Below are 57671 nucleotides of genomic sequence, written 5' to 3' on the forward strand. Positions count from 1 at the left end.
AAAAAAATCCGTAGTTAGTTTCCTAACTACGGATTTTGCATGATCGTTTGGATCGGTCAACCGGTCATTTTCTTAACTGATCGGCATTACGCTAAAAGCGTCGTTTTTTGTTCATAATAATTTAAATTTATTTAGTTAAATCATCAAAAAACTTTTTAACACCGTCAAAAAAGCCTTGCTCTTTAGGACGGTTTTTAGAGCTGTCTGTGCCCATGCTTTCATCTAACTCTTGAAGTAGTTCACGTTGACGCTCGTTAAGATTAACTGGCGTTTCGATTACCACTTTACAAATTAGATCGCCTTGGGCACCACTGCGTACAGACTTAACACCTTTGCCACGCATACGGAACATTTTGCCCGTTTGAGTTTCAGACGGTATTTTAAGTTTTGCACGACCATCAAGTGTTGGCACCTGAATTTCGCCACCAAGGCCTGCTGTAGTAAAGCTAATTGGTACTTCACAATATAAATTATTCGCTTCACGTACAAATATTTCATGTTCACGAACCGATACTTGCACGTACAAGTCGCCCGACGGCGCGCCATGCATTCCGGCTTCGCCTTCACCCGTTAAGCGAATACGGTCGCCTGTATCAACGCCAGCTGGAATTTTAACTGAAAGCGTTTTAGTTTTTTCTACGCGGCCTTGTCCATGACAACTGTTACAAGGGTCTGAAATAATTTGACCTTGTCCCTGACACGTTGGACACGTTTGCTGAACAGCAAAGAAACCTTGGCGCATTTGCACCTGGCCAGCACCATGACATGTAGTACATGTTTTAGGCTTAGAACCCGCTTTAGCACCACTGCCATCACATGGCTCACAACCAACCCATGTAGGTACTTTAATTTCAACTTCTTTACCACGAACAGCTTCTTCTAAGCTTAAGTCCATGTTGTAACGTAAATCAGATCCACGTTGTTGACGAGATTGACGTCGACCACCGCCGCCACCAAAAATATCGCCAAATACATCGCCAAATACATCACCAAAGTCGCCATGTCCGCCACCAAAACCACCGTGACCACCGCCACCACCTTGTTCAAAGGCTGCGTGACCATGTTGGTCATACATTTGACGTTTTTGATCGTCGGTTAAAATTTCGTACGCTTCTTTAACTTCTTTAAATTTTATTTCGAGATCTTTATCGCCTGCGGTACGATCTGGATGATATTTCATCGCTAAGCGTTTATACGCTTTTTTTATGTCTCGCTCACTCGCATCTTTGCTTACGCCGAGGACTTCGTAATAATCGCGTTTTGACATATCTATCACACTACTCTTTTCTGTTTACAGCGTAAGCTGCAGGATAAATCGATAAATCGCATCGATTTATCATTGAATTTTTAAACCTTGAATACATGCAAAAGGCGCGACAAGCTATTGCTCGCGCGCCTCAATTGTTCATCCTAACCTAAACACCTAACTGAGTTAAGTGTTTTTGGCTAGCGAGAAGCGGTAGCAACAATTACTTGTCGTCTTTCACTTCTTCGAACTCTGCATCAACAACGTCGTCGTCTTGCTTAGTTGACTGTTGTTCGCCAGCGTCTGCTGAACCTTGCTGTGCTTTCGCTTGAGCAATTTCCATTAGTTTTTGAGACTTTTCAGCAAGAGCTTGAGTTTTAGCTTCAATCTCTTCTTTATTGTCGCTCTTAATTGCAGCTTCTAAATCTACAACAGCAGCTTCAATTGCTTCTTTGTCTTCGTTTGGTAATGCATCGCCAGCTTCTTCAATTTGCTTACGTGTACCGTGAACTAAAGCGTCAGCTTGGTTACGAGCAGCGACAAGTTCTTCAAACTTTTTATCGTCTTCAGCATGTGCTTCTGCATCACGAACCATCGCTTCAATTTCGTCATCGCTTAAGCCTGAAGATGCTTGAATCGTAATCTTTTGCTCTTTACCTGTATCTTTATCTTTCGCAGATACATGTAAGATACCATCGGCATCAACATCAAATGTTACTTCGATTTGTGGTGTACCACGTTGTGCTGGACGAATACCTTCTAGGTTAAATTGACCTAGAGATTTATTGTCGCTTGAACGTTTACGCTCGCCTTGAAGTACATGAATTGTTACAGCAGATTGATTATCTTCAGCTGTTGAGAACGTTTGCGATTTCTTAGTAGGAATCGTCGTGTTTTTCTCAATCAATGCAGTCATTACTGAACCCATTGTCTCAATACCTAGAGATAATGGAGAAACGTCTAGTAATAGTACATCTTTAACGTCACCAGCAAGTACACCACCTTGAATCGCTGCGCCTACGGCTACTGCTTCATCAGGGTTAACATCTTTACGAGGTTCTTTACCGAAGAACTCTGCAACGATTTTTTGTACTAAAGGCATACGTGTTTGACCACCAACAAGAATAATGTCGTTGATGTCGCTTACTGATAAATCAGCATCAGCAAGTGCACGTTTAAGTGGCTCAATTGTTTTAGTTACTAAATCTTCAACTAGTGACTCAAGCTTAGCACGTGTTAGTTTCACGTTCATGTGCTTAGGACCAGATGCATCAGCGGTTACATACGGAAGGTTTACTTCTGTAGACTGTGCAGATGAAAGTTCAATTTTTGCTTTTTCAGCAGCTTCTTTAACACGTTGCATTGCAAGCGGATCATTTTTAAGGTCTAAGCCTTGATCTTTCTTGAATTCAGCTACTAAGTAGTTGATTACGCGGTTATCGAAATCTTCACCACCTAAGTGAGTGTCGCCGTTTGTAGCAAGTACTTCAAAAGTGTGCTCGCCTTCAACTTCATCAATTTCAATGATTGATAAATCGAAAGTACCGCCACCTAAGTCATATACTGCAACTACGTTTTCGCCACGGTTTTTATCCATACCGTAAGCAAGTGCCGCAGCAGTTGGCTCATTGATAATACGTTTAACTTCAAGACCCGCAATACGACCAGCATCTTTCGTAGCTTGACGTTGTGAATCATTAAAGTATGCAGGTACTGTGATTACGGCTTCAGTTACTTCTTCACCTAAGAAGTCTTCAGCTGTTTTCTTCATTTTTTTCAGTACTTCAGCAGAAATTTGTGGTGCAGCGCGTTTTTCGCCGCCCGCTTCTACCCATGCATCGCCGTTATCAGCTTTAACAATTTTAAACGGCATGATGCCGATATCGCGTTGTACTTCTTCGTCTTCAAAACGACGACCAATTAAACGCTTAATTGCAAATAATGTGTTTGTCGGGTTAGTAACCGCTTGACGCTTAGCAGATTGACCTACTAATGTTTCGCCGTCTTGCGTGTAAGCAATAATAGACGGGGTTGTGCGATCGCCTTCCGCGTTTTCAATAACACGTGCTTTGCCACCATCAAGTACTGCAACACAAGAGTTTGTAGTACCTAAATCGATTCCAATAATTTTACCCATGAAACTTCTCCAACTTCAATATTCGTTAATACGTTCGATGACATAGTAAATAGGGATGCGCCAAACTTATTTCAACTGTAAAAATGAAAAAAAATTCATTTTTTATGATTTATTTACAAAATAACCCTAATAATTGTAAGGAATGATGATTTTTACACCGCTGGAGTCGCTTTTAATTACTGGTCTGACTAGTTTGATTGTGTTATAAATTTATTAAATCGCACTATAAAAGGATATCTTCTATGCATTTTGAACAATTACTTCAGCAAGCTTCAAAAATTGGAAATTCAGACAATACCGAACAATCAACTAGCACAATGCAATTCCCAGAAAACTGGTGTCAGGGCAGAACTGCTTTTGGTGGGCTTTCGGCTGCGCTGTTATATCAAGCAATCAGAGGCAAGGTAACGGATGATCGTCGCTTACTTTCACTCAGTACTAATTTTGTAGGGCCATTACTTGCCGATACCTCTTTTTCATTGTCTGTTGAAATACTGCGCCAAGGTAAAAGCAGTACACAGGTACTCGCCAAAGCGATTCAAAATGAACAAGTGTGCGTAATTGTACAAGCGTGTTTTGCTAAAAGTAGAGAGTCGGGTATTAATGTGCCTGTTTCGAAGTCTTTGGGTTTAAAGCCAGTAGATGAGCGCCACACGTTACCTTTTATAAAAGGTCAGATGCCTGAATTTTTCCAACATGTTGATTTATGCCCCCAACAAGGTGCTATGCCATTTAGTAGTGCAGAAACTTCTCATTTAGGTGGCTGGATGCGCTTTAAACATACGCCCGAACAAATAACTGAAGCCCATGTGATTGCACTTACCGATGCATGGCCGCCAACACTTTTACAAATGTTTAAACAACCCGCTCCTGCAAGTAGCATGTCGTGGTATTTAGAGTTTGTACAAGAGCCAAACTTAACACCTGGAGAATGGCTTGGCTTTGAAGCAATTACTCATCATTCAAAAGATGGTTACGGTTTAGAGGATGGCTGTATATGGTCGCAGTCGGGTGAGCTAATAGCGCTTACACGTCAAACAGTGGCTTTATTTGATTGATGAATGGGTTTGGCCTTCATCAACAATCCTTTTATAAGTACCATTTTGCTTGATGAGCGCCAAACCAATATCAAACTCAGTAGCTAAAGAGAAGTTGTTAAAATAAGCAGGTCGATCTGCTTTTGGAAATAAAGTGTAAATTTGCACAGCTTCGGGGGATTTATGTTGATTGTAGTAATAGTAAAAAATACGCTTATCTAACACAATTACATCAACCCAACCTTTTAACAGCTTATCTACCTGCGCTTTTTGATTAATAACCTCTTGATATGAGCTAAAGTGTTTAACATTCCTTTTAAATATAGGAGGCAGATATGCCGTTGCATTTTGAAAAGCAAGAACGTTTTTATTAAACATGCCTTCTATTTTATCGATGTTATATTTATTTCGCTTGAGTGTAATGGCCACATTTTCATAACTAAGTACCGTTTTACTTGGATAAATACCCGCACTAATTCCTCCAGCATAATTTAAAAGTATATCTACTCCTTTATTATGTAATTGATGCTCAGCGCGTTTATTCGACATATATTGCACATTAATATTAGCAAATCCATTGGCATTTAACGCGGCTTTTATTAAATTTAGGTGTATACCCGAGTCCGTTTTTACAAAAACATAGGGGTGAATTGATGCGCTCGCAGCGATGATTACCTCTCGCTCTTTATTAATAGCCACAGCATTTTGCGAGCAAATAAAGAGCCACATTAATATGTAGTAAAAATAATATTTCACATGCTTCCTTTATATAACGAACAGCTTGATAGCAGAACGCGTTGTATTAATGTATTAAATATAGCAAAATTGAAGAAATATTCTTCTTGCTTGGTATTAAATTGCAAACTGTATGCCCCTGCTGCGATCTGATCATAGATATACCTCGCATAATCGCAAAACAAATGGCGATATGCCCACATTGCCACCATAAACTTTGCGAAGCCGATGTTAATCACGATAGTCGTATAGTTGCACTAAGCTTTAGCGCACTATTAATGCTGCTGAGCAGTATGTTTTACCCTTTTATTTCTTTTAGCAGTAGTGGTATTACTCAAACTATTACTCTGCCCGACGCGGCTCGGATTTTATTTAATTACGATAGTGAACTGCTTGGCTTATTTATCGATTTGAGCATTATTGCTCTGCCTATGGGTTTGCTTCTTATTTTAATTCCTTTGCATCTTGGGCTTTTAAAAACATTACCAGAGGGCATAGCAAGGCGACTACTAAAGTTCACCCTTGCGTTAGAGCCCTGGATTATGTCGGAAATATTTTTAATTGGCGTACTTGTTAGTATGGTTAAAATCATGTCGCTGGCTGATATTAGCTTTGGCACGAGTTTTTGGGCTTATGTGGGGTTTGTTATTTTATACATAGCCGCGCTTGTTCACTTAAATCGCCCACGCTTATGGGCTCAAATAAAGCCTGTAAAAGTACTCGAAGGCGCAGAGCATGCTAAACGTGCAATAGATGAAAATATTAAAGCTTGCCATGTGTGCCATCAACTTTGTACAGGTAATGTATGCCAGCGTTGCCATACTAAAACACATGTCAGAAACCCTTACAGCGTACAAAAAGCAGCAGCTTGGCTAATTACCTCTGTTGTTTGTTATATTCCAGCTAATGTTTTGCCTATTATGCATACCACTAGTCTTGGGGATGAATCCCCTTCAACTTTAATTGGTGGCGTAATTACACTTTGGAAAAGTGGCTCCTACCCTATTGCCGCTATTATATTTTTAGCCAGCGTTGTGGTGCCACTTGCTAAAGCTTTTGTATTGAGCTTTTTATGCTTTATGGTAACGAGGCCTGCCAATAGACATACAAAAAGTTACACCCGAATTTATCAACTGACTGAGTTTATTGGAAAATGGTCGATGATAGATGTATTCGTGGTTGCTATTTTAGTTGCCTTAGTTCAACTGGGTAATTTAATGTCAGTAACACCAGGATTAGGCATTGTATTTTTTACAGTTATGGTAATATGCCAAATGATGGCTGCCCATGCCTTTGACCCACGCTTGTTGTGGGATTCCCCTAAAAACAAAAAATCAGAGAACAAAGCATGACCGAAACTGCCGAAATAACAAAAGAACCGAAAATTTCCGCTATCTGGATCATTCCGGCAATTGCGCTGTTAGTAGGCATTTGGATGTTATACCAATACCAAGCTAATAAAGGCCCTACAATTTTTATCGAGATGCCACAAGCTGAGGGCATTATTGCAGGTAAAACTGAAATAAAAGTGCGCAGTGTAAAAATAGGTCAAATTGATCATGTTCGACTATCAGACACCCAAGACAGCGTTATTGCCCGTGCGCAAATAGACAAAAACTACAATAACTTATTAACTGACGATGCCAAAATTTGGGTCGTAAAACCACGCATTGATGAGACGGGTATTAGCGGAATGAGCACGCTATTGTCTGGTGTATATTTAGAGTTTTCACCCGGTGAAAGTAAAGAGCTAAAAGAGCGTTTTAAATTACAAGATGAACCCGCCCTCATTGGTAAAGATGTGAAAGGTGGCCGTTTTAAGTTAATGAGTTACAACGCTGAAGTGCTTGATGTGAGTACCGGTATATTTTTCAAAAATTATAAAATAGGTCAAATAGAAACCGCCACTTTTGATTGGGAAAATCAGGCAATGAAGTACGGCGTATTTATTAAAGAACCTTATCAAAATCTCATCACCATGAACTCTATTTTTTGGGTGAACGCAGGGATTGAAATTGACCTATCTGCAGATGGCATCAATATTAATACGGGCTCTTTAAGTAAACTTTTAAAAGGCGGTATTTCGGTTGGCTTACCTGAACAACAGGCCCCAGGTGAAATAGCACAGGATGGGCATAGCTTCTCACTAAGTCAAAGCTATAAAGAAGCGCTAGAAGAGCGCTTTTACGATTTTGATTACTACCTAATTGAATTTGAACAATCAGTTCGAGGACTACGCACAGGTGCTCCTGTCGAATATAGAGGTATGCGTGTAGGTACTGTTGTTGAAACCCCTGCCAATGTAATTATTGACGGTAAACCTGCCCACTTTAGAAACCATAATACGGCGGTTCCAGTACTTATAAAAGTAGAATACGGACGCTTGTATCACGATAGCGCCTCGGCTAAAGAGTATTGGCAAGGTAGTTTAAAAGGCTGGATTGAAAGTGGTATGCGCGCCTCGTTAAAGCCTGGTAATTTATTAACGGGTGCAGTGTACGTTGATTTTGATATATACCCAGATGCACCGCAAGCGCACCTAGGTAAACTTGTGCAGTATGATGTTTTTCCGAGTATTTCTAGCGGCATAACCGTATTAGCAGACCAAGTCTCTGACGTACTTAATAAAGTAAATAACTTAAAAGTTGAAGATAGCTTAGAACAAATGCAAGCTACATTTACCGATTACCGAGCGCTTGCTAATGAAATGCGAGAGCTACTAAGCCAAAAAGATACACAAAACTTACCAGGCGACTTTAATCGTAATTTCGAAAAGATGACAAAAAGTATGGAGCAGTTTGAAGTAACTATGCGCCAATTTGATAAAACCATGGCCAGTTACCAAGCAGGTTCTGAACTTCATCATCAAATACAGCAAACATTAAAAGAGTTTAAACGTTTAAGCGAGGGCCTACAGCCTCTAACTCGCGGATTAAACGAGCAACCTAATATGCTAATTTTTGATAAATCATTACCAGCAGATCCAAAACCAAGGAAGCAATAATGAAATCGTTATTTTTAACTGCAAGTTTATTATTACTATTGGCAGGTTGTAGTTCATCGATACAAACTGCCACACAGTATTATCAGTTTGAGCAGCCTATTGGTGCATCATCTCGAAATGTGACAGACACAGACGCACAATTAAGAATACAAACAGTTGTACTTAGAGGTGCTTTAAATAATTTAGGTATTGCTATGAAAATAGATAGCAACCAAATTCATGCCGCAAATTACAACCTGTGGGGCGAATCGCCGGATGTAATGCTCACTGCAACAGCCCAGCAAACTCTTTTTAATGCTATGCCAAATTGGATGGTAATAAAGGGCTTACCGGTCATTACTGAACTCGATCAGCAAACGTTTTATGAGCTTGAATACGAAATTCACCACTTTAATGGCGATATGGAAGGTAACGCTGATATTTCAGGGCTTTGGCGTTTATATTACACACACCCTGAAACAGGCCGACGTCTTATAAGTATTCATAATTTTTCAAACCTAGTGCCTATCGATGATGATGGATACGACGGTTTAGTTTCAACGCTTGAAGCAACATGGCTAAATATAAACCTAAATGTTGCAAAACAAATAGAACAAGCAAGACTTTAATCATTAAGTGAAAATATAATTACGGCGGTTTTATCATCAATTACCGTCGAATCTTACTTTTTGCTGCTTCTTCAATAATTTTTTAAGTTGATGAATGGCATCTCTTTACATCAAGGAATTAGCGCTACAAAGCACTCTATTAAACCGCCTCTAATAAAATTTTATCAAACATGTAAATTTTTGTTGACTGAAATTAAAAAGCGGATTATTTTTGCGCCGATGTTTTTACAGGCACAACAATAGCGGTTTGCACTCCTTGCACCGTCTGGCGCCAAAGCCAACGCGTTTCACTTAAGCCGCTATTTAACATAACTGTTTATGTGTCCCTCCCACGCGTACAAAAGCAGTGACTTGGAAAATGATTTAACAACAAACTTATCATCTTCTTTGTTTTTGTATAAGCAGCTTGAAAATTAATTTAATTTTGATGCATGCTTTTAATTTTGTGAATACTTAAATGCTTGAACCTTCTGCGTTGAGTTTACTACCACCGTTAGTGGTGGTTGTATTGGCTGTTGTATTACGCCGCCCTATTTTATCTTTACTTATTGGTGCTTTAGTTGGTTTAGTTATAGCCGACCCTGCACAGGTACTTACTAACTTTGCGAGTACATCGCTAAAAGTGATGACAGACGAAACCATCGGCTGGCTAATACTTGTATGTGGTGGTTTTGGCGCACTTATCGCACTATTAGTGCGTACAGGTGGCGCATCGGCTTTTGGCAAGTTAGCTCTTAAGTACACCAAAGGTAAGCGTTCATCGTTGTTCATGACCTTTTGTTTAGGTGTGGTTATTTTTATTGATGACTACTTAAATGCGCTTACCGTGGGTGAAACCATGAAACGCATTACCGATAAATTTAAAGTTAGCCGCGAAATGCTTGCTTACGTTGTTGACTCAACTGCAGCACCAATTTGTGTGCTTGTCCCTTTATCTACCTGGGCGGTATTTTTTAGTGGCTTATTGGTAGATAACGGTATTGCTGAAGAAGGCAAAGGTATTGCTGTTTATATTCAAGCTATTCCGTACATGTTTTACGCGTGGTTTGCAGTGCTTGTTGTTTTACTTGTTGTGTTGGGTGTTATTCCTGCGATTGGTCCAATGAAAAAAGCAGAACAAATGGCGCAAATTGAGCAAGCTCAAGTCGATCCAGCTCAATACAATAACGTTCAAACGGCAGATGAATACGCAGTAAAAGCAGCTGAAGAAAACTTTGAAGACGCTGATCCTAAAGGTAAATTACGTAACTTTTTGGTGCCGATTATTTTACTGGTTGCATTTACTGTTTACTTTGAAATTGACGTATACAAAGGCTTATTAGCAACAATGGCGGTCACTCTCCCATTTTATGCACTACAAAAATTAATGAGCGTAAGTGAAATGATTGAGCGCATGCTTGATGGCTTTAAAAGTATGATCCCCGCGATTGGTACTGTTATAGCGGCGTTTATATTTAAAGATGTATGCGACTTAATTGGTTTACCTCAGTTTGTTATTGGCAGCTTAAGCCCTTATATGACTGCTGCATATTTACCAGCCGTGGTATTTATTTCAATGGCTATTTTAGCGTTTGCAACAGGGTCGAGCTGGGGTATTTTTGCTGTATCAATTCCGATTGTTATGCCACTGGCAAATGCGGTTGATGCAAACATACCACTGGTCATTGGTGCGCTATTATCGGCTTCTTCTTTTGGTAGCCAAGCGTGTTTTTACTCAGATTCAACCGTACTCGCAGCGCAAGGCTCTGGTTGTAATTTAATGAGCCATGCCGTTACACAATTGCCTTACACGCTAATTGCTGCGGCATTAGCTGTTATAGGCTTTTTAATAATGGCTTAAATTTACTTAAATAAAAACCCCAATGTAGCAATACATTGGGGTTTATTTTTAGCTGTATAAATAAAGCTTATTTTTGTAGTTTAATACCATTGTAATAGGCATCAAGCGTTGTGATTTTAGTTTGATTTGGTAAATCGGCAAAGTCACTTTCTATAAACTTAGTACCACGTAATTGCACATTTAAACGTGCCGCATTAGGATTAAGCATTGTTTGCTTGTAGTAGTCTTTTATATCTGCAAGCGTTACTTTTTCAACTTCATCAATCAGCTTTTGCTTAGAATCAAAGGTAAAATTTTCACGGTACCAATCGTTTATAAGTGGGCTCATTTCGTCACTTAAGTTTTTAGGCTGCTCTTTAAGCGATACTAGGGTTGAATTTTTAAGCTGCTCAAAAGTCTCTTCGCTCATGTTATCAAGTTCAACTGCGTATTCTTTTTTAAACTTATCAAAACGAGCTTGTATTTCTTTAGGACCTTTAACCGGTGTTTGAATATACAAACCAATTGCTGAGTAATCCTCGATTGGGCGAGCTAATGCACCTACTGCGTATGCAAGCTGCTCCTCAGTACGCATTTTATCAAACGCAACTGTTCTAAAGTGGCTTTGTAATACAGCCGCTTCTGCTTTTTGTTTGTAACCCGCAACAGGGTGAACGGTCATATCAACCACCGCTACATCGGCTACATCAATATCTTTTTGCAGTACCAGCGTTTCGCCCGGTTGTGGCAACCATGCTTTGCTTCGCGCAAATTCACTGCGTTTATGGTTGCTTGGTAATGTTGCACTTAATTCGTCTGCAATCGCGTCTATATCTTGCTGATTGTAGTTACCGTAACTAAATACGCGTAAATCGTTTTGTGCAAACGTAGCTGTTTTTAATTGTGCTAAGTCGGCAACACTCACTGAGTCAGCGGCTTTAATAAGCGCGTCTGTATCAAAACCACCTGTACGCGTTAGTTTTGAATACTCGCCAAATGCTTGTGCATACGGAAACTGTTTTTGTTGGTTTAGTAAATTACGTTTAAAGCGATCAACTGCTTGGCTAAATGCTTGTGCTGTTTCATCGGCTTTTAATCCGGTTAAAGCTTGTTTAAGCAATACATCTTGTTTATCTGTAAAACCACTCATAGATAAAACAAGACCATTACTCGGCGCAAGGCTTACACTCATACCAGCGATTGCTGCTTCGGTACTTAACTGACTTTGTTGAATATTGTATAAATCAGCCCAAACAGAATAAAGTACTTCTGCCTTAATATCGTTCAAACCGGGTTGAGTATTTATATAAACTTCAACAAGCCCTTTTGGCTGCTCTGCAAATTTTTGACTTGCTTGGCGCCATACTTTTACACCATTTTTATCGTAAGCAAGCTCAGGGTGTTTTTGCTCTTTAAATGCTTGAGTTTTTATTGCAAAATTTTCAGGCAATAAATTGTTTACAGTTGGTAGTGCTAACTTAAATTCGCTTGGTTTTTTCCAGCTGGCAATTTCATCATCGCTAATATCACTAATGCGGTATTTGCCGTCGTAAAAGTGTAGTTGCGAGTCAGTCTCTTCTTGCTGCGATACATACCAAATACGAAGAGTATCGGCATTTAACTGCTCAAGTACTTTATTTACAGCATCAGCGTCAAATTTTGCATAATAGTAAGGTGCATTAATAGCGTGATTTAACGGATAGTCTTGCATGCTTTGCGTAAGTGAACTTACATAATTAAACTCATCACCTTTTTCTAAAAACTTAAACTGGTTATTTAGTGATGTACGAATTTCGTTGAAGTACTTGCTATCAACGCCCTCTTTTTTAATTAAATCGATGTACTGCATAATAGTCGCAACTATTTCGTCACGATTTTTCATGCCTTCATCTGTAAGCTCTGCGTTTACGTTTAATGACCCGTAATTACCATATTGATTTGGTGCAGCTGAAGCTGACAACTGAGATACCCACCCTTTGTCACGAAGCAGTTGCGCTGGGCTGCCCGGCATTTCATTACTTAGTAAATACGCTACAAATCGGTTTGGTTTAAGCGCGAACTCGCTATTATTATTAGCAATGGTGAAATCAAGTTGTAGCTGTTTTACATCTTCATTTGGTGCATAAAACACGCGTTTACCGCCAGCGTTATCAAAATCAAGCTTTGCAGTTACTGTTGGTTTTTCTATGTTTTTATTTTTTATATCAGCAAAGTATTTTTGTGCTTTTTGCTCCATTTCAGCAATAGGTAAATTAGAAATAAGCGCTACTTTCATGACATTTGAAGAATAATATTTATTATAAAAATCAACCGTTTCTTTGTGAAGAGAACTATTTTCTTTGTCACCAAGTGTTTCTAGGTTACCAATTAAAAAGCGATTAGCTGGGTGATCGCCCATCATTTTACGCGCTAGTTTAAATTGACCAAAAAAGTCCATTTCGCGACGCATTGACCACTCTGCGTTTACTGCATTTTTTTCTTTGTCTGTGTATTCAGGGTATAACTTAGGTGCCTTAAAAAAGTCGGCAAAACGGTCTAGCCCTTCATCAAACGCGTCGTTATTAATTTTAAACATGTAATTAGTAATATCGAGCCAAGTATACGCATTGTGCGCGCCACCATTTTTGGTCATAAAATCAGAATACCCTTTTGTATCTGGGTAACGATCAGTGCCTAAAAACAGCATGTGTTCTAAATAATGCGCCATACCCTGTTGCGACATCGGGTCGTGTAGTAAACCTACACCTACACTTAGTGCCGCTGCTGACTTTTCAGCACCAGGATCAGACACTAAAATAACTTCAATATCGTTTGCTAATTTAAGTGTTTTATATTCGCGGTTATCGTTAGGACTTACAACTAACGTGTCTGATAATAAAGAGGCCGGAGGCGCCACAGAAACCGAAGCTGTATTTGAACAACCACTTAAAACTGCAAGTGCGATTGCACTAAAACCAATAATCTTTTTCATTTTTGTTTTCCATTAAAAAGTATTGCGCAAAATAGCATGCGCCAATTCAAAGCAATATAGTTAAGCTAAACTAACATTTTCAATTAATAACTTTCTACAAAATAACGCTATTTTGTGTAACACATTGTGAAAAATGTCTTCATAATCGGCTATTAGTTGCGAGTCTGCCAACTTTCGAGATTAAAAATCATTCAATATCAAAAGATACACAAACTCTAAATAATAATAAGGAAAAACAATGGAAAAAATCATCATACTTGCCATGTTTGCACAAGTTACGCTTTCACTGGTTGTCATGCTCATTATGGGTAAAAGGCGCTTTGCAGCAGCTAAAAACAAACAATTAGATTTAAGCGATTTTAAAACAATGCAATTAGATAAGGCTGGCGACACTATTAGGGTTGCAGATAGAAACTTTTCAAATCAGTTTGAAATACCTGTGCTTTTTTACGCGGGGTGTTTACTTGCACTACAGCTAAATAGCGCCAGTACACTTGTGGCTATACTGGCCTGTTTATTTGTAGCAACACGTATTGTGCATAGTGTTATTCATTTAGGTGAAAATAACGTACGAGCACGTTTTAAAGTGTTTTTACTAGGTTGTGCTTGTGTGTTTTCAATTTGGCTTGCGATGGTTTGGCGAGTATTACTTTAAACAGCAAAGTTTAATAATAATGTGGGCGGCTGGTTTACGCCATCCACATTACCGTTAATTTTAATTATTTAGCACGTTTTAAACGAGGAACCGCAAGTAAAAAAGCACCTAAAAGCCAAATTAATCCGCCGCCAGAACTGCTACCTGAATCTGTTGATGTGTCAGAATCAATTAGCGTATTTTCAGTAACAGTAAGACCTGCGGCTGAATTAGGATCATCATCCATTACCGCCACGTTTTGAATAGTCACTAAATTAGCACTGCTAATTGTTACATCAGTGCTTGCACATTGTTCAGCAGTAATACCAACAACGGGTGTTTCACCACAGTGTACTAATGCTGCAATTTTATCTAACGTTGATTGGCTTGCTGCAGTAATTTGTCCAAACACAGTAAAGCCACCGTTTTGCGTATCAAGTGCTGCACTATTGTCTGTAATATTAAAAAACCACTGGCTTGTTGCGCTATTAGCATCACCCGATAGTTTAGCCATCGCAATGGTGCCCTTAACATTAGAAAAAACGGGTTCATTTTCTACAGCAGGTTTTGTGGTAATCGCATCTAGCGAGTCAGAAAATGTAAATCCCCCCCCTTGAATAACAAAGTTACTAACAGAGCGGTGAATTACTGTTTCGTTATATGAATCGTCTTGAACGTAGCTTAAAAAATTTGCAACTGTTTTAGGTGTTTGTTGATCAAACAAGTTAATTTCTATGACACCTTGGCTCGTGTTCATTTCGACAATAGTGGCAGCACTTGTAAAGCTTGCTGCGGCGAGTACTGAGCCAAGTAAAAGTTTTTTCATGTTGTATTCCTGTTGTTATATTTTTAGATAATTGTTAATGCGTTAACACATTAATGCCATAGGCGATTAAAATCGATTCTAAAGTGCGAGTTGATACAAATTAGACCGTGTTGATAACAAATTAATTACATATACCATTACTTATATTCTTTTTAGCTATATAAATCTAATTATTTAAAATTAAATCATCTTAAGAGTATGGCTACTTTTTGTTACCTTTAAAAAACACAAAACAACAGGATCTTATAATGCCACACACTAAACATGCAATTTGCGACTTTGGTTTACACAAAGGCGAACCCTATACAAAACTGCCAGCAAGCTTTTTAACCTGGATGATAGGTACTAATCACCACAAGCGAGAGTATGCGAATACGGAGTTGAAGCGTCGTGAACGTGCTGCCACAAACCAATTAACAGCTCCTTCCAAATAAAATGTAAATAAGTACGTTTTTTTAGCATGGAACTAGTTTAAACTAGCTGCCTGATAAATTAAGTAGACCTTAATCCATAGGTATTTTATGCGTATAATTATTTTATTTTCGGTTATTTTTAGTGTACTCGGATGCACATCTCCTGCTCCTGAATCCGTGTTTAGCGCTACCCCGACTAAATATTTAACTGTTCTTCATACTAATGATAACCACGGGCGTTTTTGGCAAAACGAAAAAGGCGAATACGGTATGGCCGCTCGCAAAACGTTAATTGACTCTTTACGCAATAAAGCTCAAAAGCAAGGTCATGCAGTATTACTACTCTCTGGTGGTGATATAAATACAGGTATTCCTGAGTCAGACTTACAAAAAGCAGAGCCTGACTTTAAAGGAATGTCGCTGATTGGTTACGATGCAATGGCATTGGGTAATCACGAATTCGACAACCCTATTGATGTATTGAAGCAACAGCAAAAATGGGTGAACTTTCCTTTTCTATCAGCCAATATATTTGAAAAAGAGTCAGGCGAACACGCGTTTGATAGCTATAAAATATTCAAAAAGAATGGATTAACTATTGCTGTTATTGGTTTAACAACAACCGACACAGCTAAAATTGGTAATCCACAGTATATTGGGCACTTAGAGTTTAAAGACCCTGTTGACGTTACAGCAAAACTAGCTAAAGAAATAAAAGCTAAGTATAACCCTGACATTACAATCGCCCTGACTCATATGGGTCATTATGTTGATGCTAGCTTTGGTATTAACGCACCCGGTGATGTAACACTCGCTCGCTCACTTCCTGCAAACACCCTTGATATGATCATTGGTGGCCACTCTCAAGAACCTGTATGTATGAGCGATACAAATGTAAATGACGATAGCTTTAAACCAGGTCTTGCCTGTAAACCAGACCAACAAAACGGTACTTACATTATGCAAGCCCATGAATGGGGTAAGTATGTTGGTAAAGCTGAGTTTAAGTTTGAAAACGGAAAATTAACGTTACTAGACTACAAACTGATGCCAGTTAATTTGTATGTAGATAAAGTACAAGCTGATGGCTCAACTAAAGAAGTATTAGCAAACGAGTACATTAAACCAGACTCAAAACTTGAATCTTATTTAGCGGTATACCAAGCTAAAGGCGCTAAACAAATTGAAGGTACTATTGGTGAAGTAGATGCTCGCTTAGAAGGTGACAGAAACAAAGTTCGCTACCAACAAACAAATCTTGCACGCGTAATTATTCAAGCTCAAATGGATGTAGTGGGTGCAGACTTTGGACTAATAAGTGGTGGTGGTATTCGCAGCTCAATAGAGGCTGGTGAAGTGAGCTATAAAGATATTTTAAAAGTACATCCTTTTAAAAATCGTATTACTTACATGGATTGGCAAGGCAGTGATTTATGGGACTATTTAAATACAGTAACGAGCTTCCCACCGGATGCTGGCGCTTATTTGCAATACCATAAACTATCGTTTGAGCGTAAAAATAATCAGTTAGTTAATGTTGTTATTAACGGCCAACCTTTGAACAAAAATAAAACTTACCGTATGAGCTTAAATAGCTATAACGCATCAGGCGGTGATGGCTATCCTGCGCTTACAAATAAAAAAGGCTTTGTTAGTACAGACGAAACAGATGCCCAAGCACTTCAAGATTTTATATCAAAAAACAGCCCTCTTAAAACGGCTGAATTTACTCCTAAATAGCCTCTAATAATAGGAAAGTAACCTTGTTACTTTCCTATTATTTCAATACTGCCCTTTTTAATATTTGCCAGCCCATAACTATGCAGACGAGAGCGAGAACCCTCCCCGTATGCTTTAGGTGGATAATATAACTCTTTTTCTTCGGGATACTCGCTGAGTACTTCATCTAATGCAGCACGTACTTCGCTCAGGGTTTTTTCTAGGCTATTATTAAAGTTAGGCCTTTTTCTAACTGTATGGCCGAGTTCGACCAACCTATAAAAATACTTGTTAGCAAGCTCTAGCAGCTCCTCTGGCACATCTTTATTATGACTAAGCGCTACATCATCGTTATTTGTACAATACTCTACAAGTGCTAAATAAAAGCACAATGGCTTATTGGCTAAACACATTTTTTGTTCTGTATTACAACTACTTGATAATGTTTTATCATTAAGGTCAACAATAAGTATCAACGGCGTAGGCTCTGCAATTGATTGATGCTGTGCATTATTAAACTGCTTATTGCTCTGTTTAATAAACGCAAACTTTACCCAAAAACTAATCAATACACTTAATACTAAAAATATAAAATAGTAAATAAAATGGCTCAATGTAAAGTGGGCTTGTTGGACGTTAAATACAACTAATACGAACCCATTATTAGTGCTCAAACTACGTATTATTTGGTGTGAGTTTACAGGTGTTACCATCTCGTTTTTTGGTGCAATAGCAACAACTTTGAGCTCGTTCGAATTAATGTAGCTGTTTAAAGTTTTAATGTAGCTGTTAACTGCATCTTTATTACCTGAATGCTTTAGCAGCTCATTCGATAAATCGAGTAAGGGTAAGTCGAGTGCTATTTGCCTTTCTATCTGCGTAATTTTTTGTTTAGCTACTTGCTGGCTTTTTTGAGTTACAGAAATATAAAAGACAGACGACAAAATAAAAAACAAACTTATAATAACAAGTAATTGCTTATACTTACTCATCACCAACCTCCTCTTTTAAGCCTACTGAGCTGGCGCCACAGCGCCAAAATGGCTGGACGTTTTGATAGTAATGCAAACTTTGATCTTTAGACATATCAAGCAAATTTTCCTGCACTGCGCATAATAAATCAGTGTTGTTTTGCTGCATTTTTAAATACCATCTTGTTCCAGAAATATTATTACTCAATGGCGTAATATAGTTTTTTGAAAAACGTTTTTCGTCGCTCTCTTTCCAAAACGAAGCAATAATATCTACTTTTCCATTAGCGAGTAAATCACGTAATTCGTTATGAGAGCTAGCATAAGTGATTTTCAAATTGGCTAAATTAATATCCAACTCTTTAAACGTTTGCTTTGGTAAAATATGCCCTGACCGGCTGGTCGGATAATCAAGCAAACCTATGCGCTTATCTAAAAAGTATTGTTTAGTAACTCTAGGTTTTTCTTTAGAAGATATAAAAAAAGCCGTGTAGTCAGAAAAGCCAACAACGGGCTGGTAGTTATAGGTCGACTCTGCTTTAAAGGCTGCCATAATATTGTTTTTAGCCAAAATTAAGTCAGCAATTCCTTTACCCACAAACTCAAAGCTGTCTGCCGTTCTATACCCCCAATACCCTTTTACAGAGCCATATTGCTTAGCCACCACGTTATCAGAGCATAACTTTTGTGTTAATAACTTAGCTATTTTTTTTGATTGCGTAAAAACAATTAATTGGCCTTTGTTACTTGTTGCAGTTGTTTGACACTCTGTTGAGGTTTCGATCATAACTGGAAAGTGTAATTCATCATTGTATACACTAACTTGACCGCAAACCCACGTAACGACCAATAATAGAAACAAAAATGTAACAATTAACATTTTGTGCAACACGATATTTTTAAAATTCAAAGCAATGCCACTCAAAAATAGACTATATAGTGCATTTGAACAATTTCGCTTACTTATTACAACAAGTAATTTTACCTGTTAAACATAAACTATTGATTTAAAAGTAATGTGAATAAGAAACTATGAATTTTAATGAGTCCTTCCTATCAACACCAAAAGTAAGGACAATTGACCGCATTAGCCTGTAGCAACGCCATGAAATATTCATTAAGGAAGTTCTAATGCATAGCAATATAAAGTACTCGATATCTTCTGCGCTTTTGATTAGTGCAATATTTACAAGCACTGACTCACATGCTTGGGGTCAAAATGGCCACCGCATTGTAGGTAAGATTGCAGAATCTCATATAAGCGAAACAACTAAAGCGGCAATACAACCCTACCTTGATGGTGAATCACTTGCACAAATATCAACGTGGCCTGATGAAATGCGCTCTGCCCCTGGCGAGTTTTGGCAAAAGCAATCATCTCGTTGGCATTATATTAATGCAGCACCAGGAAAATCTTTCAGCTTCAATCACGAGCACACTAAAAACAAAGAATCTGTAAGTAATATCCTAGAAGGCATTCACTATTCAATGCAAACGCTCACTGATAAAAATAGCACCTTAGATGCTAAACAGTTCAGTTTACGTTTTTTAGTACATTTGGTGGGCGACAGTCACCAACCATTTCATGCTGGTCGAAGTGAAGATAGAGGTGGCAACCGTATTAAGGTTTCATTTTTTAACGAAGAAACAAATCTTCACAGCCTTTGGGATACAAAGTTAGTTGAGAACGAGAATTTATCGTTTACTGAGTACGCACAATTTATTGATACAAATAACAGCGAGTTAATTGCTGAGTATTTACAAAGCTCACCTATGACATGGGTTGAAGAATCTCATAATTTAGCCACAAAAATTTATAAATATACCAACAACGAAATTGGTTATAGCTACATATATAACAATACTCCAATTATAAAGACGCGCTTACAACAAGCGGGTATTCGATTAGCTGGATTACTAAATGCCCTATTTGACCCTTCTGCAAAAGAGTTAGAAACGGCACTGAAAATGACGACTGACAAATAAACTGTATTAAATTTATATAACCTACACACGGGAAATCAACATTATGACTAAGCTTCGCCTTTCGAAATTAACTGGAGCGGTAATTTTAGCTCTAGGTGTTTCTACAAGCGCAATGGCTGCTGATACTTCATCTGCAATGCGTGGTAAAATTACAACGCCTTCAGGTGGCAGTGCTGCAAACGTTAAAATCAAAGTAATTCACCAACCAACAGGTACTATTAGCGAACTAACTACAAACGAAAGTGGTACGTTTATCGCTAATGGTTTACGTGTAGGTGGTCCTTACATGGTTATCATTGATTCTGATACGTTTAACGATACCACTGTTGAAAATATCTACTTGAACCTTGGTGAAACTTACCGTTTAAGCTCGCAGCTTGCTCCGCTAAACATCGAAAAGATTGAAGTGTCTGGTTATAAGATTGTTCAACAATCAGGTGGCTCTAGCAGTACATTTGGCTCTGACACTATTGAAAATATGCCAAGCTTTAATCGCGACATTAAAGATATTGCGCGCTTAAACCCACTTGCCAGTATTAATGGTAATGGTGAGCTAACGTTTGCAGGTAGTAACCCTCGTACCAACGGTTTAACAGTTGACGGTATTGGTCAAAATGATGACTTTGGCTTGAACTTTGGTGGCTACCCTACTTCTCAGCCTCCTGTAGCACTTGATGCTATTGAACAAGTTTCTGTTGATGTATCTCCTTTCTCAGCTTCTAAAGGTAACTTTGGTGGCGGTACTATTAACGCAGTAACAAAGTCTGGTACGAATGAGTTTAAGTTCTCTGGCTTTTATGAAATATCTACTCCTGAGATAGCTGGCGATGTTGATAATATTGTACAAGAAGACGATCTTGATGAGCTAGGTCATAAAACTTACTCTACAAATAAAGTAGAGCCGATTAAAACTGAAGAAAGATTTGGTTTTAATGTCGGTGGAGCGATTATTGAAGATGAACTGTTTTACTTTGTTAACTACGCAGAATGGTCAAGTGAATTAGATCTAGATTACGGCTTTGACGGTTCTGGTGCTTCAAATGAATTTAATACTTCTGAAGCTAACTATAATCGTTTCATTTCTATCTTAAATAATGAATACGGCTTAACTGATTCATTAGCCGGTGCGCCAGAAGATACAAACAAAAACTTGCTTGTTAAATTAAGCTGGAACGCAAGTGATGACCATCGTTTAGATTTCACTTATCAATGGCAAGACGACCAAGATGAGCGTAACTCTAGCACAGGCGGTGATAATATAGCCTTAGTTTCAAGCACTTATGCATACGTAACTAAGTTTAATAACTTTTCATCTAAACTTTACTCTGATTGGACTGAAAACTTTTCAACAGAAATTGGTGTGTCGTATAAAGATGTTACCTCTGATAGCGCAACTCGCTCTAACTTAGGAAGCATTACTGTTGAGGAAGACGGTCGAAATGGTCCTTCTTACAACTTTGGTACAGATCAATACCGCCATGCAAACCGTTCAGAAACACAAAACCTAACTTTTACGTTAGACGCTACGTATTTAATGGATGAGCATGAAATAAACTTTGGAGCTCAGTACGAGTCACTTCGTTTATATAACTTGTTTGCTCAAAACTCTCTTGGAACGTGGAAATTTGATAGCTTAGAAAATTTTGAAAACCGTGAAATTGGTTCTTATGATTTCTCTTATCAAAATGCTTACACTAATGATTCAGCTGATACAGCATATGATGTAAGACGTAACCAGCTAGCGCTTTACATAGAAGATACTTTTTATGTAGGTGATGATTTAGAAGTTACAGCAGGTGTTCGTTATGAGCGTTTGTCATCTGATGATAAACCAACTCTAAATGAAAATTTTGCTAATACGTATGGCTTTACTAACCAAGAAAATCTTGATGGCCTAGACATTATACTTCCTCGTGTTGGCTTTAAGTACTACGTAACAGAAGCGCTTACTATTAATGGTGGTATTGGTCGTTTCCAAGGCGGCATTCCAAATGTTTGGTATAACAATTCATTCCAAAGTGATGGCATTACTTTAGTATCAGCACAAAACGATGTAATTAATGATTACTATGCAAATAACACAGCTGATATTACTCAGGTTCCTGATGAAATAAAAAATACATTAGAGCAAGGTGCTGGTAGCGTTGCGTATATCGACCCTGACTTTAAATTGCCTTCAAGCATTCGTACTCAAATAGGTTTTGAATATGAGTTTGATTCTGAACTATTAGGTGATGGCTTTAAATGGCAAGCTGAAATTGCTTACCATAAAAAAGAAAATGAAGCGGTATGGCATAATTCGTCTATTAACCCAGTAGGCTTAGCTGCGGACGGCGAACGTGTTATCAATCAAAGTATTTACAGTGGCGATAATGTTGACATAGAAATGACTAATTCATCGGATGATGGTCGTTCAATTATTATTTCAACGGGTATTGCTAAACAATGGGACAATGGCCTGTTTGTATCGGCAAGCTATGCTCACCAAGATGTTACAGAATCGTCAGCAGGTTCAGCTTCTCAGGCAGAAGGTAACTATAAGCACAATATTACAGTAAATCGTAATGAAGATATTGCAGCACGTGGCTTTTACGAAGTTGAGCACAGCTTTAAAATTAACTTAGCGTATAACACTGAATTTTTTGAAGGATATGCAACCAAGTTCAATGTTTATTTTGAACGTCGTTCAGGTCGCCCATTTAGTTACACAATGAATATGTATAAAGATGAAGACTTAGGTGATACTAGCTCTTTATTCACTAATGGTGCTTACTTACCTTATATCCCTACAGGTGCTGATGATCCGAATGTAAATTGGGCTGATTCTAAAATGACTTGGGCTGAGTTAGAACCGTTATTAGAGCGTGCTGGTATATCTCAACGTGGTGGGATTTTAGGTAAAAATACAGCAACTCAACCTTGGGTTACTACAATGGATGTTAGCATTAAGCAAGAAATACCTGGCTTTGCTGAAGGTCACACTGGTGAGGTTTATCTAATGATTGATAATTTCGCAAACCTTCTAAACAGCGACTGGGGTGTAGAAAAACGCTTAGGTTACTCTAACCAAACTATTTATGACTTTGGTGGTCTTGATGATCAAGGTAGATATAAAATAGACAACAGTTTTGGCGGTGCGGATGTGCGTAATTACTCGCAAATCAGTTCATCGTCATCAGCTTGGCAGGCTAAAGTTGGTATTAGCTACAAGTTTTAAGTCTTAATAGGTAAGTAATAACACATTAAGTTATTTGTTAACAAAACCCATTGCAAAATTGTAATGGGTTTTTTGTTTTTCACACCCCAATTTCACATGTTTGTCATAAAGCCCACGTAATATATACCCCGATATAGAGTTATTGCTCGAAAAAACACTCAAATAGACAAAAATAGTACTATTTATTAAAAATATATTGCAGTTGTATTTTATTTGTAACGAATAAATAAGGTACACTAGTAACGGATTTTGAATAAATGAACTTCAACTGTTTATTTTGAAAAATTTTAAAATAAAAATATAAAAATTTAATTAATAACTACACGGGAAAATTAAATGAAAACTCAATTACGCAAAACAGCTCTTTCACTTGCTATTGCAGCATGTGTTGGTGTAAGTGGCGCTGCAATGGCTAACGAAACGACCTCAGCAATTAAAGGTCAAGTGATGGGGCCTAACGGCAACCCAGCAGCCGGCACTAAAGTAACAATTTTACACGTACCTTCTGGATCAGTAAAAACAACTGAAGTAAATGACGCTGGTTATTTCACAGCTAAAGGCCTGCGAGTTGGCGGTCCTTATAAAGTAGTTGTTGATTCAGATGTATATGCAGACCAAGAATTCAATAACATAATTCTTAATATTGGTAACGATTACCCAGTAAACGTTTCTCTTGAGTCACAATCAAGCATGGAACAAATTGTAGTTTCTGGCGCACCAATCAGCTCTATGTCAGGTGGTACTGGTCCGGCGTCTACATTTACGCTAACTGATCTTGAAAATACACCAGCTATTAACCGTGATTTAAAAGACATTATTCGTATCGACCCGCGTATCACAATTGATGATAGCCGTGGTTCAATTAACTGTGGTGGTGGTAACCCTCGCTACAACAGCTTAACGCTAGACGGCGTTCGTATGAACGATAACTTCGGCTTAAGCTCAAATGGTTACCCTACTATTCGCGCCCCTTTCTCTTTTGATTCAATTGAACAAGTTTCAGCTGAACTTGCACCGTTTGACGTTCAATACGGTGGTTTTACATCGTGTAACATCAACGCTGTAACCAAATCTGGTGGCAATGATGTTCATGGCGCTGTTTTCTACGATTACACTAGTGACTCTTTCAAGGGTGATAAAATTGAAGGTGATGACGTTGATAACGGTAACTACACCGAAAAACGTTACGGCTTCAACGTAGGTCTTCCACTAATTGAAGATAAACTATTTTTATTTACTTCATATGAAAAACTTGAAGGTGTTCAACAGTTTAACTACGATGGTTTAAGCAGCGGCAGTGTAACTGCTGATGATATCTCGCGTATCACAAGCGTTGCTCAAACTGTATATGGTTACGATGTAGGCGGAATGCCTTCAAGTATGCCTGTTGAAGATGAAAAAATCTTAGTTAAACTAGATTGGAACATCAACGAAGATCACCGTGCAAACTTAATCTATAACTACAACGATGGTAATACTGTTTCACAGTCTGATACTGGTTCTAGCCGTGTATCACTATCTAATCACTTTTATGACCAAAGTGCAGAATTCACTTCAATCATTGCATCTGTTTACTCTGATTGGTCAGATGACTTCTCTACTGAAGTACGTATTGGTAAGTCTGAGCTAGATGCAACAGTACAATCACTAGATGCAGCAAGCAGCTTTGGTGAAATGCAAATTCGTACCGAAGATGGTGGTACAGTTTATATTGGTCCAGATGACTCACGTCAATCTAATGACTTAGACTACGATACAACTACATTTAAAGTTGCAGGTACTTACTACCTTGATCAGCACACAATTACTGCTGGTTACGAGTTTGAAGAGTTAGATGTATTTAACTTATTCGTTCAGCATACTGAAGGTGAATACCGTTTCAACAATGTTGATGATTTTGAAAATGGTATTGCAAGTGCTGTTTACTACAACAATGCTGCTGCTACAAATGATCCAAACGATGCTGCTGCGAGTTTTTCGTACGCTCAGCATACATTTTACGTGCAAGACGAGTATTCGTTTACTGACTTAGACGCAAATATTACGTTTGGTTTACGTTACGATAAATACACCAGTGATGATGTACCTAACTTAAATCAAAACTTTACTGATCGCTATGGCTACAGTAACCAAAGTACATTTGATGGTATTGATTTAATTCAACCTCGTGTAGGCTTCCAATGGTACGCGACAGATGCACTTGAAGTACGTGCAGGTGTTGGCTTGTTCTCAGGCGGTAACCCTAACGTTTGGTTATCTAACTCTTACTCAAACGACGGCATTACTAACATTAGTGCAAACCAGTTTGGTTCTATCGACTTGTTCGCAATACCTAATGTAAATAATGGTACTCCAGGATTTGAAGTACCTCAGTCTCAATTTGATGCAGTAGCTGACACTGTAATCGGCTCAGGCGATTCACAAGCAAACGCTGTTGACCCAGACTTTGAAATCCCATCAGAGTGGAAATACTCACTTGGTGCAACGTACACAACTGAAAACGAGTACGTAATCTCTCTTGATTACTTATACTCGAAGAAAAAAGATGCTGCGTTAATGCGTGACATCGCACTTCAAGATACAGGTACAACTACGTTTGACGGCCGCCCTATTTACGAATCAATTGAAGGTCGTTCAAACGAATACTTACTAACAAATGTTAGCGGTGATAGCGGTGATTCATCAGTTATCTCACTAGCTGTTAGCAAAATGTTTGATAATGGCGTAAGCGTTAACTTTGGTTATGCATACACAGATTCTGATGATGTTAACCCAATGACTAGCTCTGTAGCTGGTTCAAACTACGGTAATATTGCGCTAACAGATCCAGGTAACCCAGGTGTTGCTTCATCTGATTACGAAATTCCACATCGTTTTACTATGACTCTTGGTTATAGTCATGAGTTTGTTGATGGATTTGCTACTCGCTTTAACCTATTCGGTGAAGCATATAAAGGCCTACCATACAGCTACACATTTGATGGCAGTGATAAAGATACTTTTGGTGACAACAACTGGAATGGCAACCGCCAGCTATTGTATGTTCCACTTGAAAACGATCCTAACGTTGTTTACGACATGAGCGCTGCTGATATCAATGAATTCAATGATTTTATCGCATCAAATGGTTTAGAACGTGGTCAAACGACTAGCCGTAACGCTGAAAACTCTGATTGGTTTGTTAAGTTTAACTTTAAGTTAACTCAAGAGCTTCCTGGTTTTATGGAAGGTCACAAAGGTGAAGCATTCTTCGTAATTGATAACCTTACAAATCTGTTAAACGATGATTGGGGCGTACTTAAAAAAGGTCCTTTCGTAGGCGCTAGCATGATCGAAACATCACTTGATGATCAAGGCCGTTACGTTTACTCAGGCTTTAACGGAAATAATGCAAATACATCAGTACAAACTGATGCATCTGTATGGCAAATGCGTGTAGGCGTTCGTTACACTTTCTAATTTAGAACTGTAACCTAAAACATCTTTTAAAAGCCCACTTTGGTGGGCTTTTTTATGCCTTTAATTTGTTATTTAACTTTTCAAAAATACTCACTAGCACTTCGTATTCTTCGTTGGTTAAAGTGCTCAGTAATTGTTTTTCCCAATTCAGTGCATCGGGCGTTATATTTTCATATAAGCTTTGCCCTGCTTGGCTCAGCACAAGTAATGCTGCGCGTTTGTCTTGCTCATTTAGCTCACTTCTCACTAAACCTTTATCTATTAAAACTTTTACCGCGCGTGAAACGGTCGATTTATCCATGTTTGCTTGCGTGCATAAATCCTTTGCGTTGCTTTGGCCATACTGCGCTAAATTAGCAAGTATTCGCCACTGGGGAATATTTAAACCGTACTTAGTTTGATAAACCTCGGCAAAGTCGTTACTAACACGTGTTGCTACATTCGTTAATTGATAAGGTAAAAACGTTGCTAAATCAATTTTCATTTTTAGTTATCCCAGCTTTGTAAGGTTTACTTTGGTGTTCATTAATATTTACGCAGATGCATAGTTGCACATTTGATATTAGTCTCACTTGAGAGTATCTTAACTGAAATAAAAATAATATTAAACCAACCCCCCCTCTCACAGGAGTCAGTGATGGCGACACAATTAAATTATATGACAGGTTTTGGTAATGAATTTGAAACACAAGCGCTACCCGGTGCATTGCCAATAGGACAATTTAGCCCACAAAAGGTTAAATACGATTTATACACCGAGCAATTTAGTTCGACTGCATTTACGGCTCCTCGCGCTTCAAATCGCCGCACTTGGTTTTACCGCCTTCGTCCTTCGGTAGTGCAAGGTGATTACCAAGCAATTGATAACGGCCTAATAAGAACAGCCCCAATCACTGAAGCCGTAACACCACCAACAATGCTACGTTGGAATCCTATTGATATGCCTTCACAGCCTACTGACTTTATTGATGGCTTGGTAACGATGGCAGCTAATGGCAGTGCTAATGGGCAATCGGGTATTGGCATTCATGTATATGTCGCTAATCAGTCAATGCAAGGACGTTACTTTTGCAATGCCGATGGCGAAATGTTGTTTGTTCCTCAGCAAGGTGAGTTATTAATTCACACCGAGTGCGGCAAGTTAAGCATTAAACCAGGTGAAATTGCTGTAATTCCCAGAGGAATTAAGTTCTCTGTTGATTTAATTGATGATACAGCGCGGGGTTATATTTGTGAAAATTATGGCCATGCGTTAGAGCTTGCAGAGCGAGGACCTGTTGGTGCAAACGGTTACGCCAACGACAGAGACTTTCAATACCCCGTTGCTGCCTTTGAAGATAAAAAAGGTGACTTTGAGCTTGTATCTAAATTCAACGGTAATTTATTTAGCTGTGAAATTAAGCACTCTCCTTTTGATGTGGTTGCATGGACCGGTAATAGCTCACCCTATAAATACGACTTATCGCGTTTTAATGTAATAAATACAGTGAGCTTTGATCACCCCGACCCGTCTATATTTACCGTACTAACCTCTCCTTCTGCTACTGAGGGTATGGCAAATGTCGATTTTGTGATATTTCCACCACGTTGGATGGTAGCCGAAAATACATTCCGCCCGCCGTATTATCACCGCAATATTATGAGTGAATTTATGGGCTTAATTGAAGGTGTGTATGATGCAAAAGAGCATGGTTTTGTACCTGGTGGTGCAAGTTTACACAATTGTATGTCGCCACATGGACCTGAAGCCGACGTATTTGAAAAAGCCTCAAATGCTGAGCTTACACCACAAAAATACGAAAACACATTGGCCTTTATGTTTGAGTCGCGCTATATAATTTCACCAACAAAATATGCACTAGAAGGCAAAGAGCGCCAACCAAACTATACCGATTGCTGGCGTACTATTAAAAAACAATTTACAGGTTCACAGGATTAATTATGAAATTATACAGCTACTTTCGCTCATCAGCGGCCTATAGGGTACGTATAGCGCTTAACTTAAAAGCAATTGATCATGAACTTGCTATTGTTAACCTTTTAAAATCGGAGCAGCTTGGGGAAGAATACTTAGCGACTAATCCGCAAGGGTTACTACCTGCACTTGAAACCGATAATGGTGTTTTAGCACAATCGCTTGCAATACTGGAATGGCTTGATGAAACTTATCCGCAATCGCCATTAATTACAGGAACTGCGTGGCAAAAAGCACAAATAAGAAATTTAAGCTTTGCCATTGCCTGCGATATTCATCCTGTTAATAATTTACGCGTGCTGAAGTATTTATCGAACGAATTAGGTGTTGATGACGAGGCTAAAAATAAGTGGTATCGACATTGGATAGAAGTTGGTTTTGAAAAAATAGAACTGATGCTAAACGAAAATGATGACTACTGTTTTGGTAATCAACCAACACTTGCTGACATTTGTTTAGTGCCGCAAGTATTTAATGCAATTCGTTTTAACGTAAATATGAGCGCTTATCCAAAAATTGCAGCTATTTACGAACACTGTAATAAATTAGCTGCATTTAATGATGCTGCACCGCAAAATCAACCCGATGCAAATTAAGCTAGTTCAGTAACTAACTAGAGTTCAGGTTAGCTAGCTTTGTAGCGCACTATGAATAACCGTAATGTGCTCAATTAAATCTAAGCCCAGATCAGTTAAATATCCGCCATCTGGGCTATCTATAATCCCTTTTTCAAATAAACGTTGCGCTGCACTAAGTAAGCTTGGCTCTGCGTCTGAGTGTAATTTAATACCCTGCATTTTACTGTCGCGAGGAAACTTCGCTAATAGTGTGAATTCTTCGATCATTGTTTGATTAAATTGCATTGTGTGCACCTTTTTATTTGAATCCAAGTTGTTCTGTGAGTAACTAAGTTTATAATTAAAATCACTTTGTGTACTTTACACTAGCACGTTTTTTAGCTTAATGTATTATTTTTAACCCTCCCTATTTAAAGGCCTCTAATGCGTAACTTTTTAATTCTATGCTTTTGTTTTAGCAGCTTATCGTATTCAATATTTAGTGAAGCAACAACCCTTAAAACCCATTCAATTATTGATGCAAACCAGTTTGTAAATGAAGAATCAAACTGTTGGTACGACAACAAACGCTATAGCGAAGGCGCGTTAATACAAATTCACTCTTTTACACTTTTATGCGGTGCTAAAAACCCTCAACACAGTAACAGTCAACTCATTTGGCTTAAAATAGATAAACAAGGTAATGCTATTTACCCAACCGCTCCTAAAACAATCACTGTGAATTAGCGCTAAAAGCTGATTTGAGCTACAATGCACGCAGTTTAAATAAGTAGTATGGCTATGGATAATCAACCTAAAAACCCTTTACATGGGGTAACGTTAGAACAAATACTTGTTGAGTTAGAACAGCGACTTGGCTGGAGAACCCTTGGCGAGCAAGTAAAAATCAAATGTTTTACTGATCAACCGAGCATTAAATCGAGTTTAAAGTTTTTGCGTAAAACGCCTTGGGCTCGCGATAAAGTGGAAGCACTTTATATTCACACTATAAATAACAAACCTATTCGTAGACCAAAAAGTGCACCGAGAGAAACATCTTCTCAAGCGCCGGATACAACAGGGTTTGTTTGGCCATCAATTAAAAAATGATGTAAAAAAGGAGCTAATTTAGCTCCTTTTTTAATTGTAACTAGCGCGATTTATTGCTCTTTGCAAATCACATTTAATGAGGCCGGCTCAATAGTAATAACGAGTCTGTGAGCAGTTTTAACTTCACCGTCAAGTACGTACTTAAGCTCTCCTTCGCCTGTCACCTCGACTCTTTTAGCATTTGTATGATGCGAATTTATAGCTAAATGTGTTTGCGTTAAACTGCTAAACATCAGTTCTGCAATACTCAATATTGTCGTAGAATTTTCATTATTTGGTGTTAGCCAATTTACATCAAGAAGCCCGTCACTATGATCTGGCTGCCCACCACCTTGAGCCAATAACGTTGTAAAAGGCGCAGCATTAGCCACAATAAAGCTATTTGTACATATTTCTTTCGGCTCATTATCATCGAGTTTTACACTAAGTAGCTGTGATTTTTGCTCACCAAAGGCTTCAAAAAAACCATTTAAATAGGCAAGTTGCCCCGACTTATTTTTCGACTCTCTATCTGCTTTTTCTATCATAGATTGCTCAAAACCAATACCCGCTAATAAAAGTACTAATTCGTTATTACAATAAGCGGTATCTATTGTGCTTGTTTGACCATCAATTATTAAATCACAGGCTTGTTCAACAGGAATAAATTTAGAGCTAATCCCCATCAATACATGCGCAAGTGCGTTTGCAGTCCCCATTGGTATAATACCTAGCTTACATTGTGTATTTACAAGTACGCTTGCAACTTCGGCCACTGTACCATCGCCTCCACACGCTATTATCATGTCTGGATTTTGCGCAATTGCCTGTTTAGCAAGCTCAATACCGTTTACGTCTTGTGAAGTAGTAAGTACTTTTAAATCGTAATAGGCCGATAACCGCGCAACAATTAAGTGCTCTTTTTCTTGCCATAATCGTGTACCAGATACTGGATTTGCAATTAAAACTGCTTTGTTTTTAATCAGCAGCTCGCCTTTTTTATGGCGCTTAGCTAAATGACGCAGCTGATGCTTATTTAAGTTTGCGGTTTCGCGGGTTTCCTTTATTTGTGCAAGTACTTCATGTACATCTGCATTTTTGTTTTGACTCAATAAATAAGCCGCCATTACAAAAACTGACCGCCCACGGCCTAAAGCACAATGTACAACTACGCGACGGTTTTCTTTAATATGATGATGTATCCAATTAATAGCCTGATTTAACTGAGAATGGGTAGGAATACTATGATCGAGCACCGGAATGTTTAAGTAATTTATATTCTCTTGTGTTGAACTCCACTCGAGTCCGTCAAATTCACACGTAACGTCTAAAATTGCAGTAATTCCGTTATCTTTTAATGTGTCTATGTCTGAGGGAAATAATCGGCAAGCTAAAAATAGGTTTTCGTTTATTTTTTGAATTGGCGGCACTTTATCGCGCTTACGTGACCAGGCATTATAAATTTGCACACCAAATAAAAATGGCACAAACGCCCAACGTATATAAAATGGGATCACCCCATTTTCACGTTTTCTAAATATTTTTGCTGTATTAAAAATATATGCGGTACTCACTAATAAAAGTGACAGTGCAGTCCAATAAAAAACAATAGCAAAGTAAACAGAGTTTACTTCCCAACCAATAAAAATAAGTAGTAATGCTAAAAGTGAATAACCAATTGCAGCCCACATAGTTTCTCCTTTGTGTAAATAATTCCGATTTTCTAATTTTAATTTAAACGGCTTTATGTACTCTTTTGCAAATATCACGCCATATAAATGGCATTTTAAATTCAAATTAAAATCATAAGCTATTGATATATAATGTTAATAATAAAATAAATTTAAGTACAATCTGCTCTTTGTGCATTTTTTACAAACATGTGAATAAATTATACCTACACGTCTAAATTTCAAACACTGATCGGTTATTGCTTGTACTAACGTATAAAGCAGCTAATCTAAAAATCAATTAAATTTTTTGCATCCAAATCACACTCTCAAGCGTTTACTCAATGATAATAAGAAAAACAGGACCCCTATGGATAACGATGATTTACTCCCTCTTTTGTGCGCAACAGCACAAGGAGACAAAAATGCTTTCTCAAGTTTATATCAACAAACTAGCGGCAAACTTTTTGCTATTAGTTTAAATATGCTCACTAACAGAGCTTATGCGGAAGAGGCACTACAAGACGCTTTTATAAAAATTTGGCATAACGCATCTGAATATAACGCCTCTAAAGGCACCGTTATTAGTTGGATGATAAGTATAGTTAGGTATAGAAGTCTTGACTCACTGCGCTATCACAAAGTACGAAAAGAGCAGTCGTTAGGCGATGACGAATATGAAAATGAAAGCATTGACATTAATTACGATGAAGAAACAAAACTAGTTAATTGTATCGAACAACTTGAGCCGCAACAAAAACAAGCTATTCACTTAGCTTATTATAAGGGGCTGAGTCATAGCGAGCTAGTGGATCATATAGAAACGCCATTAGGTACAGTTAAAAGCTGGATCAGGCGTGGGCTTATGCAGCTACAAAGGTGTTTAACATTATGAATTATAATAAACCCGAACTATTAGACGCGCTTGCTGGGCAGTACGTGCTTGGCACACTTAGAGGGCTTGCCCGTAAGCGTTTTCAGCGTCTGTTACTTAACTCAAATCAAGCACGTGAAGCAACAAGTCTATGGGAGCAAAACCTAAACAACTTAGCGAGTGCTATTACACCGCAAACGCCACGTGACGATGTATGGGTAAATATACTACAGCGTATTGAAAACAGGCCACAAACAAGTAAAACAGTCATACATACCAAGCCTTCAATTTGGCGTACATGGTCTTTTGTGGCAACTGCCGCATGTATTGTTTTAGCCTTTTTGGTTATTCAACCCTCTACTAATGTTGTTCAAACGCAACAAATTGCTTTGGTTCAAAATCAAGATAAACAATCATTGTGGTTTATTGATGTAAGCGAGCAAGGGCTCTCAATTAAAGCCAGTAGCCAATTGGTTGCCCAAACTAATAAAGATTATGAGTTGTGGATGATTTTAAAAGGGCAAGATGCACCTATTTCACTGGGTTTACTGCCCAAGCAAGGCAGTAAAATATTATTTAAAGATAACCGCTTTAACGCAAGTGATATCGCATTGTTAGCAGTGAGCTTAGAACCTATTGGTGGCTCACCAAATGGATCTCCTACTGAGGTACTATACACCACAGAGCTGGTACTTTTATAACCCTACTATTATGACTAAAGTTGGCTGTTTACTTAAAGCAGCCAACCTTCTTTAAAACTTTTTTAACAAAAAATAAAAATAATTTAACTTTTTTGCATCCAATTTAAATCCTGCCCCGTTATTAGCTATGACTTCAATCAAAACTAAAGGACAAAGTCATGAAAGCTTTAACTCCATCAATACTCGCAGTAGTAATATGTAGTACGTTTGTAAGTGCACCAAGTGAAGCATCAAGCCACAGAGAAGCGCCAAATATAAGCCGTTTCCCGACTTTAGATTCAACCGATTTTTATGTATTTAATAGTTACGAGCAAGGTCGTGATGATTTTGTAACATTAATTGCTAACTATATCCCGCTGCAAGATGCATACGGCGGTCCTAATTACTTTGCAATGGACCCAGATGCTACCTACAGCATTCATATAGATAACGACGGCGATGCTGTTGAAGATATTACATTTGCGTTTAACTTTAAAAGCATGCTTCCTAATGATAACCAAGGTGTGCAATTAACTGTTGGACCTGAAGGTAATCAGCGTACCGTGTCTGTACCGCTTAAAAATGTAGGCGGTGTATCTGCCGGTGATGACAGCGCTGCAAATTTTAGCGAATCATACACAATGAGTATGATTAGCGGCGCGCAGCGTACTGGCGAAACAACGCTACTAAACAACACAGCATCAAACTCAAGTACATTTTCTAAACCACTTGATTATGTGGGCAATAAAACATTTGGTTCAATGAGCGATTACCAAACTTACGCTGACCAATTTGTGTATCAGGTTTCAATTCCTAACTGTGAAAGCATGGCACAAGTTTTTGTAGGACAACGTAAAGACCCATTTGTAGTTAACCTAGGCAAAACATTTGATTTAGTTAACTATGTACCTGTAGAGGGTGATAGCGCCCCTGGTGCTGGTGACGGCGGTGGTTTTCCAGGTGGTATAACACAATCAGCTGATAACGACGACCTTGCAGATAAAAACGTAACATCAATCGCTATCGAAATACCTAAAAGCTGTATTGTTGGTGAAGGTAACGGCGTAATAGGTTCGTGGACAACAGCAAGCCTACCTCAAGCTCGCGTATTAAACCCTAATGCTAAATTTGCTAATAACGCCGTTAATGGTGGTGCTTTAACACAAGTTTCACGCTTGGGTAGCCCGCTTGTAAACGAGCTTGTAATTGGCATTAAAGACAAAGACACATTTTCCACTGCTCACCCTAAAGATGATGCACAATTTTTAGATTATGTATCTCATCCAGCACTACCAGAGTTATTAAACATTTTATTTAAAGATGCTGTTAATACGACCCTTGGCGCAAACTTAGAAACACTGGCACCCACAAACTTCCCGCGTACTGATTTAATCACTGCATTTTTAACAGGTTTTGCAGGCGTTAATCAACAAGCAACTGTAACACCTTCAGAAATGCTACGTTTAAATACAGGCATTGCAGCAACAGCGCAAGCTGATCAATCTGCATTTGGTGTAGCGGGTAATGATTTAGCCGGCTTCCCAAATGGTCGTCGCCCGGGTGATGATGTGGTTGATATTGCACTTCGTGTTGTGATGGGTCGTTTATGTCATCCTATTCCTGTAAATGGTGAAGACACTGATTTAGGACTTTGTGCACCAGAGGATGCTAATACAGGCACAGTGCCATTTACAGACGGCGCGCCTATTGATGCAACAATGATGGATTCATCATTCCCATACCTTGCAACACCGCTTGCTGGCTCTAAATAAGGAGTAAAATAATGCGTAATTTAAAAACTACCCATATTTGTGTTCTCCTCAGTGCATTAACATTGGGAGCATGTAGTAGCGATGACGATAAAAAACAACCTACACCGGTTGTAAACACAGCGCCTACCGCAAGTGATGCAATGCTAACTACACAAACTGAAGTAAGCATTACCGATATGCTTAGCGCAACCGACAATGATGGCGATTCGCTTACTTACTCGTTAACAAGTGAGCCAACTCTTGGAACTGTTACCGTTAATAGCGATGGTAACTTTACCTATACACCGCATAAAGAAGTGACAGGTTCAGATAGTTTTATGTTTGGTGTAAGTGATGGCGTTAATTCGCAAGTAACTGCAACAGTGAACATTACAATTGACGCACTACAAGTCGACTTTGCTCAATTTGCAACCGATGCATTTAATCAAGCCCCAAATGCAGAGCCGTTAACTGTTAACGGTCGGGTGTTTACAAACACCGATACCGATGTTGATGGATTAATTTCAACAAACGGTAACTAACCAAGTAATTAAGCTGACAGGCCATGGATGGCTTTTTTCAAAGGATATTTATAATGCATTTATCAATTTTTAAGTCCGTCGCATTTATTACTTTCTGCCTAACACCCATTGCGTTAAGCGCTGCGCCTTTTACCCCAAAAGATGATGCAGTTATTGCCAAAAGTAATTCAACGCTTAGTGCTTCTCTGTCTGTTGAGGAAATAAATACATTAGTCACTAACAGCCAATATGCAGGCCAAACAGAGCGCTTACAGGGGCTACTTAAAACCCGTTTAGCCCAGCTATATAAACAAACACCCTCATCTCAAATTGGTTACTTATATGCTCGCGTTTTACAAAAAGAGCACCTTTTTGACGAAGCTATTGATATTGCTAACAACGTTTTGATTGGAGAGCCAAAACATAGTAATAGCCATTTATTGCTAGCCAATATATTTATGACTCAAGGTAAGTTCGCACAAGCAAAAAAACACTGCGTAGCCTTAATTGGGCAAGTAAGCACTATTACTGCTAGCACCTGTGTACTCGATGTACAAAGCCAACATGAAAGCGTTTTAGACAGCTACCAAGCATTAGTAAAAATTATAAATAATAATCAAACTAGCCTAGCTACAAACCATGTTTTAAGTGAAATGAGCTACCGTTTAAATAACTACAAACAAGCGTTGTCTCACTTACAAAGTGTAGATTTAGTTCAAGCCCCTGTGAGCCTTATTGTTTTATGGGCCGATATTCAAATTGCTCTAAATCAACCACAACAAGTATTAAATACATTAAGCGTACTGCTACCTGATAAAAGTAATTTAGAGGATGCTATTTTGTTAAGACTTTCAATCGCAGAAAAAAAACTAAATAAACGCGATAAAAAATGGCAAAATACAATGGCGCAAAGAGTTACACTACGAGAGCTTCGCAAAGATTCTTTTCATGCAAGTGACTTAGCTAAATATTACCTTGATGTACAACCAAATCGCGAAAAAGCACTTTACTGGGCTCATATTAATTGGCAACAGGCTAAAATGAGCACCGATGAGCAATTACTTACTCAAGCAAAAGCGATGCAACGAGACACACTATGAAAACGCCTTATCTATTTATACTCACTTTAATGCTGTGCATTTTTTCAACTTACAGCTTTGCCCATCAATTAAGTACAAGTTATATAACCTTAAATAGCGAGAACAATAACGACACCAACAAAAACCAATACACGGGTACCTGGCAAATTAATATAGCCGACTTAGAGCACGCAGTGCCTCTGGATTTAGACAAAAATGGGCAAATTTCGTGGGCAGAAATAAAAGCAAAACGCAGCTCAATTAATAACTTCATTACAGAAAATTTAAATATCACGCAAAACGCGCAATCATGCCCTTTAAAAAGTGAAGGTATCTATCAGCTAGATAACCATTTTAACCAGCCTTATTTGGTTATTCCGCTGCTGTTTAGCTGTGATGACAATGAAGCAATCTCCCTTTCCTATTCCGCTTTTTTTAAAACCGATGCCAATCATAAATCCATCGTAAATATAAACGGTGTATCTCGTGTATTTAATATCAACGAGGCACAACAAACGTTCAGCTTTGAGCAAACAAGTTATTTAAGTACGTTTAATCAATACGTGTATCAGGGTGTTTTACATATTTGGATTGGTATTGATCATATTTTATTTTTAATCGCCCTGTTACTTACCTGTGTTTTAAAACGCAGCGATAAAGCATGGCAAGGTATTAGCTCTAAAAAACAAATTATTAAACACACAGCATGGATAGTAACCGCGTTTACGCTTGCGCACTCTATTACGCTTACCGGCACCGCTATGAACCTTGTATCACCAAATAGCCGCTGGGTAGAACTTGGAATTGCTATATCGGTTTTATTTGCAGCATTAAATAATGTGTGGCCGTTGGTACTTCGTTTAGGTTGGCTTACTTTTGCTTTTGGTTTACTACATGGGATGGGATTTGCGAGCGTACTTGGCGAACTTGGCTTGTCGAGCGACTATCAACTGCTTAGCATTTTAGCGTTTAATTTAGGCGTCGAAATCGGCCAACTTAGTATCTTACTAGTAGCCTTACCAATACTCATTTATGTACGACACTACACTTGGTATAAAAAGTGGTTAATGCCAATGGGCTCCGTTGCTATCGCAATCATTGCACTTCAGTGGTCAATCGAGCGCTTTTAAATAGACTAAAATAAAAAAGCTAGCCAAAATATTGGCTAGCTTACTTTTGGTTATTTATTTTGAGCGTTACTGCGCTTCATCAAATGGCATCAGTAATGTTTTCATTGCAGGGCGAAGTGCTATTAGTACCGTTTCTTCGGTTAGCTCTGGGTAGAGTAACTTTCTGAGTAATAACCCTGCCATCATCGAAAAAATAACATTAATTCGGCTTTCAAGTTCAAGTTCATCAATATCTTTTAGCGCACTTCGCTCACTTGTTAAAAGCTGTCTCATGCGATCTCTTGCCTGAACATCAGTTTCGCGTAAAAGTGTTGCCACTTTAACATTTCGACCTGCTTCAGCCATCATGTCTAAATCAATAACACACGATCCCGTGTCCATGTGCCTTTGCACACCAATGTTTAAGCCATCAATGAGCGCTTGAAGTACATCACCAGGATGATCTTCAAACTGTTGGAAGATAGAAAACATCTCTTCCATGTCTTTTTCAATAATGCTTTCTATAATTGCTTCTTTACTTTCAAAGTAATTATAAATATGGCCTGCACTCATCCCTGCCGTTTTAGATATTTCAGCCATGCCTGCACCGTGGTAACCTTTTCGGTGAAAACACTCTGCAGCAGCTGTTAGTATTTGTTCGCGCCTAGCTTGCGCTATCGCGGGATCTGTTTGCCTTCTTGCTTTAGGCTTCATGTTCAACTCCACTACTAAGTCTTAAACTCAGTAAAGCGAGCACTATAAATAGCCTCGCTGTATCATTAAAATGCAGCTCGCCAGCGAGCTGCTAATATTACTGCTCTTCCTGAGTTGTTTTGTCGCTCGTATTCCATCCGCCACCAAGCGCTTTGTACAAGTTAATTTGGCTTGCAAGATACGCTTGCTGACCCGAAATTAACTGTTGCTGTGCGCCGTACCATGTACGCTGAGCATCAAGTACTTGCAAGTAGCTATCTGCGCCTTTTTCGTAACGCATTTTTGATAAATCAAATGTGATTTGTCGGCTACTTATAAGCATATCAAGTGCACTTAATTGCTCTTGGTAACCTTCTCTATCAGCAAGAGCATCGGCAACTTCGCGAAACGCATTTTGAATTTTTTGCTGGTACGTTGCCACCGCAATTGCTTGATCGGCTTTTGCTACATCAAGATTTGCTTGGTTACGTCCCATATTAAAAATAGGTAAGCTAATTGACGGCACAAAACTCCATGTACCTGAGCCCGAATCAAACAAGCCACTTAAATCACTTGAAGCAGACCCGGCATTGGCTGTTAAGCTAATACTTGGATAAAACGCCGCACGTGCAATACCAATATTGGCATTTGCAGCAAGCATTAAATGCTCAGCGGCTTTAATATCAGGGCGTTGCGATAACAGGTCAGACGGTAAACCGACCGGCACTTCTGGCATACTGATCAAGTTGGTCAGGTCTTTACTAGGCAGTAAATCAGCTGAAACAGATTTACCCACTAATAAATCTAGGGCACTTTTATCACGCTTTAACAGACGTTTGTACGTTGCTATGTCTACTTTTGCTGTAGCAACTGTACTTCTAAGCTGCTCAAGGGTAATTGAAGAAGTTGCACCTAAATCAAAGCTTTTTTGCGTAAGCGATAATGACTCTTGCTGAGAGGTGAGCGTTTCTTTTGCAAGCTCTAGCAGTTGTAAGTCCGTCGCGTAACTAAGCCACGCATTTGCCAACTCTGAAATTAAAGACACCTGCGTACTGTATTGGCTAAGCTCTGTAGAGTATAAATTTTGGAGTGCTTGCGCTGATTGATTGCGTACTTTGCCCCAAATATCTAACTCGTAAGACGTAATGCCCACTGTTGCACTGTATTGCGAGCTAATAGCTGCATCGCCAGTACCTGATAAGTCAGCCGGTAAACGCTGGCGCGTACCAGAAGCATTTAAATCAAGCGACGGATACAAAGCAGAGTCTTCAATTTGATACAAACCACGCACACGCTGCACATTAAGCACTGCAATTTGCATGTCTTTATTGTGCTCAAGGCTTTGCGTAATTAAGGTTTGTAGTTTTTCATCATTAAAAAACTGCTGCCAATTTAATTGCTGCGCAGCGCTTTGCTCAGTACCTGATGCATAAGCATCAGATACTGGTAGAGCAAGGTCTTTTTGCTCTGGCGCTAATTGACAACCACTTAGCACCAATAAAGTAATTGCACTTAGGCTGAATGTTTTAATACTCATTCTGCACTCTCCTTCGTTGTCTCTTTAGCTTTACCTGGGAATACACGGCGAACTAAAACAAAGAATAAAGGTACAAAAACAACAACTAATATTGATGATGCAAGTGTGCCACCAATAATCGAAATACCTAGCGCATTTTGCGCACCAGAGCCCGCGCTTGAGGCGATTGCTAGTGGGATTACACCACAAATAAACGCCATTGAAGTCATTAAAATTGGACGTAAACGAAGGCGTACCGCAGCAACTGCAGCATCAACAAGCCCTAGTCCTTCATCCATTTTATGAATCGCAAACTCTACAATCAGTATCGCATTTTTAGATGCCAAACCAATGGTGGTCAACAAGCCAACCTGCAAGTAAATATCGTTAGATAAGCCACCGCCTAGCGCTGCCATAATTGCACCAAATATACCCAGTGGCACAATCATCATTACCGCAAACGGTACCGACCAACTTTCATAAAGTGCAGCTAAACATAAAAATACAAACAATAGCGATAAGCCATATAGTAAAGGTGCTTGACCACTACTTGAGCGCTCTTGGAATGAAATACCGGTCCACTCAGACGAAATACCATTAGGTAATTGTTTAACTAAACGCTCCATTTCATCCATTGCTTGGCCTGTACTGTAACCCGGCGCTGCGCTACCTTGAATTTCCATTGCTGAAAAACCATTGTAACGCTCTAAACGTGGCGAACCATACGTCCAGTAAGCACTAGCGAACGCTGAAAACGGCACCATATCGCCATTATCATTGCGCACATACCACTTATTTAGATCCTCAGGCACCATGCGCGATTGTGCATCACCTTGCATATACACTTTTTTAACTCGACCACGGTCAATAAAGTCATTCACATAACTACTACCCCATGCTGTCGAAAGTGTACTGTTAATATCGTTTTGCGACACACCAAGCGCTTCGGCTTTTGCCAAATCTGTATCAAGTTGTAGTTCTGGCATATCTTCTTGTCCATTTGGACGTACGCCCGCTAAAATTGGACTTTGGCTTGCTAAACCTAATAACTGATTTCGTGCCGCCAAAAGTGCGTCATGGCCAAGGCCTACACGGTCTTGTAAGAAAATATTGAAGCCATTAGCAGTACCCAGTTCAACAATTGCAGGTGGCGGGAATGCAAACACAAACGCTTCTTTTATCGTTGAAAAGTAGCCCATCGCTTTACCTGCAACACCTTGAACAGATAACTCGTCACGTTGACGCTCATCCCAATGTTTAAGGTTAACAAAGGCAATTGCTGAGTTTTGGCCAGAGCCTGCAAAACTAAAACCAGTAACGGTAAAAATACCATTCACAGCTTCAGATTGATCGTTTAAAAAGTGATTTTCTACCTTTTTAACAACCTCAAGCGTTTGCTGTGTTGTAGAGCCTGCTGGCAGTGAAACTTGGTTAAACAAAATACCTTGGTCTTCGTCAGGTAAAAATGCCGTTGGCAAGCTTGAGAATACATAAACCATACCGCCCACAATCACACCATAAATAAGTAAGTAGCGTTTAGAGTGCGTAAGCATACGGCCTACAAAGCTTTGTGCACCTGAATTTGTTTTATCAAAACCACGGTTAAAGCCTGTAAAAAATCGGCCAAATAACGTCTCATTGTTATGTACATGGCTTGGTTTTAAAAGCGTTGCACACAATGCAGGCGTTAAAATAAGAGCAACTAAAACAGATAACCCCATCGCCGATACCAGTGTTATAGAAAACTGACGATAAATAATACCGGTAGAGCCACTAAAGAATGCCATTGGGATAAATACCGCAGAAAGCACCATGGCAATACCTACCAGCGCGCCTTTAATTTCATCCATCGATTTACGCGTAGCTTCAAGTGCCGAGAGTTTTTCCTCGGTCATTAAGCGCTCAACGTTTTCTACCACAACGATTGCGTCATCTACCAATAAGCCTATGGCAAGTACCATCGCAAACATCGTTAGCGTATTTATTGAATAACCAAAGGTGTACAAAATACCAAACGTACCTAGTAAAACCACTGGCACTGCTATTGTTGGTATAAGTGTTGCCCTAAAGTTTTGTAGGAACAAATACATAACTACAAAAACAAGTACAACAGCTTCAATTAAGGTGTGAATAACTTTTTCGATAGATAACGATACAAACGGCGTTGTGTCGTAAGGTATAACAGCATCTAACCCTTCAGGAAAAAACGGTTTTAGCTCTTCAATCGCTTTTTTAACTCCAGCGGCAGTATCAAGTGCGTTAGCACCACTGGCTAATTTAATACCTAATCCTGATGCAGGTTGCCCATCGTAACGAGCAACAACGCGGTAGCTTTCACCGCCAAGCTCTACTCTAGCAACGTCCTCTAGACGTACAAAAGAGCCATCTGGATTGGTTTTAACCAATATTTGTTCAAATTGCTCTGGCGTTTGTAATCGACTTTGAGCCGTTACTGTTGCATTAAGTTGCTGACCATCAACGGCAGGCATACCGCCAAGTTGACCGGCAGATACTTGTGCATTTTGCGCACTAATTGATGCACTAATATCAGCAGGTGTCAGCTTATAATTTTGTAACTTTGAAGGGTCTAACCAAATACGCATCGCGTACTGAGAACCAAACAGCTGCACTTCACCTACGCCTTCAACACGTGAGACAATATCTTGCACGTTTGATGAAACATAATCGCCAATATCAATATTGGTCATGCTGCCATCTTTAGACACAAAAGCATAAACCATTAAAAAGTTACGCGCTGACTTTGCAACTACAACACCTTGCCTTTGAACGGCTTCTGGTAATAGTGGAGTCGCTGTTGCTAGTTTATTTTGCACTTGGACTTGTGCAATATCAGGGTCAGTTTCAGCGCTAAACGAAAGTGTAAGCGTAGCAGAACCACTCGACTCAGACGTAGATGACATATAAAGCAGGCCATCAAGTCCTTTCATTTTTTGCTCAATAACTTGCGTTACCGTATCTTCAAGTGTACGTGCAGATGCACCAGGGTACGTTGCCGTAATACTTACTGCAGGTGGTGCAATTGAAGGATACTGCGAAATAGGTAAACTCCTAATCGCCAAAATACCTGCAAGCATCACTACAATAGCGAGTACCCAAGCAAATATCGGTCTATCGATAAAAAATCGTGACATTAAAACTCTCCGTTATTGCGCTTGATCGGCTTTAGCAGACGATTGTATTTCAGAAGGATTCACTGGTGCACCAGGACGGATTTTTTGTAAGCCTTCAACTATTAACTTATCGCCATCCATTAAGCCATCGGTAACAAGCCAGTCAGCACCTATTGTGCGGTCTACTTTTAAAACACGACTTTCAACAGTATTCTCTTTACTCACAACCATTGCCGTTGCCTCACCTTTTGAGTTTCGGCTAACACCACGTTGCGGAGCTAAAATAGCATCGGCCTTAACGCCTTCTACAATAGAAGCGCGGGCATACATGCCTGGCAATAATAATTTTTCTGGGTTTGAAAATTTAGCACGTAATGTTACTGAGCCAGTACTTGGATCAACGGTCACTTCGGAGAACTGCAATGTACCTTTATGAGGATAAACAGAGCCATCTTCCATAATAAGTTCAACGTCAGTTTGGCTAGTAGAATCTACGCTTAGTGCACCTGATGATAATGCTTTTTTAAGTTTGGTAAGCTCATTACTTGATTGTGTTAAATCAATATAAATTGGATCTAACTGAGTCACTGTAGCAAGTGCAGTACTTTGATTGGCACTGACTAGTGCACCCACTGTTACGCTTGATTTACTAATTTGACCACTAATTGGTGACGACACATGGCTGTAATCAAGGTTAATTTGCGCCGATTTTAACTGCGCTTTAGCCGTTAATAATTCTGCTTTTGCTTGTTTGTATGCGGCATCTGCTTCATCAAAGTCTTGCTGACTTACCGCTTTTATTTTTAAAAGCTCGCTAAAACGAGATGCTTTAGCTTTACTACTTGAAATACTCGCCTGAGCACGTGCAACACTTGCTTCACTTGCTGCTAAGTCTGCTTCAAATGTCGCAGGGTCTATTTGATACAGAGCCTGGCCTTGTTTAACCTCTTTACCTTCAACAAATAAACGAGATTGCACAATACCACTTACTTGTGGGCGAATTTCTGCAATTTGAAATGCACTGATACGACCAGGAAGTTCTTTTTTGAGAGTAAGCGCTTGGCTTTTTAATGTAAGTACACCCACTGGTACAGCTTTAGGAGCTGAAGCTTGTGACTGCTCAGCAGCCTGATCGCAACCAGTTAAAGCAACAGAACCGACGAGGGCTGACAATACAAATAAAGCGATGCGGGAACGCTGCATGTTAAATACCTTTTAGTTTAGAGTGAACGATCATTCTAAATTAAAACGCGCTGATAATGAATCTTAATTAGAAGAAATTTACACAAACTTACACTCCTCAGTACAATATACGTCTTAGGTTGCATTTAATGTTAATTAGATGAAAATAGAATCAAGACTGTATGAAAATAAAACAACCTAACATATTGAAATAATATCCCATTTTAGAAACGAAGTTTTTAACAGACACAAAAAAGCCAAGCAAATACAGCTTGGCTATTTATATAAAAACTAAAGCACACACCTTATTTTAAAGGATATTAGCACTCTGCGGGTTAATAACCCTTGAAACTAACAACTGCTCTACCCTAATTCCTTCTACATCAACAACTTCAAACTTAAAACCTGAAAAAGTTAAATGCTCCGCACGTTTAGGTATTCGCTTCATATTGTAAATTAAAAAGCCAGCGACCGTTTCATAGTGCATCTGGTCAGGAAATTCTTCTATATCAAGTACTTTTGCTAAATCGGTAATTGGGGTTAAGCCATCTACAAGCCATGAATTTTTATCGCGTTCTATGATTAATTCGTCGCCTTGATGAGTAATTAAATCACCCATAAACCCTTTCATTAAATCTTTTACCGTTACAATACCCACCGAAAGTGCATATTCGTTTACGACAACAGCAAATGGTTTTGCTGCACTTTTAAACGCATTTAAAGCTTCAGATAAGCTTAATGTTTCGGGTAAGTAAAAAACATCTTTATCAATGAGATCATCGTTTATATTGGCAGCTTCGCCCTTTAGTACTTGTCGTAAAATATCTTTAGATTCAACAGAGCCATGCAACTTATCTAAATTTCCTGACACCACTAAAAAGTGGTTATGAGGATGGTCAATAATTTTAGTCGCAATATCATGGCTAGATTCGTTTAAATCAAAATATACAATTTGGTCGCGTGGTGTCATTACGCTTGATAAAAATCGCGCTTCTAGGTCAAACACATTGCCAATTAATTCATACTCTTGCTTTTGCAAACTACCGTATGCAGCACCTGCTTCCATCATGGCAACAATGTCCTCAGTTGTCACATTGTCTTCTCGCTCAGCGGGTACTTTAAATAAGCGCAGCACAAAGTTAGTGACACCATTAAAAAACATCACCAGCGGGGTTAATGCAAAGGTAACCCAGCGCATTATTGTAACCACTCTAACAGCGACCGCTTCTGGCATGATCATCGCTAAACGCTTTGGCATTAAATCGGCGAACAATATAAACAAGGATGTAATAGTAAAAAACGAGAATAAAAAGCTAATTTTTTCTAAATGCGCACCTTGATAAAACAATACCAACACACTTTCAACATAAGGCGATAAGGCCTGCTCGCCCACAATACCACCCAATATCGCTATCGCGTTGAGTGCTATTTGGATCATGGCAAAAAAAGCCCCTGGATTTTCTTGTAGCTTTAGTACCGCTGCTGCCTTTATATTCCCTTCATCTGCCATTACTCGCAGTTTTATTTTACGCGACGCTGCAATTGCTATTTCTGACATAGCAAACAACGCACTGATCAAGATCAATAAGCTAATCCCGATTAAATCACCCATTTAACGCTCCAAAAAGTTAGTGCTTTTTTAAACAAAAAGCAGCTGGATTATAATCGGTTTTTAAAATGCGGCAATTTATATTTATAAAATATATTAAAGTAATTTAATTTCATGAGGTTACATTGATTAAACTGTTTTTTAAACTGTTTAATTGCCTTTAAAGGCGACTTTTAATTGAACAACTAAGGCCGGTTCCATATTTATATTACAAGCAAAAAATAATGGAGATTGAGCTGTATTTAGATTTAGTAATGGCTCGAGTAGCTCAAGCCTAGGCTCAGTTTTTATTCGATAGCTAAATTGCTTTTTGCTAAGAACAACAAAATCAAGAATATCGTGACGAGTGCTTATAAGTTTATCTATTTTATCTAGGCTATCGATGAGTAATAAATGCTTGTTCTCACTAAAGCCCCTTTCAAGCAAATAGTGATGACTAAAGTTATCACGCAGTACTGCTATTTTATATTTTTTAGCATCATTGAGAGTATTTAACTTTATACCTCTGGACTTTAGACCATAAATGGCTGAATCAAAGCTTTCCAGTTCACCTACCCAGTTAAACTTACTTTCTCTATTAGGTAATCGAACAATTGAAAATATACAGGTGTTTTTATCGCGTAGCGCTGCATTGTAAGATATGGCCCAACTATGCGCCAACATAGTGTATTTTATACCAGTGCCTTCTAGCGCTTTATGAACTTTATCGACAGAGCGGCCAACGAGTTTATTATCTTCATTGAGATACTGAAAATCCGGAAATACTTCCGTTACTATTGTGATTTCAGTTGCATCAACTTTAATACAGCTAATGAACAATAAAAAGATCAATAATTTCATTTAGCAAGGCCTCAACTAACTCATTATAAGTATTTAATAAATATAGCTGAGGCTTTATGAACTGCTAGTTTTTAGTCATGTAATGCACACTTATACGCTGATAGTGCTAGTATTTATAGCTCATACAGCTTACTTGTTCATCGCACTAATTAAAAAGGCTGAAATTTTAGCGCCTTCTCTAAGTGTCGTTTCAGAGCTTGATTGGCCAACTAAAGAGCTGTCGGTAAATGGCGCTATTTCCATCATATCAGCACCCGTAATCGGAAACTCATCCGCAATGGCTGATAAAATATCAAGCGCATGCTGTGGTGTTAAACCATTATGTTCTGGCGTGCCTGTGGCAGATGCAAACTCTGCATCAAGCGCATCAATATCAAAGCTTACGTATACTTCATCAACGTTATCAGCTTTTAATTGTGCAATAGCGTCGGCAGCAACCGCTGCTGCGCCGCGCTCAATGATTTCATGTGCCCAATGTTGCTTAACGCCAAAGGTACTTTCCCAGTGCGCTTTAGGCTTGCCACTTGAGCGTATACCAAATTGTATTAAATGATGTGGTGCTGGTAAAAATTCTAAAATATGTGTACACCACGAGCCAAAACATAAATCTATGCCTAGGCGCTCAACAAGTAAATCTGTATGCGCGTCAAAGTGAATAATAGCGGTACGCTTACCTTGCTCACGTTTTGCTTTTAAGTACGCTTTGGTAAGTGGGTAACTTATTGAGTGATCGCCACCAATACCAAATATACCTTTATCTTTAAATGTTGCGTAAAAACTGTCGCATACATCCTCAGTGATTGATAATGGGCTTACGTAGTAGTCGTTATCTTCATTACCGTATAGGGCTTTTTGGCAATTAGAAATGGTTGCATCATTTAGGTATTTATCATGAAGTAAATGTGGGATTACACGTACATCGCCTAAATCAAACGAGTGACACTGCGGTTGCTGATCAATTAAAGCTGAGCGCACAAACAGTGGCCCCCAGTTTGCACCGCGTAAAATACCACCGCCACAGTCTGAGCTAATACCTAACATAACGGCTTTATGTGGAGAATTTGGTAATTCATTTAAAGACTCGCGCCACAAATTATCAACGTTTTCAGTTTGTCCATAAAGTTTATTACGCAGTGCGGCTTTGCGCTCCTTTGCAGTATTTACTGTGTATACGCCATCACCAGGTGCGCACAAACAGTGCTCAACTTTGTTTTTAAATGCTTCAAATTGTGTGCTCATAATAAACTCCTTCGATTTTTATTCTGTACGTAGCTAATTACTTTTGATTAGTTATGCAAAATCACCAAAAGTGCCTAAACTTCAAATAAATTCCACTTTGCTAAATAAGTCTGTGCCTAATATAAATAAACACGTTATCTTTTACGTGCTTAATACAAATTTAAGCCATTGAATTAATTTAATATTAATGAATATTTACCATAAACTATTTAATTGTAGTTACGCGCTTGGTTGATACTTATTACGTCTGCTTGAACATGTCAACAGCACAACAAAGCTACTTGTATAAGCACTTGATTGAATATTCATAGTTGATGAATAAATCAAATTAGTTCTTAAAATTATTAAGACTTAATTGGAGGAGTTAAGATAAAACGGACAATCGTCCTGTACTTGATAAACGTTTCTAGCAATGATGCTAGATTGACACAATTTATTATAAAAAGGCTTAGCTATGGAAAAGGTATTTCACTTAGGACTATGTATTGACGATCTTAAAGGTGCAAAACTTGCGATTGTACCGGGCGATCCAGATCGTGCTGCACGCATTTCACAATTCCTAGACAACCCAACCTGCCTTGCTCAAACTCGTGAGTTTCATGTTTACTTAGGTCAACTAAACGGCCATTCGGTGGTTGTTTGTTCTACGGGTATTGGTGGTCCATCTACGTCGATTGCAGTAGAAGAATTAGCACAACTTGGCGTGCGTAAATTTTTACGTATTGGTACAACAGGTGCGATTCAGCCACATATCAACGAAGGCGAAATTTTAATTAGCCAAGCATCTGTACGTTTAGACGGTGCAAGCCAGCATTTTGCTCCTCTTAGCTACCCTGCTGTGTCTGACTTTTATGCAACACAAGCTATGGTACAAGCATGTAAAAACTTAAATATCGATTTTCATATTGGTATTACTGCATCAAGCGATACATTTTATCCAGGACAAGAGCGTTACGATACGCATTCTGGTTACGTTCCTAAATCACTACAAGGTAGCTGCGAAGAGTGGCAAAAACTGGGCGTGATGAACTACGAAATGGAATCAGCAACATTATTTACTATGTGTGCAGCCCTTGGTTTACAAGCAGCATGTGTTGCCGGCGTACTTGTTAATCGTACTCGACAAGAAATACCAAATGTTGACCATGGTGAAATTGAGCGTAAATCTGTAGCGGTAGTATTAGAAGCGGCTAAAGTATTGCTTGATTAATACGGGTTCTATTAATTAGTAACATTATGAAGCACAGCTTTGGCTGTGCTTTATTGTTTTTGAAAGGTTATTTTAGCTGCGCACTAATTACTTCTATTGCCGGTAGGTTTTTAAAACTTGCAAGTACAGCACGTGCTACACCCGCTTGGTTTTCATGGCCTGCGGTTTCTAAAAGTGTAATTGATTTTACTGTACTTTCGTTAAAGCTAAGCCCTGCGATAAATAATTGGCTAAGCGCACTTTGCAGTGGCGACAAGCTTGGGCTGTACGCTGCGTTTTCTGCGTAACTTCCGTAAAAATCACCATTTTCAAATGTACTAATTTTTACTGCACTAAAGTTTTTACTATAGGGTACGTATGCGTTTAATGCTGTACTTGCTAGCTTTTCATCTAGTTGAGCATTTGCAAATACTTGCTGGTGAGGCTCTGGATTAAACAAGCTAAACGCGTTACCTAAATCAGTCGGCCCAAACGAGTGCGGCAGTAATTCTGCCAATTTAAAGTGTTGCTCTGGCAATAAAATATCAAACTCTTTCGCATCAGCGAGTTCGTTCATAAACTGACGACAATACCCACACGGTGCATCGCTAATCGCTATTTTAACTATTTTTTTAGCGCCGTTTAACCATGCGTTATTTATAGCCGATTGCTCTGCATGAACCACTAAACTCAATGCTTGATGATCAAACTCTACATTTGCACCAAAGTAAAAGTTTACCTCATCGTTTTCATCAAGTGCTTTAACAATTGCGCCTACATGAAAATCTGATATCGGCGCAACAGCATACTCAGAAGCCAAAGGTACTAAACCTTGTAATAATGCATCATCAGACACATTGAGTTGTGCGCATAACGCTTTAATATTATTAGAATTTAATATGCCATGTTGTGATTTTAATTGACTACGTAATGACGCTGTTTGCGCTAAGTTTAATGTGATGTGAGAATTTGTAAGTGCTGTATCTTGCTGTACAGTAAAAGTTGCTGAAGCCATAACATTTTTTAATTATTCAATGGCTAAGTAGTTTAAAAGGTTAAGCCGCTAATTGCTAGGTTATTAAACGCAAAAAAGGGAGCACATCGCGTGCTCCCTTTAATTTTAACTGATATACCCAACAAAATAATTAATTGGTATACCTAACAAAATAACATGTTAGCCGGTATTACGCATACCTGCTGCAATACCTGTCATCGTGATCATTAATGCATTATCAATGTCACCTTCGTTGCGTTTTTCCTCTGAGCGAGCACGACGTAAAAGCTCAACCTGTAGTAAGTTAAGTGGATCGGTGTACGGGTTACGTAAACTAATCGACTCCTTAATCCAAGGTTGTTCGGCTAGTAGGCTTTTTTGCGGGCTAAGTGATTGTACCAAGCTAATGGCTTCTTGAAGCTCTTTACGAAGTGTTACACCCAGTGGTTTGTACATATCTTCCACCAGCGCATTATCATAATGCTCACTCAACCAACAATCGGCTTTACTAAATACCATTTCTAGCATTTCTAGGCGCGATCTAAAAAACGGCCACTGTAAGCTCATTTCGTTTAGGGTTTCTGCGCCGTACTTATTAAGCGCAGCTTTTAAGCCTGTTAACGCACCTAGCCATGCAGGAAGCATTAAACGGTTTTGGCTCCACGCAAAAATCCATGGAATAGCACGTAGACTTTCAACGCCACCATTAGGATTACGTTTTGCAGGACGCGAGCCAAGCGGTAACTTAGACAGTTCAAGCTCAGGTGTTGCCATTCTAAAGTAAGGTACAAAGTTTTCATCATGGCGAACTACATTACGGTAATGCTCACATGACTCCTCACTTATTAGCTTCATTACTTCGCGCCACTGCGGTTTTGGCTCCGGCGGCGGTAATAAGTTACTTTGCAGAACTGCGCCAGCGTAAATATTTAAGCTTTGCAGTGCTACATCGGGTAAACCAAATTTAAAGCGAATCATCTCGCCTTGCTCGGTTACACGCAAGCCACCTTTTAATGAGCCAGGCGGTTGTGAATGCAGCGCTTGTGCAGCGGGTGCACCACCACGTCCTACTGTACCACCACGTCCGTGGAATAAAACAAGCTCAATACCACGTGCATCAGCAAGCTGTACTAGCTTATCCATTGCTTCGTATTGCGCCCAACCTGCTGCCATCATGCCAGCATCTTTGGCAGAATCAGAGTAACCAATCATCACATTTTGCGTGTTTTTAATGTGCCCGCGATACCAAACATTATCAAGCAATGTGGTAATTACATCACTGCCTGCGTTTAAATCGTCGAGTGTTTCAAACAACGGTGCTACTGGTAAATCAAAGCTACAGCCGCTTTCTTTTAGCAATAGTTGTACTGCTAAAATGTCTGACGCTGTTCGTGCCATCGAAATAATATACAAACCAAATGTTGCTTCGTCTTGCTTGGCAATTACATCAAAGGTATCAAGTACTTCTTGTACATCAGGGCTTGGTTGCCAATGTTTTGGAATAAGCGGTCTGCGTGAGTTAAGCTCTGCAAGTAAAAATGCTTGTTTGTCTTGCTCTTGCCATTGGTTGTAGTCGCCTAAGCCTAAATAACGAGTCAGCTCAGAAAACACATCGCCGTGGCGAGACGAATCTTGGCGTACATCAAGTTTAGCTAAACGCAAACCAAAGCTATTAATACGGTGCAATAAATCAAGCAATAGGCCATCGGCAACTACTTTCATATTACACTTTAATAATGAGCGGTAGCATACTTCTACTGGGTGCTTAAGCTGATTAATATTAGTAATTAAGTCTTGTGAATCACTACGCTTATTTTTAATTTTAGCACCTAAGTGCGCTACTGTTTCTGCAACTTGATTTTTAAGCTTTTTAATTACTGCTCTGTAAGGTTCAAACTCTTGCCCTGCAAGCTCAATAAGCTCATCACTGGCATCTGACATTGATAGTTCAGCACATAATGTTTTTAAATCTTGAATGTATAAATTAAGTGCCATCCAACGACCATGATCAAGTACCTCTGTTGTAACCTGCGAAGTTACAAACGGATTACCATCACGATCTCCTCCCATCCAAGACGTAAACTCAATTGGGCTGTAATCTATTGGTAACTCTAAGCTGAGCTGATCTTTAACATTGGCTGAAAATTCACGTAAAAAGCGCGGAACGGCGTGCCACAGGCTGTTTTCGATTACCGCATAGCCCCATTTAGCTTCATCTACAGGCGTTGGGCGAGAACGACGAATATCGTCGGTATGCCAAGCTTGGCTAATCAGCTGTTCAATACGATTTAAAATATTGTCTCGCTCTTGCACTAAGTTATCTTTTCGCTCTAATGACGCTAAGCAATCACTTAGTTCAACGTGTTTGTTAATAATAGTACGGCGCGTAACCTCGGTTGGGTGAGCGGTCAGTACTAAGTTTATGTGGAGTTTTGAGAGTGTTTCGGCCAAATGATTACTGTCTAACTGGCCTTGTTCTGCTTTTGTAGCTAACGTTTTTAATGTTTGAGTGAGAGGGTTTTGTTGACCAAGGCCAACGTCGTTAAAACGCGAAACGGTATGAAATTGCTCTGCTACATTAGCAAGGTTTAAAAAATGATTAAATGAACGGGCAACCGGTAAAAGCTCTTCATCACTAAGCGCATGTAAAATATCTATTAACGCTTGTCTGTCGTCTTCGTTACCACTGCGAGATGATTTTGATAATGCACGAATTTCTTCCACTTTATCTAAAATCGCTTGACCTTGGGCATCTTTAATTGTTTGTCCTAGTAGTTGCCCTAGTAAATTTACATTACCTCGCAAGGCGGCGTATTGTTCACTCATTTATCAGTCTCCATTTTTTCGTAGGACACTATTAATATCATCATGAAGAGATATTTAATAGATCCATTTGCAATGTCTTGTCGTAAAAAATTATATATAAAATAATCACAAAGCATTCACATGATCATTTTTTACGATGGTAACTGCCCTCTTTGTAGCACCGAAATGCAGCAACTAAAACAGTTTGATACTGAAAATAAAATTGTGCTTGAAGATCTTAACGCCACCGACTTTAGTGAGCGCTATTCATATATTGATAAAGAAAAAGCAATGAACTACCTACAAGCTCAAAAGCAATCAGGTGAAATGGTTTACGGGCTTGATGTAACTTACGAAGCATGGAAAATAGTGGGTAAACACAGCTGGTTGAAAATTTTTCGCTTGCCAATAATTCGCTTTTTCGCTGACTGCGGATATTTGTTATTTGCAAAATACAGACACTCCCTCAGCAAAATTTTAATGCCAAACACAACGTGTTCTAATGGGCAATGCAATTTAAAAACTAAGGGTAGAAGATGAAAACTATTGTTTTATTTGGCGCTAGTAGTGCAATTGCAAAAGCGTATGTTGAGCACTTAAATAACCATGCATCGCAATTTAAAGTACTGTGTGTAAGCTCAAGTGAAAACAGTAATAGTGCCTCAACAAATATTGAACACTTTAAAACCAACTACAGCGCTAAAAGCTTATCAATTTTTACCCAAATTTTAAAAGATGCTAAAGCCGATTTACACCAAGTTATTATATTCAATGGTAAACTTCATAACGCTCAGCACATGCCAGAAAAAAAATTAGAGGACTTAAATGCTGATTATTTTAATGAATTACTTAGCGCTAATACACTCACCCCATTGCTCTGCTTGCAAAGTATATTGCCGCTGTTAACCCACAAAACCCAGTGCACAATTACAGCACTAAGTGCACGCGTAGGTAGCATAAACGATAACAAGTTGGGTGGTTGGTATACTTACCGCGCATCTAAAGCCGCGCTTAACATGCTATTTAAAACGGCGTCTATTGAACTTGCCCGTCGTGCTAAAAACACCAAACTCATTTTGTTTCATCCAGGCACCACCGATACAGAACTCTCTAAGCCTTTTCAAAAAAACGTACCTGCAGGTAAATTATTTACACCTGAATTTGTAGCTAAGCAACTTTTTGAATTAACAAACAACAACCCTGATTTAAAACTAAACGGTGAACCTGCTTATTTAGATTGGCAAGGCTCTACAATACCGTGGTAAGGACTTTTAATGCATTTTACTAAAGCGCAAATAGACGCACTTGAAAAACATACCCGTACTCATTTAATTAATTCTCTTTCGGGTTTTAAAAGCGCTAATTTAATTGGTACGCAAGACTTACTTGGCAATACCAATCTATCTATTGTCAGCTCCGTTATTCACTTAGGTGCAAATCCACCGTTAGTCGCAATGATAATGCGCCCTCACAGTGTGCCGCGTCATACGTTTGAAAATATTTTACAAACGGGCACTTACACCATAAACCAAGTGAATAAGTCAATTTATAAGCAAGCTCATCAAACCTCAGCCCGTTACGATAAAGACGAGTCTGAGTTTGACGCTACAGGCTTAACACCTGAGTACTTAAACGACTTTGCAGCGCCTTTTGTACAAGAAAGCCGTTTAAAGTACTCGGTTAAATTTGTAGAAAACCAACATTTAGCCATCAATGGTACTGAACTTGTTATCGGCGAAATTATGGATGTATATGTAGATAAAGCAGCACTACAAAGCGATGGCTTCCTAGATTTACAAGCAATAGAAACAGTGGCAGTAACCGGGCTTGATAGCTACCACACAAGTAATAAATTAATGCGCCTGCCTTATGCAAAAAAACCTTAGCGTGCATGTTATCTCATAAAATTGAATTCCCTTTTCACATTGCGCACAATGCCTAAAAACCCAAGGAGAAAAACATGACCACCATAGGTATAGGTACACAATCAAGCGAGCAAGCGCTGGCAAGCCTAAGTAATATGACGCAAACGCTAACCCCTATTGCTGCTGACGAACATTTAGAGCGCATAGCCAAGGCGCAAGCTTATATGCTTGCAAACAACATAGATGCAATTTATTTAAACGCTGGCACCAACCTAACCTACTTTACAGGCATGAAATGGTACGCGAGCGAACGCATGGTTGGCGCAATATTACCCGCCCTTGGTGACGTTCAATATATAGCACCGTACTTTGAGATTGGCTCATTAAACGGGTTTAAAGTAATAGATGGGCCTATTCATGGGTGGCAAGAGCACGAAAACCCTTATGCACTTTTTGTAGAAGTGCTAAAAAAACTAAACATTAATGAAAACGCAACTATTGGCATTGATGAAAGCGCACAATTTTTTATATTCGACGGTATTAATAAAGCGCAAACGGGTTTAACACTCATAAACGCACAACCTGTCACTGCGCATTGTCGTATGCATAAATCAGTTCACGAGCTTAGCTTAATGCAGCGCGCTATGGATATGACCTTAGCCGTGCATCAAGCCACAGCAAGCATGCTATATGAGGGAGTAACCACCACCGAAGTAGAAGCTTTTATAAAGCAAGCACACCAAAAAGTAGGCGCACCTGGTAACTATTTTTGTATTGTATTGTTTGGTGTTGCAACGTCTTTCCCGCATGGTGTTAAAGACGCTCAAGTGCTTAAAAAAGGCGATATGGTATTAATTGATACCGGCTGTAAAGTGCACGATTACCTATCTGATATTACCCGTACCTATGTATTTGGCGAACCAACCATGCGCCAACGCATGTTTTGGGATCACGAAAAAGCAGCGCAAATGGCGGCGTTTAATGCAGCTAAAATTGGTGCTACCTGCGAAGACGTAGACGCTGGCGCACGTAACTATTTAGCAGCGCAAGGGCTAGGCCCGCAGTATCAAACACCGGGTTGCCCACATAGAACGGGCCATGGTATTGGGCTAGACATTCACGAATGGCCATACTTAGTTGGCGGTGATAAAACCCCACTTGCCCCTGGTATGTGCTTTAGTAACGAGCCAATGTTAGTCATACCCGATGAATTTGGCGTACGTTTAGAAGATCATTTTTACATGACCGACAACGGCCCTCATTGGTTTACACAACCAAGTTATAGTATTGACGACCCATTTGGGCTTAACGCTTAAAACTGAATTCCTTCAAGAGCAGCTGTTTAGTTGCTCTTTTTAGTTTGGTATTGATAAAGTGCAGTTCATCCCAATATCCCCTGTTATACCGAAGCAATCCTCAAAAGGATAAATATGAAAAACTTTAAAATTGATATCGTTTCAGACGTAATGTGCCCTTGGTGTGTAGTGGGTTATAAAAACCTAGAAACTGCACTAGACCAACTTAAAGACGAGATGAGCGCAGATATTACGTGGCATCCTTTTGAACTAAACCCAGATATGCCAATTGAAGGTCAAGACTTAAACGAACACTTAATGCAAAAGTACAACCTAAGTGAAGAACAAGGCGACGAAAATCGTAAAAACATGTTCGAAGCAGGTCAACGTGCAGGGTTTACCTTTAATTTTGATGGCAAACGTATCATGATCAACAGCTTTGATTTGCATCGTTTATTAATGTGGGCACGTGAAGAAGGTAAGCAAACCGAGTTAAAACTCGCCTTTTTTGAAGCGCACTTCACCGATTTAAAATACCTAAATCAAGAAGAAGCACTGCTCGACGTTGTTGAAAAAGTAGGTCTTGATAAAGAAACTGCGCGCGGTATTCTGCATTCAGGCAAATACGTACAAGACGTACGCCAAGAGCAAGACAACTTTAAACAAATGGGTATTACGTCAGTACCTACATTTATCATAAACGATAAATATGCACTTACTGGCGGACAACCAAGCGACTCATTCATTCAAGCACTAAAACAAATTAGTGAAGAAGAAGCCAAGCAAGACGCTTAATATACAAATAAAGTTTAAAATTAAGAAAGGCTGCACATTGCAGCCTTTCTTATATATTCATCAGTTCAAAAACAATACAAATTTATTATTCACCTTAAATCTCTTTTGGTGTCATTATAGAAACTAAATCTAACTAATCGATAACAATACCTATAAAGGGATTTATAATGAAATATATAATTACAACATTAACTTCACTGTTTCTTTTAACCGCATGTTCGACAACACCTCTACCTGATAGCCCTAAATCTACGCTAACAATGCCCAGCCCTCCGGAGTATTCAATTAAAAGTGTCCGTGAAAAAATTGAAGGTAGTGTGACAATGTCTTTTGATGTAAATGCATCTGGTAAGCCAGTTAATATTAAAGTGATTAAAGCTGAGCCTGTGAAAATTTTTGATAAAGCAGCGATTCGCTCTCTTTCTAAATGG

The 57671-nt window shown here is 39.0% G+C and carries 47 protein-coding genes (1 of these 47 running past the window's edge); 28 read left to right on the plus strand and 19 right to left on the minus strand.

What is annotated here, in order from left to right; all coding sequences use genetic code 11:
* Positions 1-127: 127 nt before the first annotated feature.
* Positions 128-1267 carry a molecular chaperone DnaJ gene (gene dnaJ / locus GQR52_RS10160; RefSeq protein WP_010553942.1) on the minus strand — a complete coding sequence of 380 codons (1140 nt, stop codon included), beginning with the start codon at positions 1265-1267 and terminating at the stop codon, positions 128-130.
* Between the two features lie 202 nt (positions 1268-1469).
* The gene (gene dnaK / locus GQR52_RS10165; RefSeq protein ID WP_008171317.1) at positions 1470-3383 is read right to left on the minus strand and encodes a molecular chaperone DnaK; all 1914 of its coding nucleotides are present in this window, start codon (positions 3381-3383) and stop codon (positions 1470-1472) included.
* Between the two features lie 242 nt (positions 3384-3625).
* Between dnaK and GQR52_RS10170 the strand changes: the two genes are divergently transcribed.
* Entirely contained in the window at positions 3626-4441 is an 816-nt protein-coding gene (locus tag GQR52_RS10170) for a thioesterase family protein (RefSeq protein ID WP_024593153.1), read from the plus strand.
* Here GQR52_RS10170 and GQR52_RS10175 read toward each other — a convergent pair.
* Positions 4430-5176 carry a transporter substrate-binding domain-containing protein gene (locus GQR52_RS10175; protein WP_024593152.1) on the minus strand — a complete coding sequence of 249 codons (747 nt, stop codon included), beginning with the start codon at positions 5174-5176 and terminating at the stop codon, positions 4430-4432. The two genes, GQR52_RS10170 and GQR52_RS10175, sit on opposite strands and share 12 nt — an antisense overlap.
* Positions 5177-5340: 164 nt before the next feature.
* On the opposite strand from GQR52_RS10175, the gene GQR52_RS10180 reads away from it, so the two are divergent.
* The 4 genes from GQR52_RS10180 to GQR52_RS10195 all read left to right on the plus strand — a co-directional run bounded on the left by GQR52_RS10180 (position 5341) and on the right by GQR52_RS10195 (position 10607).
* A complete protein-coding gene (locus GQR52_RS10180) occupies positions 5341-6507 on the plus strand; it encodes a paraquat-inducible protein A (RefSeq protein WP_024593151.1) in 1167 nt (388 codons plus the stop codon).
* Positions 6504-8159, plus strand: a complete 1656-nt coding sequence (gene pqiB, locus GQR52_RS10185) for an intermembrane transport protein PqiB (RefSeq protein ID WP_165728348.1) — start codon at positions 6504-6506, stop codon at positions 8157-8159. Before GQR52_RS10180 ends, pqiB begins: the two co-directional genes overlap by 4 nt.
* Positions 8159-8767, plus strand: coding sequence for a PqiC family protein (locus GQR52_RS10190; protein ID WP_007582431.1), 609 nt, complete (start codon positions 8159-8161; stop codon positions 8765-8767). Before pqiB ends, GQR52_RS10190 begins: the two co-directional genes overlap by 1 nt.
* 457 nt (positions 8768-9224) lie before the next feature.
* Positions 9225-10607, plus strand: coding sequence for a Na+/H+ antiporter NhaC family protein (locus tag GQR52_RS10195; protein ID WP_007582429.1), 1383 nt, complete (start codon positions 9225-9227; stop codon positions 10605-10607).
* A gap of 67 nt (positions 10608-10674) precedes the next feature.
* Here the strand turns inward: GQR52_RS10195 and GQR52_RS10200 are convergent, their stop codons facing one another.
* Complete coding sequence (locus GQR52_RS10200; protein ID WP_165728349.1) at positions 10675-13557, minus strand: insulinase family protein; 2883 nt, start codon at positions 13555-13557, stop codon at positions 10675-10677.
* A 238-nt stretch (positions 13558-13795) separates the two neighbouring features.
* Here GQR52_RS10200 and GQR52_RS10205 point away from each other — a divergent pair, with 238 nt between their 5' ends.
* Positions 13796-14212 (plus strand): MAPEG family protein, encoded by a 417-nt coding sequence (locus GQR52_RS10205; protein WP_024593147.1) that lies wholly within the window; start codon positions 13796-13798, stop codon positions 14210-14212.
* A gap of 64 nt (positions 14213-14276) precedes the next feature.
* Here the strand turns inward: GQR52_RS10205 and GQR52_RS10210 are convergent, their stop codons facing one another.
* Positions 14277-15017: a peptidylprolyl isomerase gene (locus GQR52_RS10210; RefSeq protein ID WP_101163565.1), complete on the minus strand. Its 741-nt coding sequence runs from the start codon at positions 15015-15017 to the stop codon at positions 14277-14279.
* 248 nt (positions 15018-15265) lie between these two features.
* Between GQR52_RS10210 and GQR52_RS10215 the strand changes: the two genes are divergently transcribed.
* Together GQR52_RS10215 and ushA are read left to right on the plus strand one after the other, a co-directional pair.
* Positions 15266-15451 carry a hypothetical protein gene (locus tag GQR52_RS10215; RefSeq protein ID WP_024591811.1) on the plus strand — a complete coding sequence of 62 codons (186 nt, stop codon included), beginning with the start codon at positions 15266-15268 and terminating at the stop codon, positions 15449-15451.
* A gap of 87 nt (positions 15452-15538) precedes the next feature.
* Positions 15539-17170 (plus strand): bifunctional UDP-sugar hydrolase/5'-nucleotidase UshA, encoded by a 1632-nt coding sequence (gene ushA, locus GQR52_RS10220; RefSeq protein ID WP_024593144.1) that lies wholly within the window; start codon positions 15539-15541, stop codon positions 17168-17170.
* A gap of 26 nt (positions 17171-17196) precedes the next feature.
* Here the strand turns inward: ushA and GQR52_RS10225 are convergent, their stop codons facing one another.
* Positions 17197-18141, minus strand: a complete 945-nt coding sequence (locus GQR52_RS10225) for a hypothetical protein (RefSeq protein ID WP_165728350.1) — start codon at positions 18139-18141, stop codon at positions 17197-17199.
* Positions 18134-19000 (minus strand): hypothetical protein, encoded by an 867-nt coding sequence (locus GQR52_RS10230; protein WP_197119942.1) that lies wholly within the window; start codon positions 18998-19000, stop codon positions 18134-18136. The genes GQR52_RS10225 and GQR52_RS10230 overlap by 8 nt, the downstream gene beginning before the upstream one ends.
* Before the next feature lie 251 nt (positions 19001-19251).
* Here GQR52_RS10230 and GQR52_RS10235 point away from each other — a divergent pair, with 251 nt between their 5' ends.
* From GQR52_RS10235 to GQR52_RS10245, 3 genes are all read left to right on the plus strand, one after another.
* The gene (locus tag GQR52_RS10235) at positions 19252-20106 is read left to right on the plus strand and encodes a S1/P1 nuclease (RefSeq protein ID WP_165728351.1); all 855 of its coding nucleotides are present in this window, start codon (positions 19252-19254) and stop codon (positions 20104-20106) included.
* A gap of 43 nt (positions 20107-20149) precedes the next feature.
* Positions 20150-23323: a TonB-dependent receptor gene (locus GQR52_RS10240; protein WP_024607515.1), complete on the plus strand. Its 3174-nt coding sequence runs from the start codon at positions 20150-20152 to the stop codon at positions 23321-23323.
* A 336-nt stretch (positions 23324-23659) separates the two neighbouring features.
* A complete protein-coding gene (locus tag GQR52_RS10245) occupies positions 23660-26782 on the plus strand; it encodes a TonB-dependent receptor (RefSeq protein ID WP_165728352.1) in 3123 nt (1040 codons plus the stop codon).
* Between the two features lie 52 nt (positions 26783-26834).
* Here GQR52_RS10245 and GQR52_RS10250 read toward each other — a convergent pair whose 3' ends face one another.
* Positions 26835-27266, minus strand: coding sequence for a MarR family transcriptional regulator (locus tag GQR52_RS10250; RefSeq protein WP_165728353.1), 432 nt, complete (start codon positions 27264-27266; stop codon positions 26835-26837).
* 153 nt (positions 27267-27419) lie between these two features.
* On the opposite strand from GQR52_RS10250, the gene hmgA reads away from it, so the two are divergent.
* Both hmgA and maiA read left to right on the plus strand, forming a co-directional pair.
* Positions 27420-28721, plus strand: coding sequence for a homogentisate 1,2-dioxygenase (gene hmgA, locus GQR52_RS10255; RefSeq protein WP_165728354.1), 1302 nt, complete (start codon positions 27420-27422; stop codon positions 28719-28721).
* A 2-nt stretch (positions 28722-28723) separates the two neighbouring features.
* Complete coding sequence (maiA, locus tag GQR52_RS10260; protein ID WP_024593138.1) at positions 28724-29353, plus strand: maleylacetoacetate isomerase; 630 nt, start codon at positions 28724-28726, stop codon at positions 29351-29353.
* Positions 29354-29386: 33 nt separating this feature from the next.
* On the opposite strand, the gene GQR52_RS10265 is transcribed toward maiA, so the two are convergent.
* Positions 29387-29620 (minus strand): TIGR02647 family protein, encoded by a 234-nt coding sequence (locus GQR52_RS10265; protein WP_007582405.1) that lies wholly within the window; start codon positions 29618-29620, stop codon positions 29387-29389.
* A 138-nt stretch (positions 29621-29758) separates the two neighbouring features.
* On the opposite strand from GQR52_RS10265, the gene GQR52_RS10270 reads away from it, so the two are divergent.
* A complete protein-coding gene (locus tag GQR52_RS10270) occupies positions 29759-30061 on the plus strand; it encodes a DUF1496 domain-containing protein (RefSeq protein ID WP_165728355.1) in 303 nt (100 codons plus the stop codon).
* Positions 30062-30115: 54 nt separating this feature from the next.
* On the plus strand, positions 30116-30424 hold the full coding sequence (locus tag GQR52_RS10275; RefSeq protein ID WP_010553962.1) for a VF530 family protein: 309 nt from the start codon (positions 30116-30118) through the stop codon (positions 30422-30424).
* 50 nt (positions 30425-30474) lie between these two features.
* Here the strand turns inward: GQR52_RS10275 and GQR52_RS10280 are convergent, their stop codons facing one another.
* Positions 30475-32094 carry a diacylglycerol kinase family protein gene (locus tag GQR52_RS10280; RefSeq protein ID WP_165728356.1) on the minus strand — a complete coding sequence of 540 codons (1620 nt, stop codon included), beginning with the start codon at positions 32092-32094 and terminating at the stop codon, positions 30475-30477.
* 349 nt (positions 32095-32443) lie between these two features.
* On the opposite strand from GQR52_RS10280, the gene GQR52_RS10285 reads away from it, so the two are divergent.
* The 6 genes from GQR52_RS10285 (at position 32444) to GQR52_RS10310 (ending at position 38108) form a co-directional block, all read left to right on the plus strand.
* Positions 32444-32968, plus strand: coding sequence for a sigma-70 family RNA polymerase sigma factor (locus GQR52_RS10285; protein ID WP_165728357.1), 525 nt, complete (start codon positions 32444-32446; stop codon positions 32966-32968).
* The gene (locus tag GQR52_RS10290; protein ID WP_165728358.1) at positions 32965-33648 is read left to right on the plus strand and encodes an anti-sigma factor; all 684 of its coding nucleotides are present in this window, start codon (positions 32965-32967) and stop codon (positions 33646-33648) included. Before GQR52_RS10285 ends, GQR52_RS10290 begins: the two co-directional genes overlap by 4 nt.
* A gap of 158 nt (positions 33649-33806) precedes the next feature.
* On the plus strand, positions 33807-35399 hold the full coding sequence (locus GQR52_RS10295; protein ID WP_165728359.1) for a DUF4331 domain-containing protein: 1593 nt from the start codon (positions 33807-33809) through the stop codon (positions 35397-35399).
* Positions 35400-35410: 11 nt separating this feature from the next.
* Positions 35411-35920 (plus strand): Ig-like domain-containing protein, encoded by a 510-nt coding sequence (locus tag GQR52_RS10300; RefSeq protein WP_165728360.1) that lies wholly within the window; start codon positions 35411-35413, stop codon positions 35918-35920.
* A 53-nt stretch (positions 35921-35973) separates the two neighbouring features.
* Positions 35974-36999: a hypothetical protein gene (locus tag GQR52_RS10305; protein WP_165728361.1), complete on the plus strand. Its 1026-nt coding sequence runs from the start codon at positions 35974-35976 to the stop codon at positions 36997-36999.
* On the plus strand, positions 36996-38108 hold the full coding sequence (locus GQR52_RS10310; RefSeq protein ID WP_165728362.1) for a HupE/UreJ family protein: 1113 nt from the start codon (positions 36996-36998) through the stop codon (positions 38106-38108). The genes GQR52_RS10305 and GQR52_RS10310 overlap by 4 nt, the downstream gene beginning before the upstream one ends.
* 66 nt (positions 38109-38174) lie before the next feature.
* On the opposite strand, the gene GQR52_RS10315 is transcribed toward GQR52_RS10310, so the two are convergent.
* The 7 genes from GQR52_RS10315 to GQR52_RS10345 form a co-directional block, all read right to left on the minus strand.
* The gene (locus tag GQR52_RS10315; protein ID WP_165728363.1) at positions 38175-38801 is read right to left on the minus strand and encodes a TetR/AcrR family transcriptional regulator; all 627 of its coding nucleotides are present in this window, start codon (positions 38799-38801) and stop codon (positions 38175-38177) included.
* Between the two features lie 97 nt (positions 38802-38898).
* Positions 38899-40317 carry an efflux transporter outer membrane subunit gene (locus GQR52_RS10320; protein WP_165728364.1) on the minus strand — a complete coding sequence of 473 codons (1419 nt, stop codon included), beginning with the start codon at positions 40315-40317 and terminating at the stop codon, positions 38899-38901.
* Complete coding sequence (locus tag GQR52_RS10325) at positions 40314-43448, minus strand: efflux RND transporter permease subunit (protein ID WP_165728365.1); 3135 nt, start codon at positions 43446-43448, stop codon at positions 40314-40316. Before GQR52_RS10325 ends, GQR52_RS10320 begins: the two co-directional genes overlap by 4 nt.
* Before the next feature lie 12 nt (positions 43449-43460).
* Positions 43461-44630 carry an efflux RND transporter periplasmic adaptor subunit gene (locus GQR52_RS10330; protein ID WP_165728366.1) on the minus strand — a complete coding sequence of 390 codons (1170 nt, stop codon included), beginning with the start codon at positions 44628-44630 and terminating at the stop codon, positions 43461-43463.
* Between the two features lie 289 nt (positions 44631-44919).
* A complete protein-coding gene (locus GQR52_RS10335) occupies positions 44920-46221 on the minus strand; it encodes a hemolysin family protein (RefSeq protein WP_007582388.1) in 1302 nt (433 codons plus the stop codon).
* A gap of 147 nt (positions 46222-46368) precedes the next feature.
* A complete protein-coding gene (locus tag GQR52_RS10340) occupies positions 46369-47058 on the minus strand; it encodes a transporter substrate-binding domain-containing protein (RefSeq protein WP_165728367.1) in 690 nt (229 codons plus the stop codon).
* 129 nt (positions 47059-47187) lie between these two features.
* Entirely contained in the window at positions 47188-48297 is a 1110-nt protein-coding gene (locus GQR52_RS10345) for an arginase family protein (protein ID WP_007582386.1), read from the minus strand.
* 454 nt (positions 48298-48751) lie between these two features.
* Here GQR52_RS10345 and udp point away from each other — a divergent pair, with 454 nt between their 5' ends.
* Positions 48752-49507, plus strand: coding sequence for a uridine phosphorylase (gene udp / locus GQR52_RS10350; RefSeq protein ID WP_007582384.1), 756 nt, complete (start codon positions 48752-48754; stop codon positions 49505-49507).
* A 67-nt stretch (positions 49508-49574) separates the two neighbouring features.
* Here udp and cdd read toward each other — a convergent pair whose 3' ends face one another.
* Both cdd and ppc read right to left on the minus strand, forming a co-directional pair.
* Positions 49575-50501 (minus strand): cytidine deaminase, encoded by a 927-nt coding sequence (gene cdd / locus GQR52_RS10355; protein ID WP_165728368.1) that lies wholly within the window; start codon positions 50499-50501, stop codon positions 49575-49577.
* A gap of 159 nt (positions 50502-50660) precedes the next feature.
* Positions 50661-53306: a phosphoenolpyruvate carboxylase gene (gene ppc / locus GQR52_RS10360; protein ID WP_165728369.1), complete on the minus strand. Its 2646-nt coding sequence runs from the start codon at positions 53304-53306 to the stop codon at positions 50661-50663.
* A gap of 120 nt (positions 53307-53426) precedes the next feature.
* Here ppc and GQR52_RS10365 point away from each other — a divergent pair, with 120 nt between their 5' ends.
* The 6 genes from GQR52_RS10365 to GQR52_RS10390 all read left to right on the plus strand — a co-directional run.
* The gene (locus tag GQR52_RS10365) at positions 53427-53825 is read left to right on the plus strand and encodes a DUF393 domain-containing protein (RefSeq protein ID WP_165728370.1); all 399 of its coding nucleotides are present in this window, start codon (positions 53427-53429) and stop codon (positions 53823-53825) included.
* Positions 53822-54550 carry an SDR family NAD(P)-dependent oxidoreductase gene (locus tag GQR52_RS10370; protein ID WP_165728371.1) on the plus strand — a complete coding sequence of 243 codons (729 nt, stop codon included), beginning with the start codon at positions 53822-53824 and terminating at the stop codon, positions 54548-54550. The genes GQR52_RS10365 and GQR52_RS10370 overlap by 4 nt, the downstream gene beginning before the upstream one ends.
* A 9-nt stretch (positions 54551-54559) precedes the next feature.
* Positions 54560-55171: a flavin reductase gene (locus GQR52_RS10375; protein WP_165728372.1), complete on the plus strand. Its 612-nt coding sequence runs from the start codon at positions 54560-54562 to the stop codon at positions 55169-55171.
* Positions 55172-55245: 74 nt separating this feature from the next.
* Entirely contained in the window at positions 55246-56466 is a 1221-nt protein-coding gene (locus GQR52_RS10380; RefSeq protein WP_165728373.1) for a Xaa-Pro peptidase family protein, read from the plus strand.
* Between the two features lie 114 nt (positions 56467-56580).
* Positions 56581-57240, plus strand: coding sequence for a DsbA family oxidoreductase (locus GQR52_RS10385; RefSeq protein ID WP_165728374.1), 660 nt, complete (start codon positions 56581-56583; stop codon positions 57238-57240).
* Positions 57241-57407: 167 nt separating this feature from the next.
* Positions 57408-57671, plus strand: partial view of an energy transducer TonB gene (locus tag GQR52_RS10390; protein ID WP_165728375.1) — the 5' portion only. The gene runs 84 nt beyond the window's last position; the window shows 264 of its 348 coding nt (coding positions 1-264); it begins with the start codon at positions 57408-57410; the stop codon falls past the right edge of the window.

The sequence above is a fragment of the Pseudoalteromonas sp. 31A1 genome (assembly GCF_011378815.1).
Taxonomy (GTDB): Bacteria; Pseudomonadota; Gammaproteobacteria; order Enterobacterales; family Alteromonadaceae; genus Pseudoalteromonas; species Pseudoalteromonas arctica.

What these genes read in the sequence shown, in the direction of transcription:
- GQR52_RS10205 (WP_024593147.1), top strand. Translation starts at nt 13,796, where the DNA reads ATGGAAAAAATCATCATACTTGCCATGTTTGCACAAGTTACGCTTTCA.
- GQR52_RS10295 (WP_165728359.1), top strand. Translation starts at nt 33,807, where the DNA reads ATGAAAGCTTTAACTCCATCAATACTCGCAGTAGTAATATGTAGTACG.
- pqiB (WP_165728348.1), top strand. Translation starts at nt 6,504, where the DNA reads ATGACCGAAACTGCCGAAATAACAAAAGAACCGAAAATTTCCGCTATC.
- GQR52_RS10365 (WP_165728370.1), top strand. Translation starts at nt 53,427, where the DNA reads ATGATCATTTTTTACGATGGTAACTGCCCTCTTTGTAGCACCGAAATG.
- GQR52_RS10215 (WP_024591811.1), top strand. Translation starts at nt 15,266, where the DNA reads ATGCCACACACTAAACATGCAATTTGCGACTTTGGTTTACACAAAGGC.
- GQR52_RS10385 (WP_165728374.1), top strand. Translation starts at nt 56,581, where the DNA reads ATGAAAAACTTTAAAATTGATATCGTTTCAGACGTAATGTGCCCTTGG.
- GQR52_RS10210 (WP_101163565.1), bottom strand. Translation starts at nt 15,017, where the DNA reads ATGAAAAAACTTTTACTTGGCTCAGTACTCGCCGCAGCAAGCTTTACA.
- maiA (WP_024593138.1), top strand. Translation starts at nt 28,724, where the DNA reads ATGAAATTATACAGCTACTTTCGCTCATCAGCGGCCTATAGGGTACGT.
- GQR52_RS10335 (WP_007582388.1), bottom strand. Translation starts at nt 46,221, where the DNA reads ATGGGTGATTTAATCGGGATTAGCTTATTGATCTTGATCAGTGCGTTG.
- GQR52_RS10380 (WP_165728373.1), top strand. Translation starts at nt 55,246, where the DNA reads ATGACCACCATAGGTATAGGTACACAATCAAGCGAGCAAGCGCTGGCA.
- GQR52_RS10280 (WP_165728356.1), bottom strand. Translation starts at nt 32,094, where the DNA reads ATGTGGGCTGCAATTGGTTATTCACTTTTAGCATTACTACTTATTTTT.
- GQR52_RS10180 (WP_024593151.1), top strand. Translation starts at nt 5,341, where the DNA reads ATGGCGATATGCCCACATTGCCACCATAAACTTTGCGAAGCCGATGTT.
- GQR52_RS10300 (WP_165728360.1), top strand. Translation starts at nt 35,411, where the DNA reads ATGCGTAATTTAAAAACTACCCATATTTGTGTTCTCCTCAGTGCATTA.
- GQR52_RS10290 (WP_165728358.1), top strand. Translation starts at nt 32,965, where the DNA reads ATGAATTATAATAAACCCGAACTATTAGACGCGCTTGCTGGGCAGTAC.
- GQR52_RS10245 (WP_165728352.1), top strand. Translation starts at nt 23,660, where the DNA reads ATGAAAACTCAATTACGCAAAACAGCTCTTTCACTTGCTATTGCAGCA.
- GQR52_RS10310 (WP_165728362.1), top strand. Translation starts at nt 36,996, where the DNA reads ATGAAAACGCCTTATCTATTTATACTCACTTTAATGCTGTGCATTTTT.
- GQR52_RS10305 (WP_165728361.1), top strand. Translation starts at nt 35,974, where the DNA reads ATGCATTTATCAATTTTTAAGTCCGTCGCATTTATTACTTTCTGCCTA.
- GQR52_RS10345 (WP_007582386.1), bottom strand. Translation starts at nt 48,297, where the DNA reads ATGAGCACACAATTTGAAGCATTTAAAAACAAAGTTGAGCACTGTTTG.
- GQR52_RS10265 (WP_007582405.1), bottom strand. Translation starts at nt 29,620, where the DNA reads ATGCAATTTAATCAAACAATGATCGAAGAATTCACACTATTAGCGAAG.
- GQR52_RS10270 (WP_165728355.1), top strand. Translation starts at nt 29,759, where the DNA reads ATGCGTAACTTTTTAATTCTATGCTTTTGTTTTAGCAGCTTATCGTAT.
- GQR52_RS10170 (WP_024593153.1), top strand. Translation starts at nt 3,626, where the DNA reads ATGCATTTTGAACAATTACTTCAGCAAGCTTCAAAAATTGGAAATTCA.
- GQR52_RS10375 (WP_165728372.1), top strand. Translation starts at nt 54,560, where the DNA reads ATGCATTTTACTAAAGCGCAAATAGACGCACTTGAAAAACATACCCGT.
- GQR52_RS10275 (WP_010553962.1), top strand. Translation starts at nt 30,116, where the DNA reads ATGGATAATCAACCTAAAAACCCTTTACATGGGGTAACGTTAGAACAA.
- udp (WP_007582384.1), top strand. Translation starts at nt 48,752, where the DNA reads ATGGAAAAGGTATTTCACTTAGGACTATGTATTGACGATCTTAAAGGT.
- GQR52_RS10235 (WP_165728351.1), top strand. Translation starts at nt 19,252, where the DNA reads ATGCATAGCAATATAAAGTACTCGATATCTTCTGCGCTTTTGATTAGT.
- dnaJ (WP_010553942.1), bottom strand. Translation starts at nt 1,267, where the DNA reads ATGTCAAAACGCGATTATTACGAAGTCCTCGGCGTAAGCAAAGATGCG.
- GQR52_RS10285 (WP_165728357.1), top strand. Translation starts at nt 32,444, where the DNA reads ATGGATAACGATGATTTACTCCCTCTTTTGTGCGCAACAGCACAAGGA.
- GQR52_RS10340 (WP_165728367.1), bottom strand. Translation starts at nt 47,058, where the DNA reads ATGAAATTATTGATCTTTTTATTGTTCATTAGCTGTATTAAAGTTGAT.
- GQR52_RS10315 (WP_165728363.1), bottom strand. Translation starts at nt 38,801, where the DNA reads ATGAAGCCTAAAGCAAGAAGGCAAACAGATCCCGCGATAGCGCAAGCT.
- GQR52_RS10370 (WP_165728371.1), top strand. Translation starts at nt 53,822, where the DNA reads ATGAAAACTATTGTTTTATTTGGCGCTAGTAGTGCAATTGCAAAAGCG.
- hmgA (WP_165728354.1), top strand. Translation starts at nt 27,420, where the DNA reads ATGGCGACACAATTAAATTATATGACAGGTTTTGGTAATGAATTTGAA.
- GQR52_RS10230 (WP_197119942.1), bottom strand. Translation starts at nt 19,000, where the DNA reads ATGTTAATTGTTACATTTTTGTTTCTATTATTGGTCGTTACGTGGGTT.
- GQR52_RS10190 (WP_007582431.1), top strand. Translation starts at nt 8,159, where the DNA reads ATGAAATCGTTATTTTTAACTGCAAGTTTATTATTACTATTGGCAGGT.
- dnaK (WP_008171317.1), bottom strand. Translation starts at nt 3,383, where the DNA reads ATGGGTAAAATTATTGGAATCGATTTAGGTACTACAAACTCTTGTGTT.
- GQR52_RS10330 (WP_165728366.1), bottom strand. Translation starts at nt 44,630, where the DNA reads ATGCAGCGTTCCCGCATCGCTTTATTTGTATTGTCAGCCCTCGTCGGT.
- GQR52_RS10325 (WP_165728365.1), bottom strand. Translation starts at nt 43,448, where the DNA reads ATGTCACGATTTTTTATCGATAGACCGATATTTGCTTGGGTACTCGCT.
- ushA (WP_024593144.1), top strand. Translation starts at nt 15,539, where the DNA reads ATGCGTATAATTATTTTATTTTCGGTTATTTTTAGTGTACTCGGATGC.
- cdd (WP_165728368.1), bottom strand. Translation starts at nt 50,501, where the DNA reads ATGGCTTCAGCAACTTTTACTGTACAGCAAGATACAGCACTTACAAAT.
- GQR52_RS10195 (WP_007582429.1), top strand. Translation starts at nt 9,225, where the DNA reads ATGCTTGAACCTTCTGCGTTGAGTTTACTACCACCGTTAGTGGTGGTT.
- GQR52_RS10320 (WP_165728364.1), bottom strand. Translation starts at nt 40,317, where the DNA reads ATGAGTATTAAAACATTCAGCCTAAGTGCAATTACTTTATTGGTGCTA.
- GQR52_RS10225 (WP_165728350.1), bottom strand. Translation starts at nt 18,141, where the DNA reads ATGAGTAAGTATAAGCAATTACTTGTTATTATAAGTTTGTTTTTTATT.
- GQR52_RS10240 (WP_024607515.1), top strand. Translation starts at nt 20,150, where the DNA reads ATGACTAAGCTTCGCCTTTCGAAATTAACTGGAGCGGTAATTTTAGCT.
- GQR52_RS10200 (WP_165728349.1), bottom strand. Translation starts at nt 13,557, where the DNA reads ATGAAAAAGATTATTGGTTTTAGTGCAATCGCACTTGCAGTTTTAAGT.
- GQR52_RS10250 (WP_165728353.1), bottom strand. Translation starts at nt 27,266, where the DNA reads ATGAAAATTGATTTAGCAACGTTTTTACCTTATCAATTAACGAATGTA.
- ppc (WP_165728369.1), bottom strand. Translation starts at nt 53,306, where the DNA reads ATGAGTGAACAATACGCCGCCTTGCGAGGTAATGTAAATTTACTAGGG.